The 53,587-nt window shown below is 67.7% G+C and carries 61 protein-coding genes (1 of these 61 cut by a window edge); 29 read left to right on the forward strand and 32 right to left on the reverse strand.

Translation table 11 applies throughout. The features are described from left to right. The first annotated feature begins 197 nt into the window (after window positions 1-197). From GRX31_RS17395 to GRX31_RS17410, 4 genes are all read left to right on the forward strand, one after another. Complete coding sequence (locus GRX31_RS17395; protein ID WP_017404212.1) at window positions 198-656, forward strand: VOC family protein; 459 nt, start codon at window positions 198-200, stop codon at window positions 654-656. 39 nt (window positions 657-695) lie between these two features. Next, window positions 696-1,382 carry a flavin reductase family protein gene (locus tag GRX31_RS17400; RefSeq protein WP_160853941.1) on the forward strand — a complete coding sequence of 229 codons (687 nt, stop codon included), beginning with the start codon at window positions 696-698 and terminating at the stop codon, window positions 1,380-1,382. Window positions 1,383-1,392: 10 nt separating this feature from the next. Then, entirely contained in the window at window positions 1,393-2,196 is an 804-nt protein-coding gene (gene hpaH / locus GRX31_RS17405) for a 2-oxo-hept-4-ene-1,7-dioate hydratase (protein WP_026062081.1), read from the forward strand. Window positions 2,197-2,333: 137 nt separating this feature from the next. Then, window positions 2,334-3,104, forward strand: coding sequence for an SDR family oxidoreductase (locus GRX31_RS17410; RefSeq protein WP_013803947.1), 771 nt, complete (start codon window positions 2,334-2,336; stop codon window positions 3,102-3,104). An 18-nt stretch (window positions 3,105-3,122) separates the two neighbouring features. Here GRX31_RS17410 and GRX31_RS17415 read toward each other — a convergent pair whose 3' ends face one another. Next, complete coding sequence (locus tag GRX31_RS17415) at window positions 3,123-4,130, reverse strand: AraC family transcriptional regulator (RefSeq protein WP_016454133.1); 1,008 nt, start codon at window positions 4,128-4,130, stop codon at window positions 3,123-3,125. 192 nt (window positions 4,131-4,322) lie between these two features. On the opposite strand from GRX31_RS17415, the gene GRX31_RS17420 reads away from it, so the two are divergent. The 8 genes from GRX31_RS17420 (at window position 4,323) to cutA (ending at window position 11,311) form a co-directional block, all read left to right on the forward strand. Then, complete coding sequence (locus GRX31_RS17420; RefSeq protein WP_012203717.1) at window positions 4,323-5,114, forward strand: SDR family oxidoreductase; 792 nt, start codon at window positions 4,323-4,325, stop codon at window positions 5,112-5,114. Window positions 5,115-5,150: 36 nt separating this feature from the next. Further along, window positions 5,151-6,446, forward strand: a complete 1,296-nt coding sequence (locus GRX31_RS17425) for a styrene monooxygenase/indole monooxygenase family protein (RefSeq protein ID WP_160853943.1) — start codon at window positions 5,151-5,153, stop codon at window positions 6,444-6,446. Window positions 6,447-6,460: 14 nt separating this feature from the next. Next, a complete protein-coding gene (locus GRX31_RS17430; protein WP_046238852.1) occupies window positions 6,461-6,988 on the forward strand; it encodes a flavin reductase family protein in 528 nt (175 codons plus the stop codon). Between the two features lie 58 nt (window positions 6,989-7,046). Beyond that, window positions 7,047-8,282, forward strand: coding sequence for a dienelactone hydrolase family protein (locus GRX31_RS17435; RefSeq protein WP_160853945.1), 1,236 nt, complete (start codon window positions 7,047-7,049; stop codon window positions 8,280-8,282). A gap of 150 nt (window positions 8,283-8,432) precedes the next feature. Then, on the forward strand, window positions 8,433-8,990 hold the full coding sequence (locus GRX31_RS17440) for a MarR family winged helix-turn-helix transcriptional regulator (protein ID WP_016449083.1): 558 nt from the start codon (window positions 8,433-8,435) through the stop codon (window positions 8,988-8,990). Beyond that, on the forward strand, window positions 8,983-9,816 hold the full coding sequence (locus tag GRX31_RS17445; protein WP_272918450.1) for a class II aldolase/adducin family protein: 834 nt from the start codon (window positions 8,983-8,985) through the stop codon (window positions 9,814-9,816). The genes GRX31_RS17440 and GRX31_RS17445 overlap by 8 nt, the downstream gene beginning before the upstream one ends. Window positions 9,817-9,834: 18 nt before the next feature. After that, complete coding sequence (locus GRX31_RS17450; RefSeq protein WP_160853949.1) at window positions 9,835-10,860, forward strand: 2-dehydropantoate 2-reductase; 1,026 nt, start codon at window positions 9,835-9,837, stop codon at window positions 10,858-10,860. A gap of 52 nt (window positions 10,861-10,912) precedes the next feature. After that, complete coding sequence (gene cutA / locus GRX31_RS17455) at window positions 10,913-11,311, forward strand: divalent-cation tolerance protein CutA (RefSeq protein ID WP_160853951.1); 399 nt, start codon at window positions 10,913-10,915, stop codon at window positions 11,309-11,311. On the opposite strand, the gene GRX31_RS17460 is transcribed toward cutA, so the two are convergent. Together GRX31_RS17460 and ftsY are read right to left on the reverse strand one after the other, a co-directional pair. Next, window positions 11,298-12,287: a Bug family tripartite tricarboxylate transporter substrate binding protein gene (locus GRX31_RS17460; RefSeq protein ID WP_160853953.1), complete on the reverse strand. Its 990-nt coding sequence runs from the start codon at window positions 12,285-12,287 to the stop codon at window positions 11,298-11,300. The two genes, cutA and GRX31_RS17460, sit on opposite strands and share 14 nt — an antisense overlap. 238 nt (window positions 12,288-12,525) lie before the next feature. Next, on the reverse strand, window positions 12,526-13,746 hold the full coding sequence (ftsY, locus tag GRX31_RS17465; RefSeq protein ID WP_016449076.1) for a signal recognition particle-docking protein FtsY: 1,221 nt from the start codon (window positions 13,744-13,746) through the stop codon (window positions 12,526-12,528). A 28-nt stretch (window positions 13,747-13,774) separates the two neighbouring features. Here ftsY and GRX31_RS17470 point away from each other — a divergent pair, with 28 nt between their 5' ends. The 4 genes from GRX31_RS17470 to coaD all read left to right on the forward strand — a co-directional run bounded on the left by GRX31_RS17470 (window position 13,775) and on the right by coaD (window position 17,976). Further along, window positions 13,775-15,253, forward strand: a complete 1,479-nt coding sequence (locus GRX31_RS17470) for a M16 family metallopeptidase (protein WP_016449075.1) — start codon at window positions 13,775-13,777, stop codon at window positions 15,251-15,253. Window positions 15,254-15,279: 26 nt separating this feature from the next. Further along, window positions 15,280-16,641 (forward strand): M16 family metallopeptidase, encoded by a 1,362-nt coding sequence (locus GRX31_RS17475; RefSeq protein ID WP_160853955.1) that lies wholly within the window; start codon window positions 15,280-15,282, stop codon window positions 16,639-16,641. Continuing rightward, on the forward strand, window positions 16,638-17,345 hold the full coding sequence (gene rsmD / locus GRX31_RS17480) for a 16S rRNA (guanine(966)-N(2))-methyltransferase RsmD (protein ID WP_016449073.1): 708 nt from the start codon (window positions 16,638-16,640) through the stop codon (window positions 17,343-17,345). The genes GRX31_RS17475 and rsmD overlap by 4 nt, the downstream gene beginning before the upstream one ends. A gap of 130 nt (window positions 17,346-17,475) precedes the next feature. Next, window positions 17,476-17,976, forward strand: a complete 501-nt coding sequence (gene coaD, locus GRX31_RS17485; RefSeq protein ID WP_016449072.1) for a pantetheine-phosphate adenylyltransferase — start codon at window positions 17,476-17,478, stop codon at window positions 17,974-17,976. A 53-nt stretch (window positions 17,977-18,029) separates the two neighbouring features. Here coaD and GRX31_RS17490 read toward each other — a convergent pair whose 3' ends face one another. From GRX31_RS17490 to GRX31_RS17510, 5 genes are all read right to left on the reverse strand, one after another. Further along, window positions 18,030-19,148, reverse strand: coding sequence for a zinc-binding metallopeptidase family protein (locus tag GRX31_RS17490; protein ID WP_047217964.1), 1,119 nt, complete (start codon window positions 19,146-19,148; stop codon window positions 18,030-18,032). A 165-nt stretch (window positions 19,149-19,313) separates the two neighbouring features. Further along, window positions 19,314-19,634: a BON domain-containing protein gene (locus GRX31_RS17495; protein ID WP_012203732.1), complete on the reverse strand. Its 321-nt coding sequence runs from the start codon at window positions 19,632-19,634 to the stop codon at window positions 19,314-19,316. 71 nt (window positions 19,635-19,705) lie between these two features. Further along, the gene (locus GRX31_RS17500; protein WP_160853957.1) at window positions 19,706-20,095 is read right to left on the reverse strand and encodes a hypothetical protein; all 390 of its coding nucleotides are present in this window, start codon (window positions 20,093-20,095) and stop codon (window positions 19,706-19,708) included. A 111-nt stretch (window positions 20,096-20,206) separates the two neighbouring features. After that, window positions 20,207-20,368, reverse strand: a complete 162-nt coding sequence (locus tag GRX31_RS17505) for a DUF1328 domain-containing protein (RefSeq protein ID WP_013803930.1) — start codon at window positions 20,366-20,368, stop codon at window positions 20,207-20,209. A gap of 244 nt (window positions 20,369-20,612) precedes the next feature. Then, window positions 20,613-21,962, reverse strand: coding sequence for a sensor histidine kinase (locus GRX31_RS17510; RefSeq protein WP_016449069.1), 1,350 nt, complete (start codon window positions 21,960-21,962; stop codon window positions 20,613-20,615). A gap of 143 nt (window positions 21,963-22,105) precedes the next feature. On the opposite strand from GRX31_RS17510, the gene GRX31_RS17515 reads away from it, so the two are divergent. Next, window positions 22,106-22,738 carry a response regulator gene (locus GRX31_RS17515; RefSeq protein WP_012203736.1) on the forward strand — a complete coding sequence of 211 codons (633 nt, stop codon included), beginning with the start codon at window positions 22,106-22,108 and terminating at the stop codon, window positions 22,736-22,738. A gap of 89 nt (window positions 22,739-22,827) precedes the next feature. Here GRX31_RS17515 and GRX31_RS17520 read toward each other — a convergent pair whose 3' ends face one another. The 4 genes from GRX31_RS17520 to gpmA all read right to left on the reverse strand — a co-directional run bounded on the left by GRX31_RS17520 (window position 22,828) and on the right by gpmA (window position 26,471). Continuing rightward, entirely contained in the window at window positions 22,828-23,226 is a 399-nt protein-coding gene (locus tag GRX31_RS17520) for a response regulator (RefSeq protein ID WP_160853959.1), read from the reverse strand. Window positions 23,227-23,345: 119 nt separating this feature from the next. After that, window positions 23,346-24,098, reverse strand: a complete 753-nt coding sequence (locus GRX31_RS17525; RefSeq protein ID WP_043791138.1) for a HesA/MoeB/ThiF family protein — start codon at window positions 24,096-24,098, stop codon at window positions 23,346-23,348. 71 nt (window positions 24,099-24,169) lie between these two features. Then, window positions 24,170-25,606, reverse strand: a complete 1,437-nt coding sequence (locus GRX31_RS17530) for a S41 family peptidase (RefSeq protein ID WP_016449067.1) — start codon at window positions 25,604-25,606, stop codon at window positions 24,170-24,172. A gap of 121 nt (window positions 25,607-25,727) precedes the next feature. After that, a complete protein-coding gene (gene gpmA / locus GRX31_RS17535) occupies window positions 25,728-26,471 on the reverse strand; it encodes a 2,3-diphosphoglycerate-dependent phosphoglycerate mutase (RefSeq protein WP_034366077.1) in 744 nt (247 codons plus the stop codon). A 98-nt stretch (window positions 26,472-26,569) separates the two neighbouring features. Between gpmA and GRX31_RS17540 the strand changes: the two genes are divergently transcribed. The 4 genes from GRX31_RS17540 (at window position 26,570) to GRX31_RS17555 (ending at window position 29,039) form a co-directional block, all read left to right on the forward strand. After that, on the forward strand, window positions 26,570-26,977 hold the full coding sequence (locus GRX31_RS17540) for a rhodanese-like domain-containing protein (RefSeq protein WP_016449065.1): 408 nt from the start codon (window positions 26,570-26,572) through the stop codon (window positions 26,975-26,977). Between the two features lie 88 nt (window positions 26,978-27,065). Next, complete coding sequence (gene grxC / locus GRX31_RS17545) at window positions 27,066-27,323, forward strand: glutaredoxin 3 (RefSeq protein ID WP_016449064.1); 258 nt, start codon at window positions 27,066-27,068, stop codon at window positions 27,321-27,323. Between the two features lie 129 nt (window positions 27,324-27,452). Then, the gene (gene secB, locus GRX31_RS17550; RefSeq protein WP_013803924.1) at window positions 27,453-27,908 is read left to right on the forward strand and encodes a protein-export chaperone SecB; all 456 of its coding nucleotides are present in this window, start codon (window positions 27,453-27,455) and stop codon (window positions 27,906-27,908) included. A 120-nt stretch (window positions 27,909-28,028) separates the two neighbouring features. Next, on the forward strand, window positions 28,029-29,039 hold the full coding sequence (locus GRX31_RS17555; RefSeq protein WP_016454153.1) for an NAD(P)H-dependent glycerol-3-phosphate dehydrogenase: 1,011 nt from the start codon (window positions 28,029-28,031) through the stop codon (window positions 29,037-29,039). A 178-nt stretch (window positions 29,040-29,217) separates the two neighbouring features. Here GRX31_RS17555 and lysA read toward each other — a convergent pair whose 3' ends face one another. After that, window positions 29,218-30,471, reverse strand: coding sequence for a diaminopimelate decarboxylase (lysA, locus tag GRX31_RS17560; protein ID WP_160853961.1), 1,254 nt, complete (start codon window positions 30,469-30,471; stop codon window positions 29,218-29,220). A gap of 102 nt (window positions 30,472-30,573) precedes the next feature. On the opposite strand from lysA, the gene GRX31_RS17565 reads away from it, so the two are divergent. Next, window positions 30,574-31,503 (forward strand): LysR family transcriptional regulator, encoded by a 930-nt coding sequence (locus GRX31_RS17565; protein WP_151019307.1) that lies wholly within the window; start codon window positions 30,574-30,576, stop codon window positions 31,501-31,503. 16 nt (window positions 31,504-31,519) lie between these two features. On the opposite strand, the gene GRX31_RS17570 is transcribed toward GRX31_RS17565, so the two are convergent. From GRX31_RS17570 to GRX31_RS17590, 5 genes are all read right to left on the reverse strand, one after another. Further along, complete coding sequence (locus GRX31_RS17570; RefSeq protein ID WP_160853963.1) at window positions 31,520-31,732, reverse strand: DUF3079 domain-containing protein; 213 nt, start codon at window positions 31,730-31,732, stop codon at window positions 31,520-31,522. Between the two features lie 45 nt (window positions 31,733-31,777). Next, on the reverse strand, window positions 31,778-32,629 hold the full coding sequence (gene panC / locus GRX31_RS17575) for a pantoate--beta-alanine ligase (protein ID WP_016449059.1): 852 nt from the start codon (window positions 32,627-32,629) through the stop codon (window positions 31,778-31,780). Between the two features lie 66 nt (window positions 32,630-32,695). Next, window positions 32,696-33,577, reverse strand: coding sequence for a 3-methyl-2-oxobutanoate hydroxymethyltransferase (gene panB, locus GRX31_RS17580; protein ID WP_012203749.1), 882 nt, complete (start codon window positions 33,575-33,577; stop codon window positions 32,696-32,698). Window positions 33,578-33,664: 87 nt separating this feature from the next. After that, window positions 33,665-35,227, reverse strand: a complete 1,563-nt coding sequence (locus GRX31_RS17585) for a hypothetical protein (RefSeq protein ID WP_160853965.1) — start codon at window positions 35,225-35,227, stop codon at window positions 33,665-33,667. Between the two features lie 3 nt (window positions 35,228-35,230). Continuing rightward, window positions 35,231-36,460: an ATP-binding cassette domain-containing protein gene (locus tag GRX31_RS17590; RefSeq protein WP_160853967.1), complete on the reverse strand. Its 1,230-nt coding sequence runs from the start codon at window positions 36,458-36,460 to the stop codon at window positions 35,231-35,233. Window positions 36,461-36,625: 165 nt separating this feature from the next. Between GRX31_RS17590 and GRX31_RS17595 the strand changes: the two genes are divergently transcribed. From GRX31_RS17595 to GRX31_RS17615, 5 genes are all read left to right on the forward strand, one after another. After that, on the forward strand, window positions 36,626-37,351 hold the full coding sequence (locus GRX31_RS17595; protein WP_160853969.1) for a Crp/Fnr family transcriptional regulator: 726 nt from the start codon (window positions 36,626-36,628) through the stop codon (window positions 37,349-37,351). Window positions 37,352-37,572: 221 nt separating this feature from the next. After that, the gene (locus GRX31_RS17600) at window positions 37,573-37,884 is read left to right on the forward strand and encodes a DUF4148 domain-containing protein (protein WP_016449055.1); all 312 of its coding nucleotides are present in this window, start codon (window positions 37,573-37,575) and stop codon (window positions 37,882-37,884) included. A gap of 189 nt (window positions 37,885-38,073) precedes the next feature. Further along, window positions 38,074-39,231 carry an aminodeoxychorismate synthase component I gene (gene pabB, locus GRX31_RS17605; protein WP_160853971.1) on the forward strand — a complete coding sequence of 386 codons (1,158 nt, stop codon included), beginning with the start codon at window positions 38,074-38,076 and terminating at the stop codon, window positions 39,229-39,231. A 14-nt stretch (window positions 39,232-39,245) separates the two neighbouring features. Further along, complete coding sequence (locus GRX31_RS17610; protein ID WP_046984874.1) at window positions 39,246-39,881, forward strand: aminotransferase class IV; 636 nt, start codon at window positions 39,246-39,248, stop codon at window positions 39,879-39,881. A 138-nt stretch (window positions 39,882-40,019) separates the two neighbouring features. Next, the gene (locus GRX31_RS17615) at window positions 40,020-41,003 is read left to right on the forward strand and encodes a Bug family tripartite tricarboxylate transporter substrate binding protein (protein WP_160853973.1); all 984 of its coding nucleotides are present in this window, start codon (window positions 40,020-40,022) and stop codon (window positions 41,001-41,003) included. A 48-nt stretch (window positions 41,004-41,051) separates the two neighbouring features. Here the strand turns inward: GRX31_RS17615 and GRX31_RS17620 are convergent, their stop codons facing one another. From GRX31_RS17620 to GRX31_RS17665, 10 genes are all read right to left on the reverse strand, one after another. After that, a complete protein-coding gene (locus tag GRX31_RS17620; RefSeq protein ID WP_160853975.1) occupies window positions 41,052-41,690 on the reverse strand; it encodes a tRNA-uridine aminocarboxypropyltransferase in 639 nt (212 codons plus the stop codon). A 15-nt stretch (window positions 41,691-41,705) separates the two neighbouring features. Then, window positions 41,706-42,065: a 5-carboxymethyl-2-hydroxymuconate Delta-isomerase gene (locus GRX31_RS17625; RefSeq protein ID WP_012203756.1), complete on the reverse strand. Its 360-nt coding sequence runs from the start codon at window positions 42,063-42,065 to the stop codon at window positions 41,706-41,708. A gap of 31 nt (window positions 42,066-42,096) precedes the next feature. Further along, on the reverse strand, window positions 42,097-43,314 hold the full coding sequence (gene bioF, locus GRX31_RS17630; RefSeq protein ID WP_043824586.1) for an 8-amino-7-oxononanoate synthase: 1,218 nt from the start codon (window positions 43,312-43,314) through the stop codon (window positions 42,097-42,099). After that, window positions 43,311-44,012 (reverse strand): dethiobiotin synthase, encoded by a 702-nt coding sequence (gene bioD / locus GRX31_RS17635; protein WP_160853977.1) that lies wholly within the window; start codon window positions 44,010-44,012, stop codon window positions 43,311-43,313. Before bioD ends, bioF begins: the two co-directional genes overlap by 4 nt. After that, complete coding sequence (gene bioA, locus GRX31_RS17640) at window positions 44,009-45,331, reverse strand: adenosylmethionine--8-amino-7-oxononanoate transaminase (protein ID WP_160853979.1); 1,323 nt, start codon at window positions 45,329-45,331, stop codon at window positions 44,009-44,011. The genes bioD and bioA overlap by 4 nt, the downstream gene beginning before the upstream one ends. 27 nt (window positions 45,332-45,358) lie before the next feature. Beyond that, window positions 45,359-45,739, reverse strand: a complete 381-nt coding sequence (gene panD / locus GRX31_RS17645; protein WP_016449047.1) for an aspartate 1-decarboxylase — start codon at window positions 45,737-45,739, stop codon at window positions 45,359-45,361. A gap of 150 nt (window positions 45,740-45,889) precedes the next feature. Continuing rightward, the gene (locus tag GRX31_RS17650; protein WP_016449046.1) at window positions 45,890-46,255 is read right to left on the reverse strand and encodes a 6-pyruvoyl trahydropterin synthase family protein; all 366 of its coding nucleotides are present in this window, start codon (window positions 46,253-46,255) and stop codon (window positions 45,890-45,892) included. Window positions 46,256-46,263: 8 nt separating this feature from the next. Next, entirely contained in the window at window positions 46,264-46,902 is a 639-nt protein-coding gene (gene queE / locus GRX31_RS17655; protein WP_046986547.1) for a 7-carboxy-7-deazaguanine synthase, read from the reverse strand. 59 nt (window positions 46,903-46,961) lie between these two features. After that, window positions 46,962-47,828 (reverse strand): segregation and condensation protein A, encoded by an 867-nt coding sequence (locus tag GRX31_RS17660; protein WP_026062089.1) that lies wholly within the window; start codon window positions 47,826-47,828, stop codon window positions 46,962-46,964. Window positions 47,829-47,903: 75 nt separating this feature from the next. Next, a complete protein-coding gene (locus GRX31_RS17665; protein WP_016449043.1) occupies window positions 47,904-48,107 on the reverse strand; it encodes a DUF3460 family protein in 204 nt (67 codons plus the stop codon). Window positions 48,108-48,153: 46 nt separating this feature from the next. Between GRX31_RS17665 and bamE the strand changes: the two genes are divergently transcribed. Together bamE and GRX31_RS17675 are read left to right on the forward strand one after the other, a co-directional pair. Continuing rightward, window positions 48,154-48,651 carry an outer membrane protein assembly factor BamE domain-containing protein gene (gene bamE, locus GRX31_RS17670; protein WP_016449042.1) on the forward strand — a complete coding sequence of 166 codons (498 nt, stop codon included), beginning with the start codon at window positions 48,154-48,156 and terminating at the stop codon, window positions 48,649-48,651. 163 nt (window positions 48,652-48,814) lie between these two features. After that, complete coding sequence (locus GRX31_RS17675; protein ID WP_016449041.1) at window positions 48,815-49,465, forward strand: YitT family protein; 651 nt, start codon at window positions 48,815-48,817, stop codon at window positions 49,463-49,465. Between the two features lie 2 nt (window positions 49,466-49,467). Here GRX31_RS17675 and GRX31_RS17680 read toward each other — a convergent pair whose 3' ends face one another. The 4 genes from GRX31_RS17680 to GRX31_RS17695 all read right to left on the reverse strand — a co-directional run. Beyond that, complete coding sequence (locus tag GRX31_RS17680; RefSeq protein ID WP_017404252.1) at window positions 49,468-49,752, reverse strand: hypothetical protein; 285 nt, start codon at window positions 49,750-49,752, stop codon at window positions 49,468-49,470. A 12-nt stretch (window positions 49,753-49,764) separates the two neighbouring features. Beyond that, window positions 49,765-51,831 carry a methionine--tRNA ligase gene (metG, locus tag GRX31_RS17685; protein ID WP_017404253.1) on the reverse strand — a complete coding sequence of 689 codons (2,067 nt, stop codon included), beginning with the start codon at window positions 51,829-51,831 and terminating at the stop codon, window positions 49,765-49,767. Between the two features lie 138 nt (window positions 51,832-51,969). Continuing rightward, window positions 51,970-53,208 (reverse strand): patatin-like phospholipase family protein, encoded by a 1,239-nt coding sequence (locus GRX31_RS17690; RefSeq protein ID WP_160853981.1) that lies wholly within the window; start codon window positions 53,206-53,208, stop codon window positions 51,970-51,972. Window positions 53,209-53,264: 56 nt separating this feature from the next. After that, on the reverse strand, window positions 53,265-53,587 hold the 3' portion of the coding sequence (locus GRX31_RS17695; protein WP_026062090.1) for a restriction endonuclease. 238 nt of this gene lie beyond the right edge of the window; only the last 323 of its 561 coding nucleotides appear in the window; its start codon lies off the right edge, out of view; its stop codon occupies window positions 53,265-53,267.

Raw genomic sequence — 53,587 nt, forward strand, 5'->3', positions numbered from 1 at the left:
GGGTGGATTCGGGGGCTGGTGCGGCAGCGGTCTTGCGCGGACTCATGGGAGTGGATGGAAGCGGGTGAAGGCGTGTGAAACCGGGTTGAAGCCGGGAGAAGAAAGGGCGGTTGATTTTACGGCTTTCATATATTACGCTTTGTATATAGTACGTTAAGCGTATTATTTGGCGGCACACAAATCTGCAAGGACATCCCATGCCCATCAAAGTTCTGGAACTCCACCATGTCGGATTCGGCGTCAACCACGCCCAGGCCGATGCCATGCTCGACTTCTACCGAGAAGTGCTGAACCTGCCCCAGGACGCCGCGCGCTGGAAGATCCCCGGCATCTACGGCTCCTGGATCAACCTGCCCAACGGCAGCCAGTTGCACATCCTCGGCAGCGAGGGGCCGTCGCGCTATGCGCAGGGCCCGGGCAAGGACCCTGTGTCCAACCACATCGCGCTGGCCGTGGACGACATCCTCGGCGCCGAGCAGGAGCTGCTGGCGCGCGGCGTCGATTACTTCACGCTGGACAACGTGGCATCGCCCAGCCTCAAGCAGCTGTTCCTGCGCGACCCGGCCGGCAACCTGGTGGAACTGCACCAGTCCAATGCGCGCGCCCCCGGCATCGCCCAGGCCGAGCAGGACGCGGCGCGCGCCGGCAACGAGTGACGCGACGCCCTCCCTTTTTCCCTTCCCCTCCGGAATCCCATGTACTTTGAAATGCAATCGCTCAACAGCGAGCAGCGCAGCAACATCCTGCACTCCCTGGTTCTGCCCCGTCCCATCGCCTGGATCAGCTCGGTGGACGGGGACGGCACGGTCAACGTCGCGCCGTTTTCCTTCTTCAACGCCATGTCGGGCGATCCACCGCTGCTGTGCGTGTGCATCGGCTCGCGCCAGGGCGTGCTCAAGGACACGGCGCGCAACATCGCGGCCACGGGCGAGTTCGTGGTGAACCTGGTGTCCGAGCCGCTGGCGCGCCGCATGGCGGTGACGGCCATAGAGTTCGGCGCGCAGGTGGACGAGTCGGCCCAGGCCGGCCTGGTCCTGGGCGATGCACGGCGGGTGAAGGCGCCGCGCATCGTGGACAGCCCTGCGTCCTTCGAGTGCCGCGTGCGCCAGATCATCGATATCGACGGCGTGCGCAGCCTGGTGCTGGCCGACATGCTGGCCGCCCATGTCATGGATGCGGCCGTGGTCGATGGCGAGCTCATGTACTTCGACCCCGCGCCCATGGAGCTGATCGCGCGGCTGCAGAACCCCGGCTGGTATGGCCGCGTGGGCGATGCCTTCCAGATGCCCACGCCTTCGGTGGCGCAGTGGGATGCCATGCAGCGCCAGGGCGTGTCCGACGGCTACCTGGCCTGGGCCGACGATGGCCCCGCCGCGCGCTGAAGGGCCGCCCATGCTTGCGCAACACACCATAGACAGCCTGGCGGCCGAGCTGCACGCCAGCGAAAAAAGCCGCGTGCAGGTCCGGCACTTTTCCCGCCGCCATCCGGACATGACGGTGCAGGACGGCTACGCCATCTCGCGCGCCTGGATGCGGCTCAAGCGCGCCGAGGGCCGCACGGTCAGGGGCCACAAGATCGGCCTGACCTCGCGTGCCATGCAGCAGGCCGTGCAGATCACCGAGCCCGACTACGGCACCCTGCTGGACGACATGTTCTTCGAGCCCGGCGGCGACATTCCCTTTGCGCGCTTCATCGCTCCGCGCGTGGAGGTGGAGCTGGCCTTCGTGCTGGGCCGCACGCTCAAGGGGCCGGGCGTCACCCTGTGCGATGTGCTGGCCGCCACCGACTGGGTGGTGCCCGCCGTGGAAATCATCGACGCCCGCATCGAGCAAAAGGACCGCGATACCCAGGCCATGCGCACGGTGCGCGACACCATCGCCGACAACGCGGCCAATGCCGGCATCGTCATGGGCGGGCGGCCCGTGCGCCCAGACGCGGTGGACCTGCGCTGGGTGTCGGCGCTGCTGCAGCGCAACGGCGTGATCGAGGAGTCCGGCGTGGCGGCCGCCGTGCTCAACCATCCGGCCACGGGCGTGGCCTGGCTGGCCAACCGGCTCGCGCAATGGGATGAGCAGCTGGACGCAGGCCAGGTGGTGCTGGCCGGCTCGTTCACGCGGCCCGTCACGGCCCAGGCCGGCGACAGCTTCCATGTGGACTACGGGCCGCTGGGCTCCATTGCCTGGCGCTTTGCCTGAGCTTCGTCCGCAGTGTGGCGATGGTGTCGCCTGCGGCACAGTCCGCAGGCCCGGCGCGTCGCCGACAATGCAGCGCGCCGCCCGCCACCGGTGCGCGGGCGGCGGCTGCAACACATGCACTACAGGATGGACAAGCAATGGAGATGAAGAACGCAAAGACGGCCGTGGTCACGGGCGGAGGAACCGGCGTGGGCAAGGCCGTGGCGCTGGCCCTGGCGGGCGCCGGCTACCAGGTGGTGGTGGCGGGCCGCCGCCAGGCACCGCTGGATGAGACCTGCGCCGAGGCCCAGGCAAAGTACGGCGCGGGCGAGCGCATGCTGGGCATTGCCACCGATGTCAGCGACCCGGCTGCCGTGGAGCAGCTGTTCGCGCGCACGGTGCAGCGCTTCGGTCGCGTGGACCTGCTGTTCAACAACGCGGGCCGGGGCAATCCGCCCGGCTCCTTCCTGGACTGGACGCCCGAGCAGTGGCGCGAGGTGGTCGATGTCAACCTCAACGGCATGTTCTATTGCCTGCAGCAGGCCTTCCGCACCATGCGCGACCAGTCGCCGCGCGGCGGCCGCATCATCAACAACGGCTCCATCTCCGCGCATGCGCCGCGCCCCAATTCCAGCGCCTACACGGCCACCAAGCATGCCGTCATGGGCCTGACCAAGACCGCTGCGCTGGACGGCCGTGCCTACGACATCGCCGTGGGCCAGATCGATATCGGCAATGCCATGACCGAGCTGGCATCGCGCATGGCCAAGGGCGTGCCCCAGGCCAATGGCGAGATCGCGGTGGAGCCGCTGATCGACGCGGATGTGGTGGGCCAGTCCGTGCTCTACATGGCCAGCCTGCCGCTGGAGGCCAACGTGCTGTTCCACACGGTGATGGCCACCAAGATGCCCTTCGTGGGCCGGGGCTGAACCGGCAAAGGCAGGCCCTCAGGCCTGCACGCGGCGGCTCGCCGTCTCGGACGGGAGCTCGCCGAAGCGGCTGCGGTACTGGGCCGCGAAGTGGCCCAGGTGCAGGAAGCCGTATTTCTGCGCCACGTCGCGCACGCCGGAGCCGGCTGCGACGCCCGGGCCCTTGGCTGCCTGGAGTTCGGCGCGCACCCGGTCCAGCCGCAGCTGGCGCAGGAAATCCATGGGCCCCATGCCCGCGTGCTGGCGGAAGGCGGCCTGCAGCGTGCGCGCGCTGCAGCCGGCCTCGCGGCAGACATCGGCCAGCGACAGGGGCTGGTCGGCATGGGCCTGCATGTACTCCTGGGCCTTGCGCACGCCGCGCGGCAGCAGGCTGCGCCGGCTGTCTCCGGCCAGTGCGCGGCTGTGGCTGTGCGTGGCCGACATCAGCAGGCTGGTCAGCAGGTATTCCTCCGCATGCTGGGCCAGTGCCTGCGTGGCCTGCAGGGCGTTGCCCGCATCCAGCGTGTGCCGCAGGCAGTCGATGAAATGCACCAGCGGTGCCAGTGCCGGCTGGTCCAGCGGCACGCCCAGATCGAACACCAGCGGCCGGCCTGCGGGCGCCTGCAGCAGCGCCTCCAGCCGCGCCACCAGGGCCGGGCGGGCCATGCGCACGATCAGGTGCGGGCTGTCGTCGGCCCAGCGCATGGACAGCGGCTCGGTCGGCGAGGGCAGGGAGGCCAGGCGCGGCGTGGCATCCACCTGCTGCGCGCCGCAGCGGATCTCGGCACTGCCGCGCAGGGGAATCTGCAGCAGGAAGAAGTCCCGCAGGTAGCCGGGCTCGATGTGCACGCCGGGGCCGTACTGCACATAGTTCAGGCTGACGTTGCGGGAAAGCGGCGCGCTGTGGTGGCAGGCGTCCAGCTCGGCGCGCGGGCGCAGCATGCCCAGGCCATGCGGACAGAAGACGCGCGCCACGCTTTCGCGGGCCTCGTCCATGTCGTGGCTCTCGAAAAGCCGGTAGCGCTGCAGCGGCAGCGGTGTGTGCATGGCGTGTTCCATAGGCTGGGCAGAACGTAGCAAAAACCACCCGCTCCCACAATTCGGACCATTCCCCGGGAGCCGATTTCTGCGCGCCAGGGACAGTGCCTGCGCTTGCCGGATGCCTGCGCGGCCCGGCCCCCCGTAACGTGTGCTGCACAGGCCAGCCCGGCCTGGCATCCACACGGGAGAACAAGCGTCATGTTCAAGGGACTCGAAGGCAAAAGCGCCATCGTCACCGGCGGCTCCACCCTGATAGGCGCAGGCGTGGTGCGTGCGCTGCACGCGGCCGGCGTGAAGGTGGTCATTGCCGACATCGATGCCGACAACGGCCAGGTGCTGGCTGATGCGCTGGGCGAGGGCGCGCTTTTCGTGCGCACCGACATCACCGACGACGCGCAGGTCGCCGCCTGCGTGCAGCAGGCGTGCAGCCGACACGGCGGCGTGCACATCCTGGTCAACCTGGCCTGCTCGTATGTAGACGAAGGCCTGCAGTCGCCGCGTGCCGACTGGCTGGCCTCGTTCAACGTGAACGTGGCCAGCGCCGTGGCCATGCTGCAGGCCGTGCACCCGCACATGGTGGCCGCCGGTGGCGGGGCCGTGGTGAACTTCACCAGCATCTCTTCGGAAGCGGCGCAGACGGGGCGCTGGCTCTACCCGGCCAGCAAGGCGGCCATGAAGCAGCTCACGCGCAGCATGGCCATGGACCTGGCGGCCGATGGCATCCGCGTCAACAGCGTCTGCCCGGGCTGGACCTGGTCGGCGGTGATGGACCGGCTCAGTGGCGGCGACCGCGCCAAGACCGACCGCGTGGCCGCGCCCTTTCACCTGCTGGGCCGCGTGGGCGATCCGCATGAGGTGGCCCAGGTGGTGCTGTTCCTGTGCTCGGACCATGCCAGCTTCGTGACGGGGGCCGACTACGCGGTGGACGGCGGCTACGGCGCCATGGGGCCCGAGCGCGCCGTGGCCGCCATTCCCCAATTGATGGACTAGCACGCAGTACGGACACGGAGCCGCAAGGAGACAGCCATGAAGAAAATCGCCATCGTCGGAGCCGGCCAGTCGGGCCTGCAACTGGGCCTGGGCCTGCTGGCCGCGGGCCATCAGGTCACGATACTGAGCAACCGCACGGCGCAGGACATCGCCCAGGGCCGGGTCATGTCCAGCCAGTGCATGTTCGACAGCGCGCTGCAGATAGAGCGCGGCCTGAGCCTGGACCACTGGTCGCGCGAATGCCCGGTGGTCGAGGGCATCGGCCTGTGCGTGCCGCATCCGGCGCAGCACGGCGGGAAAGCGGCCGACAAGGCCATCGACTGGGCGGCGCGTCTGAACGCGGGCGCGCAGTCCGTGGACCAGCGCCTGAAGATCCCCGCATGGATGGACGACTTCCGCCGCCAGGGCGGCGAGCTGGTGCTCAAGGACGCGGGCATCGCCGAACTGGAGGAATGCACGCGCAGCCATGACCTGACCCTGGTCGCCAGCGGCAAGGGCGAGATATCGAGGCTGTTCGAGCGCGATGCCCACCGCTCGCGCTTCGACCAGCCCCAGCGGGCGCTGGCGCTGACCTATGTGACGGGCATGAAGCCGCGCGAGCCGTTCTCCGCCGTGTCCTTCAACCTGCTGCCGGGCGTGGGCGAGTATTTCGTGTTCCCGGCGCTGACGACCACGGGCCCCTGCGAGATCATGGTGTTCGAGGGCGTGCCCGGCGGCCCCATGGACTGCTGGGGCGATGTGAAGACACCGGAGCAGCACCTGGAACGCAGCCGCTGGATCCTCGACACCTTCGTGCCCTGGGAGGCCGAGCGCTGCCGCGACATTGCGCTGACCGATGACAACGGCATCCTCGCGGGCTGCTTCGCCCCCACGGTGCGCAAGCCCGTGGCCACGCTGCCGTCGGGGCGCAAGGTGCTGGGCATGGGCGACGTGGTGGTGCTCAACGACCCCATCACGGGCCAGGGCTCCAACAACGCGGCCAAGTGCGCCGACACCTATCTGCGCAGCATCCTGGCGCGCGGCAATGGCGACGGAAATCGTGACGGCAATGGCGCATTCGACGCCGCCTGGATGCAGCAGACCTTCGACCGCTACTGGTTCGGCTATGCGCAATGGGTCACGCAGTGGACCAACATGCTGCTGGCGCCACCGCCGCCCCATGTGCTCAAGCTGCTGGCCAGCGCGGGCACGCTGGCACCGCTGGCCAGCGCCTTTGCCAACGGCTTCGATGACCCGCGCACCTTCTTCCCCTGGTTCGCGGACGCGGGCGAGGCAGACCACTACATCGACAGCTGCGCGGCCATCGCCGCCATGGCAGCCGTCCCTGCCTAGCCGCAGAGGCCGCCATGAGCACATGCGAAACCCCGGCCGCCGCCACGGCCTGCTCCTTCGATCCGCGCGAGCTGCGCAAGGCCTTCGGCCAGTTCACCACGGGCGTGACCGTCATCACCACGCGCGCGCCGGACGGGCGGCGCGTGGGCATGACGGCCAACTCGTTCTCCTCGGTCTCGCTGGACCCGCCGCTGGTGCTGTGGAGCCTGGCGCGCCAGGCGCCCAGCGTCTGCGATTTCCAGGGCGCCAGCCACTTCGCCATCCACGTGCTGGCTGCGGGCCAGCACCTTCTGTCGCGGCGCTTTTCCACGCCGCAGCAAGACAAGTTCGTCGGCCTGGACTGCGCGGAAGGCCCGGCCGGCGTGCCCCTGATCGATGGCGTGCTGGCCCGCTTCGTCTGCCGCAACGTCCGGCAATACGATGGCGGCGACCACCTCATCTTCATCGGCCAGGTCGAGCGCTGCGAACGCTTCGACGGCGAGCCCCTGGCCTTTCACGCGGGCTACTATCAGGTGACGGTGCGGCACCCCGAGTGCGTATGACGGGTCATGAAAAAAGCGGCACCGCAGCTTTCCCCACCCTTTGAAACGGAGGCAACCCATGCAGCAGAAAGAACCCCCGGCAAGCCGCCATGTGCGCATCAACGCGCTGGACGGCAGCGGCAGCTTCAACGCCTACCTGGCCGTGCCGGCCTCGGGCAGCGGCCCCGGCCTGGTGCTGGCGCAGGAGATCTTCGGCGTCAACGCCACCATGCGCGAGGTGGCCGACTACTACGCCGAAGAAGGTTACGTGGTGCTGGTGCCCGACCTGTTCTGGCGCCAGCAGCCCGATGTGGAGCTGGGCTACACGCCGGCGGACTGGGAGCGCGCTTTCGGTTTCTACAAGGGATTCGACGAGGCCCTGGGCGTGCAGGACATCCAGGCCTGCCTGAACGCCTTGCGCCAGCGCCCCGAGGTCACGGACGGCAAGGCCGGCGTGCTGGGCTTTTGCCTGGGCGGCAAGCTGGCCTACCTGGCCGCCTGCCGCACCGATGCCGATGCGGTGGTCGGCTACTACGGTGTGGGCATCGAGGCGGCGCTGGACGAGGCCGAGCGCATCCGCTGCCCGCTCACCTTGCATGTGGCCGAGCTCGACGCCTTCTGCCCGCCCGAGGCGCGCCAGCGCATCGTCCAGGCGCTGGGCGGTCGTCCCGGCGTGGCCGTGCACGTCTATCCGGGCGTGGACCATGCCTTCGCGCGCAAGGGCGGCGACCATTTCCACCGGGCCTCGGCGCTGATGGCGCACGAGCGCAGCATTGCCACGCTCAAGTCCGCCATCGGCCCGCATTTCGACCTGGCCGCGCTGTGGGACAAGCACTGCGAGTACGAGTTCGCCACGCGCAACGTGGACGACACCATGGCCACCATGGTGGCCGAGCCCTATGTGAACCACATCCCCACCATGACCGGCGGCGTGGGCTTCAGCAACCTGCACGCCTTCTATACGAACCACTTCGTCAACAGCAATCCGCCCGACACGTCGCTGACCCCGATTTCACGCACGGTGGGGGCCTCGCAGGTGGTGGACGAGATGCTGTTCTGCTTCACGCACACCACCGAGATCCCGTGGATGCTGCCCGGCGTGCGGCCCACGGGGCGGCGCGTGGAGATCCCGCTGCTGGCCGTGGTCAAGTTCCGGGGCGACAAGCTCTACCACGAGCACATCTACTGGGACCAGGCCAGCGTGCTGGTGCAGGTGGGCCTGCTGGACCCGGCGCTGCTGCCCGTGGCGGGCGTGGAGACGGCCCGCAAGCTGCTGGACGAGACCCTGCCTTCCAACGAACTGCTCACGCGCTGAGCGCGGCGCGGGCGCACGGGTTTCACCCTGCGCCCGCTGGCGGCCTGCAGGCCGCCAGGGCTCTCAGGGTTGCCACCAATGTTGATATGTCAACATTGGTGGATCATGCGGCCATCGCAATCGCCATCGCCGCCCGGTTTCCTCCGCCCAATGCCCCGCCCACGCACATCCACGATCCCTGCCGCCGATGCCGCCACCGGCCCTGCACCGGACACGCAGGTCTGCCCCCAGACGCTGGCGCTGGAGGATTTCATCACCTTCCGCCTGGGCGCGTTGTCCAATGCGCTGCAGACCCAGGTGACGCGGCACTACATTGCACCGGCATCGCCCGTGGGGCTGACCGAGTGGCGGCTCATGGGCCAGATCCAGCGCCATGGCGAGCTGCATGCCAGCGCGCTGTCGCGCCTGAGCCTGATGGACAAGGCCCAGATCAGCCGCGCGCTGCAGCCGCTGATCGACCGGGGCTGGGTGCTGCGCCGCGCCGACCCGCAGCACGCGCGGCGCCACCTGCTGCAGCTGAGCGAAGCAGGGCAGGCGCTCTTCGACGAGGTGCTGTCCCGCGCACGCCCCTACCAGGCGGCCCTGCTCAATGCCCTGACGGCCGATGAGCGCGCCATGCTGGACCGCATCCTGGACAAGCTGGGCCGTGCCTCCCAAGCGCTGGACCAAGGGCTGGACCAGGGACTGGACCAGGGGCTGGATGCCTGATTTCCCCACAAGCCACTGCACAACCCACCTCAAGACCCACCTCAGAACCCACCCCACGAGCCACACCATGAATTGCTCCATGCACCCTGAAGAGCGGGCCGCCCGCATCGAACTGGCCGCCTGCTACCGCGTCTTCGCCATGCTGGGCTGGGACGAGCTGATCTACAACCACATCACGGTGCGCCTGCCCGACAGCGTGACGGGCGGTGAAAAGCAGTTCCTGATCAATCCCTTCGGCCTGCATTACGAAGAGGTCACGGCCAGCAACCTGGTACGCATCAATGTGCGCGGCGAGGTGCTGGACGGCTCGCGGCATCCGGTGAATCCGGCCGGCTTCGTGGTGCATGCGGCCATCCACGACGGGCTGCCGGGCGCGCACTGCGTGATGCACACGCACACCACCTCGGGCATGGGCGTGGCCTGCCTGGAGCAGGGCCTGTCGCAAAGCAACTTCTACAGCGCCCAGCTGCACGGCATGGTGGCCTACCATGACTTCGAGGGCATCACCATCCATGCCGACGAAGGGCCGCGCCTGCTGGCCAGCATCGGCCACCGCAAGGCCGTGATCCTGCGCAATCACGGCCTGCTCAGCTGGGGCAGCGACCTGCCCCAGGCCTTCGTGGTGCTGTGGACGCTGCAGCGCGCCTGCGACGTGCAGATGGCCACCCTGTCCATGGGGGCGCCGCGCATGGTCTCCGACGCCATGGCCCGGCGCTGCAACGAGGACTCGCTGACCTTCAACGACAGCCACGGCGGTGCCCGCGATGTGTTCGACCATCTGGTGCGCCGTGTGAACCGGCGCGACAGCAGCTATCTCGATCTTTGAACCCGGAGCTTCCCTCGCATGACCATGGAACAGACAAGCATTTCATTCGACAAGGCCTGCATCTTCGGCGCCGGTGCCATCGGCGGCTGGATGGGCGCGGCCCTGGCCCGCGCCGGCTGCCAGCTCAGCGCCGTGGCGCGCGGCGCCGCGCTGCAGGCCCTGCGCACCGAGGGCCTGACCCTGGTGCACGGCGAGCAGCGCGAGCACTTCGCGCTGCGTGCCGAACAGGACCCGGCCGCCCTGGGCGTGCAGGACCTGGTCATCATCTCCGTCAAGGCGCCGGGCATGCCCGATGTGGCCGAGCGCATCGCCCCGCTGATCGGCCCGCAGACCGTGGTACTCACGGCCATGAACGGCGTGCCCTGGTGGTTTTTGCACGGCGGTGTCGATGCCAGCGTGCGCGGTAGGCAGCTGAAAGCCGTGGACCCTGAAGGCCGCATTGCGCAAGCCATCCCGCTGGGTCAGGTGCTGGGCTCGGTGGTCCATGCCAGCTGCTCCAACGATGCGCCCGGCGTGGTGCGCCGCCACTTCGGCAACAGCCTGATCCTGGGCGAGCCCCTGGCCACAGGACCCGGCCAGCCGCCCACGCCGCGCCTGGCGGCACTGGCCCAACTGCTGCAGCGTGGCGGCATCGAGGCCAAGGTCTCCGACAATATCCAGCGCGACGCCTGGTACAAGCTCTGGGGCAACATGACCGTCAACCCCGTCAGCGCGCTGACGGGCGCCACCTCGGACCGCATCCTGGGCGACGAGCTGGTGCGCGGCCTGATCACGCGCGTGATGCTGGAGGCCAAGGAAATCGGCGCGCGCATCGGCCTGCCCATCAACGAATCGCCCGAAGACCGCCATGCGGTCACGCTCAAGCTGGGCGCCTTCAAGACCTCCATGCTGCAGGACGTGGAAGCGGGCAAGCCCGTGGAACTCGATGCCCTGGTGGGCGCGGTGCGCGAAATGGGCCAGCTGTGCGGCGTGGACACGCCCTTCACGGATGCGCTGCTGGGCCTGGCGCGGCTGCAGGCGCGGCAAAAGGGGCTGATGGCCTGACGCCGCAAAGGCCAGTACCGGCCTGCAGCGCGCAACCGTAGACTACGCCTCCATGACTTCCGCCAAGAACCCCGCCTCGCCCTGGTCCACGCTGTGCGTGGTGGCCACCACCGTCCCCAGCGCCGAGGAGGCCGCCCATCTGGCGCGCAGCCTGGTGCAGCAGCAGGCCGCGGCCTGCGTGCAGGTGGAGCCCATCACCTCGCACTACGTGTGGGAGGGCGAGATGCACGCCACGCCCGAGTGGCGGCTGGTCTGCAAGACCCTGCCCGACGTGCTGGAGCGCCTGGCCCGGCTGCTGCGCGCCGGCCACAGCTACAGCGTGCCGCAGATCACCATGCGCACCGAGCGCTGCATGGCCGACTATGCGCAGTGGCTGCGTTCCCAGGTCTCGACCCGGGACGTGGCGGACACTGCAGACATGGCCGCCGCGCCCCGCATCACTGTGGCGTGACGTTGGCGGCCTTGATCACGGGCACCCAGGTCGCTGTCTCCTTGCGGATCAGCTCGCCGAAGGCGCTGCCCGTGACCACCCAGGGCTCGATCCCCTGCAGGTCCAGCTGCCTGACCACGGCCGGCGTGTTGAAGATCTCCTGAATATCCTTTTCCAGCTGCTTTAGCACGGCCGGCGGTGTCTTCTTTGGCGCCATCACGCCGTACCAGGACGAGATGGCAATGCCCGGCACGCCCGCCTGGGCCAGCGTGGGCACATCAGGCAGGTACTTGCTGCGCGCCGGGTCGGTCACGGTCAGCGCACGCAGCTTGCCCGACTGCACATGCGGCAGCAGCGCGGGCACATTGCCCACGATCATCGGCACCGTGCCGCCCAGCACATCGTTGAGGCCGGGCGCCGTGCCCTTGTAGGCCACGTGCAGGATGTCGGCACCGGTCTGCTGCTTGAACAGCTCACCGGCCAGATGCAGGCTGGAGCCCACGCCGGGCGAGGCATAGCTGATGGTGGCCGGCCTGGCCTTGGACAGGGCCACCAGCTCCTGCACCGTTTTGGCCGGCACGCCAGGGTGCACGGCGATCACATTGGCCGCCTTGGCCAGCGAAGCCACGGGCGCGAAGTCCGTCTCCACGCTGTAGCCGGGCCTGGCCAGCAGCGTGGGATTGATGGTCAGGTTGCCCTGGGGCACGACCAGCAGCGTATGGCCGTCCGCCGCGGCACGCTTGACCATGTCGATGCCGATATTGCCGTTGGCCCCGGGCTTGTTCTCCACCACCGAAGTCTGCTTGTAGCGCTCGGCCAATCCCGTGGACAGCAGGCGGGCCAGCGCATCGACCGGGCCACCGGGCGGGAAGGGCGCGACGATGGTGAAAGGCTTGGCAGCCAGCTGCTGCTGCGCGGCGGCATCCTGGGCCAGGGCGCTCTGGCATGCGGCTGCTGCCAGCAGGGCGGCAGCGCCGAGCAAGGTGGGGGCTTTCATGGGGAACTCCGGGGAACAAGGCAAGGCAGGTACAAGCAAAAGAAATGCCTGAGGGCTATCGATTGTTTCCTGTATAAAACAACGTTCTTCTTATAAATCAATGCAAAGCATAAAACCTGCGGCTTGATTCGAATCAAGGGAAAACCCTTGCCTGCATGCCTGGGCATTCGCTGCGCTCGCATGCCCATGAAAAAAGGAGCGCAGCGCGCTCCTTTGGGTGGTGGTGTGCCGGGTGGCCTCAGGACAGCAGCGCCTGCGCGAATTCCCTGGCGTTGAAGGTCTCCAGGTCTTCGACCTTTTCGCCCACGCCGATGAAGTACACGGGGATCGGCCGTTCCTGGGCAATGGCGGCCAGCACGCCGCCCTTGGCCGTGCCGTCGAGCTTGGTGACGATCAGGCCCGTGAGCTGCAGTGCATCGTCAAAGGCGCGCACCTGGGCCAGCGCGTTCTGGCCGGTGTTGCCGTCGATGACCAGCAGCACCTCGTGCGGTGCCGTGGCATCGGCCTTGGTGACCACGCGGCGGATCTTGCGCAGCTCTTCCATCAGGTGCAGCTGGGTGGGCAGGCGGCCCGCCGTGTCCACCAGCACCACATCCTTCTTGCGGGCGCGGCCGGCGGTGACGGCATCAAAGCTCACGGCTGCAGGATCACCGCCTTCCTGGCTGACGATCTCCACCGTGTTGCGGTTGGCCCAGACGCCGAGCTGCTCGCGCGCGGCGGCGCGGAAGGTGTCGGCGGCAGCCAGCAGCACGCTCTGGCCTTCGTCGGCCAGATGCTTGGTCAGCTTGCCGATGGAGGTGGTCTTGCCTGCGCCGTTGACGCCAGCGACCATGACCACGGTAGGCTGGTGCTCGCCGATGATCAGCGGCTTTTCCAGCGGGCGCAGCAGGTCGGCCAGTGCATCGGCCAGCAGGGCCTTGACGGCTGCAGGGTCGGTGGCCTTGGCTTCCTTGACGCGGCGGCGCAGGTCGGTGAGCAGGTGCTCGGTGGCCTTGACGCCGGTGTCTGCCATCAGCAGGGCGTCTTCCAGCTCTTCGTACAGCGCATCGTTGATCTGCGTGCCGGTGAAGACCGTAGCGATGCTGCTGCCGGTCTTGCGCAGTCCGGCCTTGAGGCGCTGCATCCAGTTCTGGCGGCTGGCGCCTTCGGCTTCGGGCTTGGCCGTGGGCTCGGGTGCGGCAATGAAGTCGGCAGGCGCGAGCGTGGAAGCAGCAGCAGTGGGTGCAGCGGGTGCGGCAGGCGGGGCGGCATCGCCCTTGCCGCCGCCGAAGGGCTTGCGCCACCAGGCGCTGCCGGTGTCGGCTGCGGCCGGTGGGGCAGGCGTGCCAGGGGGCAGGTCTGGGGCACGGTCCTGCGGCGGGGTTGCGGGAATGCCGGCCTCTTCAGGCGCGGCGCTGCTGTCCGCCGGGGAAATCTCGGCGGAGGAGGGGGTGGGCTTTTTCTTGAAAAAACTGAACATCGGCAGGTTCTTAGAATCACAGCATTCTATGAAACATGCACTCACCCTCCTGGGCTTAATGGCCTGCATGGGCACCGGGGCTGCTTTGGCAGCCCCGGATGCATCCTCTTCCTCCCCTTCGTCACTGCTGCAGACGGTGGCCAGCCAGGCCGCAGGCGGCCAGCGGTCCGCCACAGCAGCGCAGCAATTCACCCTGAAGAACGGCATGCAGCTCATCGTGCAGCCCGACCGGCGCGCGCCCACGGCCGTGCACATGGTCTGGGTGCGCGTGGGCGCCATCGACGAGGTGGACGGCACCTCGGGCGTGGCCCACGCGCTCGAGCACATGATGTTCAAGGGCTCGCGCAAGGTGGCGCCCGGCGAGTTCTCACGCCGGGTGGCGGCCCTGGGCGGCCAGGAGAACGCTTTCACCAGCCGCGACTACACGGGCTACTACCAGCAGATTCCGTCCAGCCGGCTGGAGGAAGTGATGAAGCTCGAATCCGACCGCTTCGCCAACAACCACTGGCCCGACAGCGAGTTCAAGAAGGAGATCGAGGTCATCAAGGAAGAGCGCCGCATGCGCACCGAGGACCAGCCGCGCGCCGTGCTCATGGAGCAACTGATGGCGGCGACCTTCATGGCCTCGCCCTACCACCGGCCCGTGATCGGCTGGATGAGCGATCTGGACGCCCTGACGCCCGGCGACGTGCGCGATTTCCACAGCCGCTGGTATGTGCCCGGCAATGCCACCGTCGTCATTGCCGGTGATGTGGACGTTGCCAAGGTCCGCGCCTGGGCAGAGAAGTACTACGGCAGCATTCCCGCACGCGCCGTGCCGGTGCGCAAGCCGCGCACCGAGCCTGCGCAGATCGGCATCCGCCGCATCGAGGTCAAGCAGCCGGCCGAGCAGGCCCTGGTGGCACTGGCCTTCCGTGCGCCCTCGCTGACGCGCGTCAGCGATCTGCAGGCCGATGACCGCGATGCGCTGGCGCTGCTGGTGCTCTCGGCCGTGCTCGACGGCTATGACGGCGCCCGCCTGGAGCGGGCCCTGGTCCAGGGCGAAGGCCGCGTGGCCGACGGCGCGGGCAGCTCCATGTCGCTCATGAGCCGCGGCCCCGGCCTGTTCATGCTGACGGGCGTGCCCGCCACCGGCAAGACTGCGGCCGAGGTCGAGGCCGCGCTGCGCGCCGAAGTGGCCAAGGTCGCCAGGGACGGCGTCGAGCCTGCCGAACTGGAGCGCGTGAAGACGCAATGGATGGCCTCCAATGTCTATGAGCGCGACTCGGTCATGGGCCAGGCCCAGAGCCTGGGCAATTACTGGATACAGGGCATGCCGCTGGATGCGGAAGACCAGTTGCTGGCCCAGCTTCGCACCATCACGCCCGATGACGTCAAGCGCGTGGCGGCCAAGTACTTTGGCGATGACCAGCTCACGGTGGGCACCCTGGTGCCGCAGCCCCTGCCTGAAGGCGGCAAGCCCCGCCGCACCGACGCGGGTGCCGGCATTGGCGGACCCCTGCATTGATGCCCCCGAAGCACGCTGGAGTGAAGATGAAGAACATGAAAAAGATGGTGGCCAGCTCCGTGCTGGCAAGCGTGGGCCTGGGCTTTGGCGCCACGTCCGCATGGGCCTTGCTGCCCATCCAGCACTGGACCCAGCCCAGCGGGGCGCAGGTCTGGCTGGTGGACAGCCCGGGCATTCCCATGGTCGATGTGCAGATGGATTTCGACGCCGGCAGCCGGCGCGATCCCGCCAACCAGGTCGGCCTGGCCAGCGCCGTGGCGCTGATGGCGTCCAAGGGCGTCACGGCCCAGGGCAGCGCGCCTGCTCTCGATGAAAACGGCCTGGGCCAGGCCTGGGCCGATCTGGGTGCCAGCTTTGGCGCCCAGGCGGGCCGCGACAGCTTCAGCTACGGGCTGCGCTCCCTGACCGAGCCTGCGCTGCTGCAGCGCGCCGTGGCCCTGGCCGCGCGCCAGATCGCCAGCCCCAGCTGGCCGCAGGATGTGTGGCTGCGCGAGCGCGAGCGCTGGACTGCGGCCATCAAGGAATCGGACACGCGCCCCGGAACAGTGGCCGGCAAGGCCCTGAGCCAGGGCGTGTTCGGTACCCACCCCTACGGTGCGCGTGCCATGGCCGAGAGCCTGTCGCGCATCGACCTGTCGGACATGCAGTCCTTCCACCGCCGGCTGATCGCCGCCTGCCGTGCCAAGGTCAGCATCGTCGGCGCCGTCAGCCGCGAGCAGGCCGACCAGCTGGTGCAGCAACTGCTGGCTCCGCTGCAGGCGGCGCAGGGCCAGGATGCGGGCGCCTGCGCTCCGCTGCCCGACGTGCCCAAGGTGCAGGCGCTCAAGGCGCCGGTCAACGAGAACATCCCCTTCGCCTCGGCCCAGGCGCAGGTGCTGATCGCCCAGCCCGGCATTGCACGCAACAGCCCGGACTTCATGGCCGTGCTCGTGGGCAACCACATCCTGGGCGGCGGAGGCTTCACCTCACGGCTGACCGAGGAAGTGCGCGAAAAGCGCGGCCTGAGCTACAGCGTCTACAGCGACTTCTCGCCGGGCCTGGACGCGGGTGCCTTCACGATCGCCCTGCAGACACGCCCCGACCAGGCGGCCGAGGCCTTGAAGGTGTCGCAGGACACGCTGCGCCGCTTTGTCGCCGACGGCCCGACCGAGAAGGAGCTCAAGGCCGCCAAGGACAATCTGATCGGCGGCTTTGCGCTGCGCATAGACAGCAACCGCAAGCTGCTGGGCAATGTGGCCAACATCGCGTGGAACGGCCTGCCGCTGGACTATCTGGAGCACTGGACCGAGCGCGTGCAGGCGCTGACCGTGCGTGATGTGCGCGAGGCCATGCAGCGCATGCTGCAGCCCGATCGCATGGTGACCGTCGTCGTGGGAGGCAAGCAATGAGCCGCAACAGCATCAAACTGCATACCCCTGCCGGCAAGCGCTGGCTGGAAAAGGCCACGGCCGAGGCCGCGGCGCCCAAGGCGCCTGCCGCAGCACCGGCCGCAAAGGCAAAGGCGGGCAAGCCGGCACCCTCGGGTGCGGGCGAGGTCCGCATCATCGGCGGCCAGTGGCGCCGCACGCGTCTGCCCGTGGCGCAGCGCCCGGGCCTGCGCCCCACGCCGGACCGCGTGCGCGAGACCCTGTTCAACTGGCTGGGCCAGGACCTGACGGGCTGGCACTGCCTGGACGCCTTCGCGGGCACGGGTGCGCTGGGCTTCGAGGCCGCATCGCGCGGCGCGACCAGCGTGCTGATGAACGAGCAGGACGCCGCCCTGGTGCTGCAGCTGCAGCGCCTGCGCGAGCGCCTGGACGCCCAGTCCGTGCGCGTGCTGCGCGGCGATGGCATCGGCTGCCTGCGCCAGGTGGCGCCGGGCACGCTGGACCTGGTGCTGATCGATCCGCCGTTCGACCATGCCGAGCTGTTCGAGCCTGCGCTGAAGGCCGCTGCGCTGGCCGTCTCCGCCCAGGGCTATGTCTATCTGGAGGCGCCCCAGGCCTGGACCGAGGAGCAACTGGCCGAGGCTGGCGGCCTGCAGCTGTTCCGCCATCTCAAGGCGGGTGCCGTCCACGCCCATCTGCTGCGCAAGGCCGCGCAGGACGAGTAGGCTGGCGCCGCAGCCGTGTTCCAGCGCAGGAATGCGGCTGTCGCGCAGCCGACGGGCCATGCTGCAGTGCAATGCATAATGCGCCATCCGTGCCGGACCAGGGCACGCGCAGCCAAGGAAAGTGAACGCCATGAGCCACGACGTGATTGCCGTCTACCCCGGAACCTTCGATCCGATCACGCTGGGCCACGAAGACGTGGTGCGCCGTGCGACCCAGCTGTTCAGCCACGTCATCGTGGCCGTGGCGGCCGGCCACCACAAGAAGACCATGTTCAATCTCGAGGAACGCATGGAGATGGTGCGCGAGGCCGTGTCCATCTATCCCCATGTCCAGGTCGAGAGCTTTCATGGCCTGCTGCGCGACTTCGTGGTCGAGCGCGGCGGCAAGGCCATGGTGCGCGGCCTGCGTGCGGTCACCGACTTCGACTACGAGTTTCAGCTTGCCGGCATGAACCGCACGCTGATGCCCGAGGTGGAAACCGTCTTCCTCACGCCCAGCGACCGCTACCAGTTCATCAGCAGCACCTTCGTGCGCGAGATCGCCACGCTGGATGGCGAGATCGACAAGTTCGTCTCGCCCAACGTGCGCACGCGACTGCTTGAGAAGGTGCAGGCCAATCGCGCTCCTTGAGAGAGGGAGGCCGGCCAGGCGCCTTGGCCCGCCCCCATGACGAGTTCACGATATCAGGCGCTCTGCGTGGCGGCACTTGCATTCACGGCCGCATGCACGAATTCCAGCTTGCGCCGCGCGCCCATTGAAAGAGCGAACGGATAGGCATCCCCGTGGCCCAGGCTGCGGTTGAGGCTGTTGGTCAGCAGCGTCAGCGGCACCCACTGGTCCAGCATGGTGCCGAAGTCCGGCCGGGCAGGGACCGCGAACGGGTCCTGCACGCACAGCGCGGCCGGCGTTCCCATGCCCGCCGCCGTGCCTGCGCCTCCTGGCAAGGTGATGCAGGTGCCATAGCTGGCCGCAGTCTCCAGCAGATCCACCATGTGAAGGTAGTGGGCCCAGCTTTCGGCCCAGTCTTCCCACGGGTGGGAGGTGGCATAGGCGCTGACGAAGTTGTCGCGCCACTGCCCATCCAGCGGGCTGCGTGCGTAGTAGTTCTGCAGGGCCTGGGCATAGTCCTGGCGCTCGTCGCCGAACAGGCGGCGGAATTCCTCGAGACGGCCCGCGCCCACCACCAGCCTGTCCCAGAAGAAGTGGCCGGACTCGTGGCGCAGATGGCCCACCAGCGTCCGGTAGGGCTCATGCAGCGCCTGGCGGCGCCGGGCACGCTCGGCATCGTCGGCCTCCACCACGTTCAGCGTGATGGTGCCGTTGGCATGGCCGGTCATCACCGGCGCCTGCCCGGGCAGGTCGGCCAGCAGCTCGAAGCGCGGCCCGTCCTCTCCAGGCCTGGGGCCCAGGCCCAGGCGGGCCAGCGTATAGAACAGCTGGCGCTTGGCCGCCTCGATCTTGGTCCAGCGCAAGGCATTGGCCGGGTCTGACAGATCGGGCAGCCAGCGTGTCTGGCGGCAGGATTCGCACAGCGCGTGGGGGTCGTCGGCGGGCAGGGCGAAGTTGCACTGGCCCACAGGCCCCCGGTGGCTGCACATCTTGTAGAGGCGGCCTGGCGGCTTGCCTGCGCCCAGGGAGGACAGGCTCTCCCACAGCGCGCTGTCCCGCGCGCCGGAAACCGGTCGCAGGCAAGCCACATGCAGTCGCTCTGGCAGGAAGGCCAGGGTGGCGCCGCAGTGCACGCATTGAACGCTGTCGAAGAAAACCGGGTGGCCGCAGGCATCGCAGTTGAAAACTCGCATGTCGGTCACTTTACGCCGTATGCCCTGGCGCCATGAAAAATGATTCCCATGTCGCCCTGGCGCTGCAAGGTCAGATTCCCCCAAGGGTGGTTTTCACCGGGGTGGCCCTGCAATGAAAAAAGGCCGGATGACACCGGCCTTTCGATGGCCCCATGGGGGCCTGCATCAGGGGCGAACCACGATGCTGTTGCGCACTTCGCGCACGTTCTTGGTGGTGCGTGCGATCTCGGCAGCGCGGGCCTTTTCCGACTCCGACTTGGCAAAGCCCGACAGTTGCACCGTGCCGTTCAGGGTCTCGACGCTGATGGAGGTGGCCGAGACGCTCTTGTCCTCTGCCATCTTGGCCTTCACGGCAGTGGTGATGCCGGCGTCATCCACATACGAACCCACGGTCTGCTGGTCGCGGGCTACGGAGCAGGCGGTGGTGCCGAGCACGGTGGCGCCGGCGACGAGAGCGAAAGCGATGGCACGGGTGTACTTTTGCATGGTCAGTTCTTTCTTGGACAAGAAATTGAGGGAAACGGTAGTCGAGGGAACTCGGGGGGCTGGGCTGCAGCTCACTTGCGCGAGCGGGAGCTCATGAAGAACGCGGTGGCCAGGGCTGCGCCCGTGGCTGCTGCCAGCAGCATGGAGCGGCCAGGCTGCTCGATGACATAGCGCGTGGTGGCTTCCGTGGCAGATTGCAGCTGGCGGCGGGCGCGGTCGGAGCTGTCGGCGCAGAAGTTGATTCCGCGCGTGGCCAGTTCCTGGGCACGTGCCGCGAGGTCGTCGATGACGGGATTCAGTTCACGCTCGATGGACTTCACGCCTTCCTCGGCCTTGTCCAGAGCATTTGCTGCAGTGCGGCGTGTGGTGTTGACGGCTTCCTTGGCAGTGTCTGCTACGTCCTGGGTAACGTCCTTGGCGGTATCGGCGGCTTTGTTCACGGCTTTCTCGGCTTGGCTCATTGGTTCTATCTCCTCAAAACTTGCATGAATGGGAAAGGCGGTGGGGCTGCCGGGCTGGCTGCCCGCAGGAGGCGGGCTTGGGCTGGCAGGTGGCTGAAGGCGGCGCCGCCGCTACTTCTTGATCAGGCTCATCACAAAGGTGACTACAGCCATGATCACGAAAATATAGAACAGGATCTTGGCGATGCCTACAGCACCTGCCGCAATTCCGCCAAAGCCGAAGATGGCGGCGACGAGAGCGATCACGAAAAACACGATGGCGTAGTGCAGCATGTAGAACTCCTTGGTTGTTCATTGCCAAGAAACGGCATCTGGCTGTCAGGAGCCGAGTGCTGTTCCCATGCGATTGACTGTACCGAGCCGCCCGAGGCCGGATTGACGGTGCCCGGCGTGGCATGGCGTCAGGGTTAGGCAGGGGGTGGGTGTAGGAAAAGCGCCGGCCCGCAGTGCCCATCAAGAAAAACCCCTGCCAGGGCGGTGCCGGGCAGGGGTTGTGCGTGCAGGCGATGCGTCGTGGTCAGGCGGATGCCGGGCTCAGCGGAATGACGGCGGAGATGGCCGTGCCCTTGCCCAGTTCGGAGGAGACGGTCAGCCGCCCGCCTGCCGCCTCCACGCGATGGCGCATGCCGGCCAGCCCGTGGGAGTTGGGGCGCATGGCCGAGGTCTCGAAGCCCTCGCCATCGTCCTGGATCTGCACCGTCACATAGGTCGGGTAGTTGTGCACGGAGACCAGTACGTGGCTGGCCTTGGCGTATTTGCCGATATTGGTCAGCGACTCCTGCACGATGCGGTAGACCGTGAGCTGGGTCGACTCCGGCAGCTCCACCTGCTCCAGGTTCGCTGTGACCTCGATGCCGCTGCGCTCGCCGAATTCGCGTGCCAGGATTTCCAGCGCCGTGGTCAGGCCCAGGTTGGACAGGGACGAAGGACGCAGGTCCTCGATGATGCGGCGCTTGAGGGCAATGCCGCTGTTGAGCGTCTCCACCAGATGGCTGACGCGCTCTCCCACGTCGGGGGCGCTGAGGTCGATCTTGGATTTGAGCCGGGCCACATCGAGCTTGGCCGCCGTCAGCAGTGAGCCCAGTTCATCGTGCAGCTCGCGCGCCAGGTGGCCGCGCTCATCCTCGCGCACCTGCTGCAAGTGGTTGGCCAGCTCCGTCAGCGTGGCCGTGCGTTCGCGCACCAGGGCTTCAAGGCGGTTGCGCTCGTCACGCTGGATTTCCTGCTCGCGCTGATGGGCCTGCTGCAGCGCGTGGGCCTGGCGCAGGTACATGAAAAAGCCCAGCACGCCCAGCGCGGTCACCGTGGCAATGCCTATGCGCGACAGCGACAGCGTGTGCTCGATATCCTGCAGGTTCTTGGCCGAGCGCTCGTCTATGCCTGACAGCAGCTTGCCTGTGTAGTCCCGGATGGCATCCATGTTCTCCATGCCCACGTCCGTGAACATGACGAAGCGCCAGGCTTCCTCGTTGCCCTGGCGGTACAGGCGCAGGCTCAACTCCATCTCGCTCATCTTGCGCTCGACCTGGCGGGCCAGCGGCGTGAAGATGGCCAGTTCCTGGGGGTCGTAGATGAAGATCTGGCGCAACTCGTCCATGTTGTAGTTGATGGCCGTGATCGCCTTGCTGTAGGGCTCCAGGTAGCGCTCCTCCCCCGTGAGCAGGTAGCCGCGCAGGCCGGTCTCTGCATCGAGCATCAACCGCAGCAGTTGGCTGATTTCCGAGCGGGTCGCCTGGGTCTGGGTCATGGCCTCCAGCGCCTTGGTCGAGCGCTTGTAGCTGGCCTCGTTAATGCTGACAAGCAGCACGGCCGCAACGATGGCAAATGCCAGGCTGATCGCAATTCTTCGGAAATTTATCCAACGCATAAGCATCCTCTCACCTACAAGATCTTCGCCGATATTCTGCATAATTCGTGTTATCGGCAGCCGGAGCAGTTCCTGCCCCGGCCGTTACCATATATTGTTTGCACGACCGGCGTTCCTGCTGGTCCCCCGAAAAAGAGGTATTCATGATCAGAATCGGCATTGTGGACGACCATGCAATTGTGCGCTCGGGTCTGCGTCAGTTTCTCTCGGAACATGTGGACCTGCGTGTAGTCGGTGAGGCCGCCAATGGCCGTGAGGCCATCGACCTGGTCCGAGCCCACGAGATCGACGTGCTGCTGATGGACCTGTCCATGCCCGGGCAAAGCGGCATCGATGCGCTGGCCATGCTGCGGGCCAAGGCCCCGGACATGGGCATCCTGATCCTGAGCGGATATCCCGAGGAGCACTACGCGATCAACCTGATCCGCCAGGGCGCCAGTGGCTACCTGAACAAGGAATGCGATCCCCAGGAGATTGCCGAAGCGATCCGCACCGTGGCCCTGGGCCGCCGCTACCTGACGCCGGCCGTGGCCGACCTGCTGGCCCAGCAGCTCAACCGCAAGGACGATGCCCCGGCCCATGAGCAACTGTCCGAGCGTGAGTTCCAGGTCTTCCTCAAACTCGCGCGCGGCGAAACGGCAGGTGATATTGCGAAATCGCTCTCGCTGAGCGTGAAGACGGTCAGTACCTATCGCACGCGGCTTATGGAGAAAATGGGATTGTCATCCAACAGCGATCTCACGTATTACGCGCTGAAAAACCGGCTGATCGACTGATTTCCAGTCAATAGAAAATACGGGCTGCACGATTATCAAGTCGTGCAGCCTTTTTCTTTGATGGAGAGTAAAAATGCCGTGTTTTGGGTTCAGGCTGTTTTGAGTTGATTGAGCGATGCGGTGTCGATATTCATGCAATAGTCCATGAGTGCATCGATCTCATTGGACTTGTCGAAGACCGCATCCACACCGAGCTGGGCGCAGCGGCTGCGGATGTCAGGGGTGGCGTAGTTGCTGAGCACCACGATCTTCTGGTGCGGCTGGCGCTCGCGGCAGGCGGTGAGCACACCCAGGCCGCTGCCCTGGCGCAGGAACAGATCGACGATGGCCAGATCCCATGCGTCGGGGTTCTGCTGAAGCCAGTCCGTCCCCGCGCTTTCCGTCTCGGCGATGCCCACGGCCTCGACATCGGCGAGTTCCTCGAGCGTGGCGATCAGGTTCTCGCGGATCGTAGGGTTGTCTTCAACAAGATAGGTGCGCAATTTCACGGCTGTATCCAATAGGGACGCGGATGGCAATCGGAGTCCGGCGGAACCCGGCCTTCATTGTCCTGCGCGACAGCGGGCGATTGTGCCAGTGGGGGATCGGCCTGGAAGTCAGCCGATTCCTACGCCTTGTTGCCGCAAACGGGACAGTCCGGCACACGGGTGGTTTGCATGCTACTCCAATCGAGGCTGCGGCTGTCGAACATGGTCAGGCGGTTTGTTGCAGGCGTGCCAAAACCCGCGATCAGCTTGAGGGCTTCGGCCGCCTGCAGCGTGCCCATGACGCCGACCACGGGGGCGAAGACGCCCATGGTCGAGCACTGCACTTCCTCGAACTGCGCCTCCGGCGGGAACACGCAGGCATAGCAGGCGCAGTTCTCGTCGCGTGGGTCCATCACCATGAGCTGGCCGTCCAGGCGGATGGCCGCCCCCGCCACCAGGGGTACCTTGTGCCGCACGCAGGCCGCGTTGATCATGTGGCGCGTGCGGTAGTTGTCCGTGCAGTCCAGCACCACCGTGGCTTGGGGCACGAGGTCGTCGAGCAGGGCATCGTCTGCGCGCTGCTGGCGGCAATCAATGCGGATGCCGGGGTTGATGGCATGCACGGCCGTGCGTATGGATTGCACCTTGGGCTGGCCCACGCGATCGGTGGTGTGGGCAATCTGGCGCTGCAGGTTGGTCATGTCCACGGCATCGTCGTCCACCAGGGTGATGCGGCCGATGCCGGCCGAGCCCAGGTACAGCGAGGCAGGCGCGCCCAGGCCGCCTGCGCCGATGATGAGCACATGCGCTGCCAGGATGCGCTCCTGGCCTTCGATGCCGATCTCGTCCAGCAGGATGTGGCGCGAGTAGCGCAGCAGTTGATCGTCGTTCATTCGCGTCTCCAGACGTGAAAAAGCCGGGCGCGGACCCGGCTTGGTGGGAGCGCGGACCCGGTCCGCGCTCTTCAGTTTTCCTTCTTTTCGGGCTCGCGCTCGGTCAGGGTCTTGCTGACCATGACGGGCTGGCCCTTGAGGCGGTTGAGCGCCTGCTGCAGCTGGAAGTCCTTTTCGGTGCCGAACTCGGGCAGGCGGCGCTCGGCCAGGGGTTTCTTGGCCTCTTCCTCCAGGCGCTTGCGGGCTTCCTCGCGGGCCTTCTCGCGTACTTCGTCCTTGACTTCGGCGCCCTGTCCGCTGGACAGGTGCTTTTCCAGGTCGGCCTCGCGCATGCGCAGGGCAGCGAACAGATCGCCTTCAGGGGTCTCGTCCACCATCACGTCAGGAACGATGCCCTTGGCCTGGATGGATTTGCCGCTGGGCGTGTAGTAGCGGGCCGTGGTCAGCTTCAGGCCCGTGTCGGGACCCAGCGGGCGAACGGTCTGCACCGAGCCCTTGCCGAAGGTCTGGCTGCCCATGATGACCGCACGCTTGTGGTCCTGCAGGGCGCCGGCCACGATTTCGCTGGCCGAGGCCGAGCCTTCGTTGACCAGAACCACCAGCGGCAGCTTCTTGAGCGAGGCGGGCAGGCGCTGCAGCGGGTCTCCCATGCCGCGGCGGGCATAGAAGCTGGGAGAGGCCTTGTAGGTTTCCTTGCTCTCGGCCAGCTGGCCGTTGGTGGACACCACGGTCACATCGGGCGGCAGGAAGGCTGCCGAGATGGCGACGGCCGCGTCCAGCAGGCCGCCCGGGTCGTTGCGCAGGTCCAGAACCAGGCCCTTCATGTTGGGTTCCTGCTTGTACAGCTCTTCGACCTTGCGCACGAAGTCGTCCACCGTGCGTTCCTGGAACTGGCTCAGACGAATCCAGCCGTAGCCGGGCTCGATGACCTTGCCCTTGACGGATTGCGTCTTGATTTCCTCGCGCGTGATGGTCACGGGGAAGCTGCGGCTTTCATCCTTGCGCAGGATGGTCAGCTGCACCTTGGTGTTGGGCTCGCCGCGCATGCGCTTGACGGCGTCGTTGAGCGACAGGCCCTTGACGGCCGTGTCGTCGATCTTGGTGATCAGGTCGCCGGTCTTGAGGCCGGCGCGGAAGGCGGGGGAGCCTTCGATGGGCGAGACAACCTTGATCAGGCCGTCTTCCTGCGTGATCTCGATGCCTACGCCGACGAAGCGGCCCGAGGTGCCTTCGCGGAATTCCTTGTAGGACTTCTTGTCGAAGTACTGCGAATGCGGATCGAGGCTGGACACCATGCCGGAGATGGCATCGGTGATCAGCTTCTTGTCGTCGACCGACTCGACATAGTCGGTCTTGATCAGGCCGAAGACGGCGGACAGCTGCTGGATCTCTTCCAGCGGCAGCGGGGTCATGGCACCGCGGGCCACGGTCTGCAAGGAAACCGTGGTCAGTGCTCCGGCGATTACGCCTACGGAAACCCAGCCGGCAATTTTGATTTTCTGGCCCATATCACCCCTTTAACCGCGTCAATATACACCCGCTTGGAAAGGCAAGCGCCCGCGTGGTTCCCTAAAAACGGCGCAGCAAGCGCAATTTCCGTAGCAGGCGCTCACCTCAGGCGGGTCAGGCTCAAGCCTTGCCCTGTGCGGCCACGGCGGCAGCCGCCTTGGCGGCAGCCTCGGCATCGCCCAGGTAGTAGTGGCGAATGGGCTTGAGATTGGCATCCAGCTCGTAGACCAGCGGAATGCCATTGGGCACGTTGACGCCGACGATGGCGTCATCCGAGATGCCGTCCAGGTACTTGATCAGCGCGCGGATGGAGTTGCCATGCGCGGCAACCACGACGCGCTTGCCGGACAGGATGGCGGGCGCGATGGACTCGTTCCAGAACGGCAGCACGCGGGCGACCGTGTCCTTCAGGCATTCGGTCAGCGGCACCTGGCTGGGGTCCAGCTGGGCGTAGCGCACGTCGCTGCGCTCGCTGCGCGGGTCCTGGGGCTCCAGGGCCGGCGGGGGAGTGTCGTAGCTGCGGCGCCAGACCAGCACCTGGGCGTCGCCGTACTGCTTGGCCATGTCGGCCTTGTTCAGTCCCTGCAGGCCGCCGTAGTGGCGCTCGTTCAGGCGCCAGCTGTGCTGCACGGGCAGCCAGGTGCGGTCCATTTCGTCCAGCGTGTGCCACAGCGTGCGCGTGGCGCGCTTGAGCACGCTGGTGAAGGCCAGGTCGAAGTCGTAGCCTTCGGCCTTGAGCAGGCGGCCGGCGTTCTTGGCCTGTTCGACGCCGGTGGCGGTCAGGTCCACATCGGTCCAGCCGGTGAAGCGGTTTTCGAGGTTCCAGGTGGATTCACCGTGGCGGATCAGCACGAGCTTGTACATGGCGGCTTTCTAAGTCTCTCGATGCGACAAAGCTGGGCTGTCGCGGGGGCAAAAGCCAGCATTCTAGAATTGACAGGTTTGCCAACCCAAGGAATGACGTGAAATTCATCATCGATAACTGGTATTTGATCCTGATCGCGCTGGCTTCCGGCGTGATGCTGCTGCTGCCCCTGGTGCGCGGCGCAGGCGGCGGCTCGCTGACGGCGGCGCAGGCCGTGCAACTGATCAACCGCCAAAAGGCCGTGGTCATCGATGTCTCCGAGCCCGAGGAGTACGCTGCCGCCCATGCCAATGGCGCCAAGAATGTGCCGCTGGGCCAGTTCGAGGAAAAGCTGCCTGCCACCGTGAAGAACAAGGCCCTGCCGCTGGTGCTGATCTGCACCAAGGGCAACCGCGCCTCGCGTGCCGAAGGCATTGCGAAGAAGCTGGGCTACGAAAAGGCCCAGGCCCTGGCCGGTGGCCTGAAGGCCTGGCGCGATGCCGGCATGCCGGTTGAAAAGGCCTGAAGCGCCTCCAGTTGATCACGATGGAAGCCGCTGCGCCGCGTCCCCGGCGCCTGCAGCCGGCAAGCCGCCCACTCGAAGAAAGTCGCATATGCAAGCCGTGAAGATGTACACCACCGCTGTCTGCCCCTATTGCATCCGGGCCAAGCAGATCCTCAAGTCCAAGGGCGTGGAGCAGATCGAAGAGATCCGCATCGATACCGACCCTGCCGCGCGTGACGTGATGATGCAGAGCACGGGCCGCCGTACGGTGCCCCAGATCTTCATCGGCGACCACCATGTGGGCGGCTGCGACGACCTGATGGCGCTGGACGCTGACGGTGGCCTGGTGCCCATGCTGCAAAGCTGAAACACGGGCACTGCATAATGCAGGCCCAGGTGCCCGCTGCGCAACCTATTGGCAGCGGGCATTTTGTTGGTGATTTTTTTGATGCCCTGGCCGCCGTGCCAGGGTTTTTTGCCCAGAAAGACTGATTCCATGGCCGAACAGGACACTCCCGTCTTCCAGATCCAGCGCGTCTACCTCAAGGACCTGTCGCTGGAGCAGCCCAATTCGCCCGCCATCCTGCTGGAGCAGGAGCAGCCCAGCGTGGACATCCAGCTCGGCGTCGAGGCGACTCCCGTGGCCGAAGGCATCTACGAAGTGGCCGTGACGGCCACCGTGCAGACCAAGATCCAGGACAAGACCGTGTTCCTGGTCGAGGCCAAGCAGGCCGGCATCTTCGAGATCCGCAACGTGCCCGAAGACCAGATGGGTGGCGTGATCGGCATTGCCTGCCCCCAGATCATCTATCCCTACCTGCGCGGCAACGTGGCCGACGTGGTCACACGCGCCGGCTTCCCGCCCGTGCACCTGGCCGAAATCAACTTCCAGGCCATGTACGAGCAGCAGCAGGCAGCCGCCCAGGCGGACGGCAACTCGCTGCCGCAGTAAGCCGGTACCATCCCGGCCGATGAGATTTGCGCCCAGGCGCGTCGCATCGCTGTGGTACAAGAAAAGAGGCCCAAGGGCCTCTTTTTTTCATCAACGTCGCTTCTTCAACGTCGGGCAGATATGAACATTGTGGTGATTGGTGCAGGCGCCTGGGGCACGGCGCTGGCAATGAGCGCGGCCTCGCGCGATGACGGACGTGTCGTGACGCTGTGGGCGCGCGACGCTGCCCAGGCGCAGGCCATGCGGGACAGCGGCGAGAACGCGCGCTACCTGCCGGGCGTGGCGCTGCCTGCCGCGCTGCAGGTGGTGCATGGCGAGATCGACGGCCATCTGGCTGCGGCAGACCTGATCGTGATCGGCACGCCCATGGCGGCCTTGCGCGAATGGCTGGGCCGCCTGCGCAATGTGCGGGCGCCCGTGGTGTGGCTGTGCAAGGGCTTCGAGGCCGTGCCCGCAGGCGCGTCGGCCGCCGCCCATGGACTGATGGCGCACGAGGTCTGCGCCGAGGTGGCGCCCGATCTGCTGTGCGGCGTGCTCAGCGGCCCCAGCTTTGCGGCCGAGGTGGCGCGCCACCAGCCCACGGCCCTGGTGGCGGCCAGCCGGCATGCCGAGGTCAATGACGCCCTGGTCGCGGCCTTCCATGGCGATGCCATGCGCGTCTACGCCAACGCCGACATCGTGGGCGTGGAAGTGGGCGGCGCCGTGAAGAACGTGCTGGCCATTGCCACCGGCCTGTGCGACGGCCTGCAGCTGGGCCTGAACGCCCGCGCCGCGCTGATCACGCGCGGCCTGGCCGAGATGACGCGACTGGGCCTGGCCCTGGGCGCGCGGGTGGAGACCTTCATGGGCCTGTCCGGCCTGGGCGATCTGGTGCTGACGGCCACGGGCGACCTGTCGCGCAATCGCAAGGTGGGCCTGCTGCTGGCCCAGGGCCGCACGCTGGAGCAGGCCGTGGCCTCGCTGGGCCATGTGGCCGAGGGCGTGTACAGCGCACGCACCGTGCTGGCGCGCGCGCGGCTGTTGAATGTGGAGATGCCGATCACCGAAACCGTGGTCGAGCTGCTGGACGGCCGGCTGCAGGCCGCCGAAGCCGTGCAGCACCTGATGGCGCGCGATCCGCGCGGCGAGTGATTCTTCGGTGTCCATGAAAAATGGCCCACACGCTCCCCTTGCTGCGCAAGGTCCACTGCCCCCAGAGGGGGCCGCTTTTCATCTTGGGGCGGCCCGGCGATGAAAAAGCCCCGGAGCTGGAAGGCCCCGGGGCTTTTTTGCGTCAGAAATCCTGGTGCCTGGCGCGCTACATGCCCAGTTACAGGCCCAGCTCCAGACCCAGCAGTTCCTCCACCGTCTGGCGGCGGCGGATGAGGCGGGTGCTGTCGCCATCGACCAGCACTTCGGCGGCCAGCGGGCGCGTGTTGTAGTTGCTGGACATGGAGCTGCCATAGGCGCCCGTGTCATGGATGACCAGCAGGTCGCCCACCGAGGCGCCTGCCAGCGCGCGCGGCAGCACTACGCCGCCGTCGCCCTGGGTGAACACGTCGCCCGATTCGCACAGCGGGCCGGCGACCACGGCATCGCGCAGGGGCATGGCCTGGCCGTCGCGGCGCAGCACTTCCATGCCGTGCCAGCTGCCGTACATGGAAGGGCGCATCAGTTCGTTGAAGCCCGTGTCGACCAGCACGAAATGGTTGCTGCCCGCGTTCTTGGTGGCGCGCACCTGGCCCAGCAGCACGCCCGACTCGGCCACCAGGAAGCGGCCCGGCTCGATCTCCAGGCCCAGCGCGTGGCCCACGATGGCCTCGGCGTCCTTGCGTGCCGCATCCCACAGGCCGTGGTAGTGGGCGGTGTCGATGGTGGCGTCGCCATCGCGGTAGGGAATGGACAGGCCGCCGCCGGCCGAGATGGCCTGCAGGTCATGGCCTGCCTGGCGGGTGGCGCGCACCAGCTCGACCATGGCGCCGCAGACCTGCTGCAGGTGGCCGTAGTCCACGCCCGAGCCGATGTGCATGTGCAGGCCGGCCAGCTTCAGGCCGCCGTCGCGGATGGCCTGCAGCGCCGCCAGCAGGTCGCTGTGCCAGATGCCGTGCTTGCTGTGCTCGCCGCCCGTGTTGGTCTTGTTGCTGTGGCCGTGGCCGAAGCCGGGGTTGATGCGCAGCCACACGGGATGGCCGGGCGAGGCCTGGGCCAGCTGGTGCAGCATGTCGATGGAGCCGGCGTTCACGGGCACCTTGTGCTCGGCCACGCAGGCCAGCGTGGCCTCGTCCATCACGTCGGCGGTGAACACGATGTCGCTGTGCAGGTCGTCGCCATGGCCGGCTGCGTAGCCGGCGGCCAGCGCGCGCAGGATTTCGCCGCGCGATACCGCATCCACCTTCACGCCCTGCTCGCGCATCAGCCGCAGGATGTGGATGTTGGAGCAGGCCTTCTGCGCAAAGCGGATGGTGTCGAAGGCCTTGAGCTGGGCGATGCGCGCGCGGATGGTGGCGGCGTCATAGACCCACAGCGGCGTGCCGTGCTGGTCGGCCAGAGTCCAGAGCTGGGCGGGCGAGAAGGGATTGGACATGGTGTCTCTTTCAGGGGAACTGCCGCGCATCATGGCGGATGGGAGTCATTCAGTCCAATGCTTGTTCTTATGGTGTCTATTTGATTTGGATATGCTCTGCCCATGCAAGACCCCGCGCTGCCGCACACGTCCCCCGAGCCCCGCATCTCCCATCGCCACCTGGAGGTGTTTCGCGCGCTCATGCTCAGCGGCAGCGCCACGGCGGCGGCGCAGATGCTGTACAGCTCCCAGCCCACCGTCAGCCGCGAACTGGCGCGCCTGGAAAGCCTGCTGGGCTATGCGCTGTTCGAGCGCGCTCAGGGCCGGCTGCGGCCCACGGCACGCGCCCTGTCGCTGTGGGCCGAGGTGCAGCGCAGCTGGCAGGGGCTGGACCGGGTGGTGGAGCATGCGCTGGCCCTGGGGCGTCCGCACCAGGCGCGCATCAACGTGCTGTGCCTGCCCGCGCTCAGCCATGCGCTGCTGCCCGCAGCGCTGGCGCGGCTGCATGCGGAGCATGGCCCCGTGGCCGTCAGCGTGGCCACGCAGGAGGCGCCGCTGCTGCAGGAGTGGATGGCCGCCCAGCGCTACGACCTGGGCCTGGCCGAACTGGCCGAGGCGCCGCCCGGCACGCGTGCTCTGGCTTTGCCCGCCATGGACGAGGTGGCCGTGCTGCCGGCAGGGCATGCGCTGGCGGCCCGCCCGGTGCTGGAGGCGGGCGACTTTGCGGGGGAGGGCTTCATCAGCCTGGCGCGAGACGACCCCTATCGCCAGCAGATCGATGCCGTGTTCGAGCAGGCCGGCGTGCAGCGCCAACTGCACCTGGAAACCCACAGCGCCGTGGCGGTCTGCGCCATGGTCCAGCATGGCCTGGGCGTGGCCATCGTCAATCCGCTGACGGCGCGAGTCTGCGCCGGGCCGCAGCTGGTGGTGCGGCCGCTGGCGTTTTCCATTCCCTTCCAGGTCCATGCGCTGCTGCCGCTGCACCGGCCGGCCGTGGCCGAGGCGCAGTGGCTGGTGGACGCGCTCGCCGCCGAGGTGGCCGCGGTCGCTTGAAGTGGGGTGGGCGACTTCAGCGCGCCGCGTCCTTCAGGCTGGCTGCGTTGTCTGCCGCCAGCTCGTGCGGCAGGCCCCACTCCATCCAGTCGTCGCCAAAGATCTCCACCGGGTGCTGTGTGCGGTCCGATCCGTTGCCGCAGGCCAGCTCGTCGCGGGCGCAGTAGCGGTCGCAACCCCAGCAGATGCGCTCGGGATGGGCGGGGTGGATGGGGAATTTCCTGACCATGGCATCCAGCTTGGACCGCCATGGCCGCCAGGGTTTTGCGCTGGATCAGAATTCCAGGTTGTCGATCAGGCGCGTCTTGCCCAGGCGCGCGGCGCCCAGGGCCACCAGTGGTGCACCGGCCAGTTGCGCGCCCTCGGCCGGCGGCTGCAGGTCACGGCGCAGGCGCACGGTCAGGTAATCGGGCTCCCAGCCCTGTGCGGCCAGGGACTGCATGGCCCATGCCTCCAGTTCGGCCAGCGGCGCCTGGCCTGCGCGCGTGGCGTCGGCCAGTTGCTTGAGTGCCTGCGACAGCGCCATGGCCTGCTGGCGTTCATCGGGGCTCAGGTAGCCGTTGCGCGAACTCAGCGCCAGGCCGTCGTCGGCGCGCGCCGTGTCGCCGGCCACGATGTTCACGGGCAGGGCGAACTGCTCGACCATGCGGCGGATCACCAGCAGCTGCTGGTAGTCCTTCTTGCCGAACACGGCCGTGCCGCCGCCGCTGGCGAAGAACACGGCCGAGAACAGCTTCATCACCACGGTGCACACGCCCGTGAAGAAGCCGGGGCGGAAATGGCCTTCGAGGATGTCGGCCAGCTGCGCGTCGGGCTGGATCTTGAAGGTCTGCGGCTCGGGGTAGAGATCGGCTTCGCGCGGGGCGAACAGCAGGTCGCAGCCTTCGCTCTCCAGCTTGGCGCAGTCCTGCGCCCAGGTGCGCGGATAGCTGTCGAAATCCTCGTGCGGCAGGAACTGCAGGCGGTTCACGAAGATGCTGGCCACGACGATGTCGCCGTGCTGGCGCGCGGCGCGCACCAGGGACAGGTGGCCATCGTGCAGGTTGCCCATGGTGGGCACGAAGGCAGGGCGGCCCTTGCTGGCCAGGATGGCGCGCAGGTCGGCGATGGAGTGGACGATTTGCATGGGGAAGCGGGAAAGCGGGGGAACGGGAAGCGGGAAGCGGAAAAACGGACCGTGCAGCCTGCCGGACTACCAGGCGTGCTTGCTGTCGTCGGGGAAGCTGCCGTTCTTCACGGCATGCACATAGGCCTCGAAGGCGCCCTTGACGCTGCCCGCATCGGCCATGAAGTTGTGCACGAAGCGGGCCATCTTGCCCAGGTTCACGCCCAGCATGTCGTGCAGCACCAGGACCTGTCCGGCCGTGCCGCTGCCCGCGCCGATGCCGATGGTGTGGCAGTGCGGCAGCTCGGCCGTGAGTTCGCGCGACAGCTGTGCCGGCACCATCTCCAGCACCAGCATGGAGGCGCCTGCATCCTGCAGTTCCAGCGCATGGCGGCGCAGCGTGGCCGCGCCCTCGTCGCTCTTGCCCTGGACGCGGTAGCCGCCCAGTGCATGCACGGTCTGCGGCGTCAGGCCCAGGTGGGCGCAGACGGGCACGCCGCGCTCGACCAGGAACTGCACGGTGGGCGCGGTCCAGCCGCCGCCTTCGAGCTTGACCATGTGGGCGCCGGCCTGCATCAGCTCGCAGGCGCTGCGCATGGCCTGCTCGCGGCTTTCGGCATAGCTGCCATAGGGCATGTCGGCGATCAGCCAGGCCGTGCCCTGCACGCGGTGCAGGCCGCGCGCCACGCTGGCCGTGTGGTAGCACATGTCCTGCAGCGACACGCCCACGGTGCTGTGCAGGCCCTGGCAGACCATGCCCAGCGAATCGCCGACCAGGATGCACTCCACGCCGGCCGCATCGGCCACGGCCGCGAAGGTGGCGTCGTAGGCGGTGACCATGGTGATCTTCTCGCCGGCCTCGCGCATCTGCGCCAGGCGCGGAAGGCTCACGGGGCGGCGCTGGGGCAGCGGCGAGGCCGGAGGGATGGTGCCGTAGGGCGTGCCGGCGGTGACGGGGGCTTGGGTCATGGGGCGCTCGGAGGGGGATGGAATTGCCGCGAGTCTATGCGATGCGCGCCGGGGGCACCTGTCCCTGAGCTGTCCTTTGCTTTTCCGTCACCTTTCGGGCAGGCCACGCCATCGGTGCCACAGCGGAGACAGCAGGGCCACGAGCAGGGCCGTGCTGGCTGCCACGGCAGGCGCGCCCATCAGCAGGTCCAGCCAGTGCTGGGTATCCGTCCAAGGGCCTGCGCTGCCGGTGGGGCGTGGCAACAGCAGTCTGGACCACTCAGACCAGGCGGCGGCGAGCCATATCAGGGCCAGCGACATGCCCAGGGCCAGCAGCACCGCGCCGGCCCAGGGGCGCTTGAGCACACGGATGCGCAGCCAGGCGACCGATATCAGCGCGGCCGGAAACAGCCCCAGCACATAGAGGTTGGTGATTCCCAGCATCCCGGCCAGCACGCTGCCAAGCAAGGTCAGGACCAGGCATGCGCCCCAGGCCACCAGCTGCATGGCGGGCATCAGGCGCACCAGCACCAGGGCCAAGGCGAGGAAAAAGCCAACGCTGGCGGCCGCAAGCAACTGGGACATCCTTGGCCATTCGTCGTCGCGGGACCTGTCAGCGCGCCGCAGATGGCTTTCCTGGTAGGCCGGCAGGGCCAGGCCGTAGCGCGGGTGCTGCCATTGCACATGCTGCGGCGGGCTCCACCGGCTGTCGAACCTCTCCAGCAGCATGAGCCACTCACGGTTGCTCTGGGCCAGATAGGTACCGAAGCATTTGCGCGGATCCGGCTCCAGATCCAAAGGCCTGCTGCGACCCAGGGCTGGTTTGCAGTTGGAGTTCTGCGCTCTGGATACCTTCTCGCCATTCCCTGGTTGCGGGTTCGCTGCCAGGTAGGCGCGCCATTCCTGGGCCAGGGGGGATTGCAGCGCGCTGCGGTAGCTGGCCAGCAGGTGCTCCGCCTGGTCCTGGGCGGAGCTGGCAGACTGGCGCACATAGCCTCTGGCCTGCAATGGCTGGCCGTAGCGCTCCAGCGTCGCGGCCATCGCGCCCTGGTCTCCGCGCATCAACCAGACCAGGGCCTGGATGCCCGGGTACTTCGCCGGATCGACCTCTTCCTCGCGCAGCACACGTATCCATTCCACGAGCATGGCCGCCTGGCGTGGCGCGGCAAGCGCCTCCAGGGCGGCGACTTGCTCGACAGTCTGGATCTGTGCACTGACATCCGTGTCCGACCATTGGCGCTGAATCCGTATTTCATAGATGGGCGAAAAGGCGATCGCAGGCGCGAACAATAGCGATAGGAACAAGGCTCCCCACAGGTACTCCCACCACAGGCCCCAGCGGCCCACGGGGGCGTGTTCGCGCCAGCGGTTGTGGATGCGCACGCGCAGCAACCACCACAGCGCCAGGCCGATCGCCACGATCCAGGCCACGACGGAGCCGATGTCCAGCGCCAATTGCTCGGGCGTTTGCTGTGCCGTGGACGCAACGCCGGGCAGGGACCCCATCCAGCGCGCGGGTTCGGCCATCCATTGCATCCAGATGCCCAGCACCAGCACGCACCACAGCAGCGCCAGCGGCAGATACCAGTGCAGGCGCAGCTGCCACAGCAGGGGGCAGCGCATCAGCACCCATTGGTCCCAGCGGTTCGTCATATCGGAAAAACGTGGCATGGCTCAGTCCCTCACGAACAGGCGGCGGGTGGATGCGGTGATGTCGCGGAAATAGCGCACGGGCATCTGTGCCTGCACGGCCTGCGCCAGGAACTGCGCTGCCGTGAACGGCACGTGAAAGCTCACGATGTGGGTCTGGCCGCTGAGCTGGTGCGTATGGGATGGCAGCTGGTCCAGCCAGGGGTTCAGTTGCGCCATGGCCCAGCCGGTCTCGAACTCGATGGCGCAGCCTTGCATGGCGGCAAAGCTCTGCCGAACGCTGCGCGGCTGGCCTTGCTCCAGGAACAGCACCTGGTCGGCCACCTTTTCCACCTCGTACAGCTGCTGTGAACTCAGCACCAGGGCCATGGGTTGCCAGGGCGAGCGCGCCAGCGACTGCAGATCGGTCAGCAGGGTCTGCTGGGCGTTGATGTCCAGATTGGCCAGGGGCTCGTCCAACAGCAGCACGCGCGGCCGGCACAGCAGGGCGCGCGCCAGCTCGAAGCGCATCTTGTAGCCCGAGGACAGCTGTTTCCACTGGTGGCCCCGGAAGGCGCGCAGCCCCAGCTGCGCGATGACCAGCTGTACCAGGCAGATGTTGCGTGGGCCCACGGCGCCATGGCTGCGCGCGGCGAATTGCAGATGGTCCATCAGGCGCCCGCCCCAGACGGCCGGGCGCTGGGGGATATAGGCGAGCTGGGTGCGCAGCAGGTAGGCATCGGCGGCAGGAACGCCCCAGTCCAGCTGCCCCGCGTCGGGCGCCAGATCGGCGGCCAGCAGGCGCAGCAAGGTGGTCTTGCCGTTGCCGTTCTCGCCCACCAGTCCCAGGATGGTGCCGGGCTCCACGGCCACATCCACCGGCCCCAGCGCAAAGCCGCCGCGCCGGTAGCGCTTGACCAGTTGCCGTCCCAGTATGCAGTGCGCACGGTACGCAGGGTGCGCACGGGGATGTGCGGAATCGGCCTGCAGCGCCTGGCCCGGGGCATGGGCGGCATGCAGGGCGTCGAAGGCCTGCTGCACCAGCGCGCGGCGGGGCTCTGCGCCGGAATCGGCAGCGAGGCCATCCCAGGCGTCCAGCGCAGTCAGCAGGCTCTGCTGCACGGCGGTTTCGGCCGGCAGGGCGGCGTCTATGAGTGCACGCCAGGCCCCATGCCATTGCTGGCTGGCGATCGCCTGTTCCACGGATTGCGCCCAGGCCGCCACGGTGGCCTGCGGGCGCGCGGGTGGTCGTGCCGATTCGATGCTCGATTCCATGAAGCCCTCCCTTTTTTCTGTGCTGCGCGGTGCGGCCATCCGGGGAGCCGGACAGTGCGATTCCCGGCGCGCGACGAGTCTATGCGATCCCGCTATGCTGTACTTCCCGCGACGGACGACAGGGCCCGCACAGGCCCTGCGGATGCGCTTCAACGGTGTTGCACCATGTCCGGTTCCTTACAGACATCTCCGCTTCTTCCCGCCGTGGCCTGGCAGGGCCTGCGCCAGGTCCATGTGCTGCAAAGCCTGTCCGACGAGCGCCTGGCCGAACTGGCCGCGCAATGCCGCTGGCAGCATCTGGCGCAGCACCAGACGCTGGAGGGCGCGTACACCGATCAGCGTCTCTACATGCTCGTGCAGGGCGGCTTGCGCGTCAGCAGCTATGCCCCCAACGGGCGCGGGCTCACGCTGGGCGAGATTGCACAGGGCGTGTTCTTCGGCGGTCTGCCGCAGCAGCAGGCGGGCTGCACGGCCATGCCCCTGGTGGTGGAGGCAGGCGTCCCCAGCCTGATTGCCTCGCTGGCCCATGAGGATGTGGAAGCCCTGCTCATGAACGAGCCCCAGGTCCTGCGCGCCTTCATCGGCCGGCTCAGCGACCTGGCCGTGGCGCTGGCGCGCCGCATGGTGGATCTGGGAACGCTGTCGGTGCGCAGCCGCCTGCATACCCAGTTGCTGGAACGTGCCGAGCGCGCGGGCATCGACCAGGGGCAGGCCCTGCTGGCGCCCGCACCCCGGCAGACCGATCTGGCGCTGCTGCTGGGCTCCAGCCGCGAGGAAGTGGCGCGCGAGATGTCGCGCCTGGTGCGCCTGGGCCTGCTGCGGCGCGAAGGCCGCAACCTGCGCATCTGCCATGTCGAAGGCCTGCGCGTGCTGCTCGAGGAAGCGCGCTGAGCCTTGTCTGCCGCGGCTGTTTCAAGCCGCGAAAAACACTGTTTCTAGAACGCGTGAATCGGCCTTCGGTCGAGGGGAGCACGGGTGAAAAGGCAGCGGGCCGCCCGGGCTGGATGCCAAAACACGTGAGAAAACGCACAGACGAAGAATGCTGCAGCGCCGCATAGTACGTCCATGCCGTGAGGAAATGAATGCCGAGCGGCCTTTTGAAAGGATCTGACATGCGTACCCTCTCCGCTGCACTGGCCGCCCTGACCCTGGGCCTCGCCGGCACTGCAATGGCCCAAGAAGCCGTTTCCCCCTCGTCCTCCGCCACCGCAGGCCTGAGCCGCGCCGAAGTGCTGGCCGACCTCGAGATGTGGCACCAGGCAGGCATGACCTACCTGCCCTCGCCCTCGGCTGACCGCGAAATCGGCTACAACTCGGCCGAATACCAGCGCGGCCTGGCCCGCTACCAGCAACTGCGCAGCGGCCCTGCCTACCGCGAGGCCGTGGCCCGCCTGGAAGGCCAGCACACCGTCACCCAGAAGTGATGTGAATGGATATGGGTCCGGCATGGTGCCGGGCCTGTTGGTGGAAAGCGTCCTTTCGGGACGCTTGGTTTGGCGCCCTTCGGGGCGCTTTTTTGTTTCCCTCGCTCTACACTGGGCGGCCCCGTGTCAGTGGCTGCTATCGATAGCGAAGCTGCTGATGCAAGTACAGCATGCGTTGACGGCCGTTTTGTGAAGTTTCTGATCGATTTTCCCAACCCCCATGACGGCTCGGCCGCCCGGCTGCGCCATGGCTTCGGGCCGCCGCTGCGCAGCCTGGCAGCCCATGCGCCCGAGCAGGTGCGCGGTGTGCTTGACGCCGTGCAGCAGGCTGCCCAGGCCGGCCTGTGGTGCCTGGGCTGGGTGCGCTACGAGGCGGCGGCGGCGTTTGACGCGGCCTACGCCGGCGCCCTGCATGCCACGCCGCCAGGCGAGCCGCTGGCCTGGTTTGCCGTCTTCGACGGCCCCCGGCCCTGGCCTGAAGACGCGGACGCGGTCGAGACCGGCCCTCAGGTGCAATCTCAGGTGCAATGGCAGCCCGGCCTGGAGCGTGCCGATTTCGATGCCGCCATTGCGCGCATCCACGAGGCGATTGCGGCCGGTGACTGCTATCAGATCAATTACACGGCCCAGTTCATGGGCCGGCTGCTGGGCGACATCCCATCGCTGTTCGCCGCGCTGCGACGTGCCCAGCCCGGCGGCTACGTGGCCTGCATGGACAGCGGCGACGAGCAGGTGCTGTCCGTCTCGCCCGAGCTGTTCTTCGACTGGGATGGCGAGCGCATCCTCACGCGCCCCATGAAGGGCACGGCGCCGCGTGGCGCCACGCCTGCACAGGACGAGGCGAATGTCCAGGCCATGCGGTCCTCGCCCAAGGAGCGGGCCGAGAACGTGATGATCGTGGACCTGCTGCGCAACGATGTCTCGCGCATTGCCGAGCCTTTCAGCGTCCAGGTGCCGCGCCTGTTCCATGCCGAACCCCTGCCCACCGTGTGGCAGATGACGTCCGACGTGCAGGCGCGCACGCGGCCCGGCACCGGCCTGGCGGACGTGTTTGCGGCGCTGTTTCCCTGCGGCTCCATCACGGGCGCGCCCAAGCGCCAGGCCATGCGGCTCATCCACGAGCTGGAATCGGGTCCGCGCGGCGTCTACTGCGGGGCCGTGGGCGTGGTGCGGCCCGGCACCACCGCGGGGCGCGTGCACGCCACCTTCAATGTGCCCATACGCACGGTGGTGGCGCGTGGCACGGAACTGCGCTGCGGCATCGGCAGCGGCATCACCTCGGGCGCCGAGGCGCCTGCCGAATGGCAGGAATGGCGCCACAAGAGGGCTTTTCTGGACAAGGTGTGAAAGGGCGTGCAGCCATGGCGGATACGGACTTCGATTTCGACATTCTGGAAACCCTGGCCCTGCGGGATGGCGGTTTCATCCACCTGCAGCGCCATGTGACGCGCATGCAGGACGCGGCGCGGCATTTCGGCCGGCCCTGCACGGATGCCGTGCTGGAGCAGGCATTGCAGCAACTGCGCCAGGCGCACGCCAGCGGCCACTGGCGCGTGCGCCTGGCGCTGGATGCCACGGGGCGGATACAGACCCAGGCGGCGCCGCTGCCGCCTTCGGCCACGCCTGTTCGGCTGGCGCTGGCCGACCGGCCCATCGCCAATGCGGTGGCGCGTGGCGACTGGGTGCGTTTCAAGACCTCGCGCCGCGCGCACTACGACAGCCTGCAGCCCACCGATGCCTCGGTGTTCGACACCGTGCTCCACAACGAGGACGGCGAGATCACCGAGGGCACGCGCGGCAACATCGCCGTGCTGCTGGCGGGCCGGTGGGTGACCCCGCCGCTGTCCAGCGGCCTGCTGCCCGGCGTGGGCCGCGCGGTGGCGCTGGACGAGGGCCGCGTGGTGGAGCACCCGGTACGGCTGGACGACCTGCCGCGCGTGCAGGCCTGGGCCTTCGTCAACAGCCTGCGCGGCTGGCTGCCGGCGGTTCTGCGCTGAATTGCAGGCCAGGGCCACGGGCGGAACTCATGGTTTTCAGGGATGGATTCCACAAGGCAATGTCAGACAATCGGTGAATATTGTTGAGCAATATCATTTTGATTGTTGGCTGATGCCCGCCTCCCCTGAGATCGATCCATGCATGAATTCCGTATTTCCCGCCGCGCGCTGATCAGCGCCGCGGCTGTCCTGGCGGCAGGGCCGCTGTGCGCCCAGACCACCTATCCCAACAAGCCCATTCGCGTCGTCGTCGGCTACGCGGCAGGCGGCTCGGTCGACCTGGTGGGGCGCGTGGTGGGTGACATCCTGGCCAAGCACCTCAATGCGACCGTCGTGGTCGACAACGTGCCCGGTGCCGCCGGCGTGGTGGGCGCGCAGCGCGTGGTCGGTGCCAAGGCCGACGGCTATACCCTGCTCGCAGGCTCCAGCAACGAATTGGCGGGCACGAAGTTCGTCAACGCCGCGCAGAAGTACGACCCGGCCACGGACCTGACCGGCATCGCGCTGACCGGCGTGCTGCCCAACCTGTGGGTGGCCGGCACCAAGATGCCGGCCAAGACCCTCGACGAGTTCATCGCCCTGGCCAAGGCCCATCCCGGCAAGTACAGCTACGGCAGCCCGGGCATCGGGTCCACGCCGCATTTCTCGGGCGAGCTGATCAAGAAGATGGCCGGGGTGGACATCGTCCATGTGCCCTACAAGGGCTCGGCCGCGATGACCAGCGACCTGGCGGGCGGCAACCTGGACTTCGCCATCGTCTCTCCCTCGGTGGCGGCTCCGTTCATCCAGAGCGGCAAGATCAAGGCCCTGGGCGTGACCACGGCCCACCGCATCGCCATGATGAAGGACGTGCCCGCACTGGGCGAGAACGCAGCGCTCAAGGGCTACGCGCTGAGCGGCTGGTTCGGGCTGGCGGGTCCCAAGGACCTGCCTGCCGATGTGGTGGCCAGCCTGCAGAAGGCCTTGAAGGCGGGCCTGGCCGATCCGGCGATGCGCGCGCGCCTGGAAGGCGCGGGCATCATTGCCCCCACGGGCGACGAAAACCTGGGCCAGATCATCCGTACCGACATGGGCAAGTACGCCGAACTGGTCAAGTTCGCCAGGATCACGCCGGAAAACTGAAGCACGGCCTGCCGCCATGAAAAACGCCTCGTTCCCCGAGGCGTTTTTTCATTCGGGCCTGTGCCGGGCATGCAGGGACAGCAGCCCCTCGAACGCATCGCGCAGCGGCTGCAGCGACGGGCCGGCAGGCGCCAGCCGTTGCAGCGCGCAGGATGCTGCCTCCAGCGTGGACAGCTGGCCCGGCGCATGGGCCTTGCGCAGCGCGCCGTAGCGCGACGCGGGAAGGTCGCCCTGCAGTGCCAGGCGCGGCAGGCCCTGCAGGCCGGGGTTGAGGTAGAGCATCTTGCGGCTCTTGCGCCAGGTGGCGTCCAGCACCACCAGGCGCAGGGCCTCGGGGCATGGCGCGGGCTGCGGCCAGGGCGCTTGCCTGGCCAGGCCCAGCTGGTCGCCGTGCGGTGTTTCCGGATAGAGCAGTACGGCCTGTCGCGGGGCGTCGCCCGCCTGCCAGGGCGCGTGCAGCAGTGCCTGCAACTGCGCTGGCTCGAAGGCCTCGCCCACCGCCAGGCGGCTGGCGGGCAGGCACAGGTGCAGCAGCCGGCCCGTGCCCTTGGCCTGCAGTTCTTCCTCGGGATGCTGGAGCACCAGCAACTGCACCGCATGCGGCACCGGCTGCACCAGGGGGCACAGGCAGGTGCGCTCAGGGCGCAGGCATTGTGCGCAGCGTGCGCGGGTGCTCACGGCGGACAAGGCCTGGCGCCTGCCTTACAGGCGACCCTTGTAGTAGCTGGGCTTGTCCATGTCGGCGATTTCCACGCTGAGCTGGACCATCATGCCGGCCGGCTGGGGCGTGAGGCGGCGCAGCACCGCGGCAATGCCTTCGGACAGTTCCTTCTTGGCCGTGTCGGTACGGCCCGCCAGCAGGCGCAGCTGCACGTGGACGAAGCCGCGATTGGCCGGTGCCGAGCCGATCTCGAACTGGCTGACCGGCAGCAGGCGGGCCTTGACGTCGGCCTCGTCCAGGATGCTGGGGTGGCCGCAGACGAAGGCGTTGAGTTCGGTCAGCAGTTGCTGGCCGGGCAGGCCGGCGAGGTTGTCGGTGTATTCGACGTAGAGATGGGGCATGGATGTCTCCGTTCCGGTGGTGAAGAGGGATTCAGGGCAGGGGTGGGGCCAGGCGCGAGACCTCGTCCAGCGCCGTCAGCAGCAGCTGCACGTCGATGCGCGTGTGGGAGGCCGACAGCGCGATGCGCAGCCGCGCCGTGCCTTCGGGCACGGTGGGCGGGCGGATGGCGGGCACCCACAGGCCGCGCTCGCGCAGGCCTTCCATCACCGCCAGGGCCGTGGCGTTGGAGCCTATGACCAGGGCCTGCACGGCGGTGCGCGAAGGCAGCAACTGCCAGCCCGTGCGCGCCAGCAGCGGCGTGAGGCCGGCGCGCAGCTCGGCAATGCGTTCGGCCAGGGCCTCGCGGCGCTCGTCCTCGGCCTCGATCAGGGCCACGCTGGCCTGCAGCGCGCTGGCCAGCATGGGCGGCGCGGCCGTGGCGAAGATGTAGCTGCGCGTCTTTTGCAGCAGCCACTCGACCAGCATGTCGCTGCCCGCGACAAAGGCGCCGGCCACGCCAGCGGCCTTGCCCAGGGTGGCCATGTAGAGCACGCGCGGCGAGGCATTTGCGCCCGTCAGTCCCGCCTCGGCCAGGCTGCCCCGGCCTTGTGGGCCGAGCACGCCGAAGCCATGCGCGTCGTCAAGCAGCAGCAGCGCGTCGTACTGCTCGCACAGCGCCAGCAGGCCGCGGATGTCGGCCACATTGCCGTCCATGCTGAACACGGCATCGCTGATGACCAGCTTGCGCCGGGCCGTGCTGGCGGCCAGTTGCGCGGCCAGGTCGCCCAGGTCGGCATGGGCATAGCGGTGGACCTGGGCGCGCGACAGGCGTGCGCCGTCGATCAGGCAGGCGTGGTTGAGCGCATCGGAGAACAGGGCATCGCCCGCGCCCACCAGGGCCGGCACGATGCCGGCATTGGTGGCGTAGCCCGCATAGAAGTAGAGCGCACGCGGCAGTTGCACGAAGTGCGCCAGCTGTTCCTCCAGCGCGGCGTTGGCCGTGCTGTGGCCGCTGACCAGGGGCGAGCCGCCCGAGCCCACGCCAAAGGCCTGGGCGCCCGCGCAGGCGGCGCGCACCAGGGTGGGGTGGCCGGCCAGGCCCAGGTAGTCGTTGCTGCAAAAGGCCAGCATGGGGTGGCCGTCCACCTCCATGTGGGCGCCGCTGGCGGCGCCCTGCAGCGGCGCCGTGGCGCGGCGGCGGCGGCGCAGGTGGGCTGCGTCGAGCTCGGCGATGCGCGCGGGGATGTCGTCCAGCCAGGAGCCGCTCATTGCCATTGCTCCGGCAGGGTGTAGGTGGTGGCGCGCGGGTCGGGGTGCTGCTGGAAGGGGATGTCGGCCAGCAGCGGCGCCTGCAGTTGCCGGTCCAGGTGCTGGCGCAGCCAGGCCATGTTTTCCTCGGGCACCAGCATGGCGGGGTCCACGCGGCTGGCAATCCAGCCGGCCAGGCGCAGGCCGCGTGCGCGGATGGCCTTGGCCGTGAGGGCGGCGTGGTTCAGGCAGCCCAGCCGCAGGCCCACGACCATGACCACGGGCAGGTCCAGCGCGCAGGCCAGGTCGGCGCCCGAGAGCTGGTCGGACAGCGGCACGAGAAAGCCGCCCGCGCCTTCCACCACCACGGCGTCGGCCTGTTCGGCCAGGCGCCGGTAGCTGTCCACGATGTGTGCGATCTCTATGGAGCGGCCCGCGCGCTGCGCGGCGATGTGCGGCGACATGGGATCGGGCAGCAGCACGGGGTTGTCGAGTTCGGGCGGCACGGCCAGGGTGGAGGCGGCGCGCAGCGCCAGCGTGTCCTCGTTGGCCCAGCCGCCCTGGCCGTCGGGCTCGGCGCCTGCGGCCACGGCCTTCATGCCCACCACGCGGGCATGGTGGCGGGCCAGCGCATGCAGCAGCCCGCAGGAGGCCAGGGTCTTGCCCACGCCCGTGTCGGTGCCGGTGACAAAGCAGCCAATGGTGCGGTGGGCGTTCACGAATGGTTCTCCTGGGCCAGGGTGTCTTCAAGGGCCGCCAGCGCGCTGGCGGCCAGGTGCTGCACGGCTTCTTCGTCCAGCAAATAGGGAGGCATGGCGTAGAGGGTGTTGCTGATAGGGCGCAGCAGCAGCCCGCGCTCCAGCGCGGCTGCGCTGTAGCGACGCGAGAAGTCGGGCAGGGAGGTCTGCACATCCCAGGCCCAGATCATTCCCTGGCGCCGTGCGTGGCGCACGCGGGCGTGCTGGTTCAAAGGGGCGAAGGCGCCGTCAAGCCTTTGCGCCAGCGCGAGGTTGGCGTTGATGGCATCGGTCTGCTCGAACAGCTCCAGCGTGGCCAGGGCCGCACGGCAGGCCAGCGGGTTGCCGGTGTACGAGTGCGAGTGCAGAAAGCCGCGCGCCACGGAATCGTCGTAGAAGGCGGCGTAGACGGCCTCGGTGGTCAGCACGGCCGACAGGGCCAGCGTACCGCCCGTCAGGCCCTTGGACAGGCAGATGAAATCCGGCCGGATGCCGGCCTGCTGGTGGGCGAACATGCTGCCCGTGCGGCCGAAGCCCACGGCGATCTCGTCCACCACCAGGTGCACCTCGTAGCGGTCGCACAGGGCGCGCGCCAGGCGCAGGTATTCGGGGTCGTGCATGGCCATGCCGGCCGCGCACTGCACCAGCGGCTCGACGATGAGTGCGGCCGTGGTCTCGTGGTGCTGCTCCAGCCACTGGCGCAGGCCTTCGGCGGCGCGCCGTGCCACATCGACCGGGCTTTCGCCGCCTTGCGCGCCGCGTGCATCGGGGCTGGGCACGGTGTCGGCCAGGCGCACCAGGGGGGCATAGGCTTCGCGGAAGATGGGAATATCGGTCACGGCCAGCGCGCCCACGGTTTCGCCGTGGTAGCCGCCGGCCAGGCCGGCAAAGCGGCTCTTGGCGGGGCGGCCCAGGTTGCGCCAGTAGTGCGCGCTCATCTTGAGGGCGATCTCGGTGGCCGATGCGCCGTCGCTGCCGTAGAAGGCATGGCCCAGGCCGGTGAGCGTGGCCAGTCGTTCGGACAGCTCCACCACGGGCGCGTGCGTGAAGCCGGCCAGCATCACATGGTCCAGTCGGGCGAGCTGGTCGGTGAGCGCGGCCTGGATGTGCGGATGGCTGTGGCCGAAGAGGTTGACCCACCAGGAGCTGACGCCATCCAGGTAGCGGCGTCCTTCGGTGCCGTGGAGCCAGGGGCCCTGGGCACGCGCGATGGCGATGGGGGGCGCGGCCTCGTGCCGCTTCATCTGGGTGCAGGGGTGCCACACAGCCGCAAGGCTGCGGGCGGCAAGCGATTGAGTCATCGCGCGATTGTCACACCGCAGCGCAGCTCACAGCTGCTGCGTGGGCACGTGGTGGCGCAGCTCGACCTGGCGGTTGGCATCGTCCACGAAGACCAGCTGGGGCCGGTGCTCGGCCACGTCGGTCTCATGCACCTGGGCAAAGGACGCAATGATCAGCAGATCACCCACGGCAGCACGGCGCGCGGCCGAGCCGTTGACCGAGATCATGCCGCTGCCGCGCTGGCCCTTGATGGCATAGGTGACGAAGCGCTCGCCGTTGTCGATGTTCCAGATGTGCACCTGCTCGTTCTCGACGATGTTGGCGGCGTCCAGCAAGTCCTCGTCGATCGCGCAGGAGCCTTCATAGTGCAGCTCGCATTGCGTGGTCTTGACGCGGTGGATCTTGGATTTGAGCAGGGTGCGGAACATGTTTTGTCTCTCGAGGGGGCGCTTGGGCGCGATCTTGACGGTGGCGGGGACTGGCAAAAAAAGCCACCAAGTCTATCTGCGAACCGCCAAACCCATGATGGCCGTGGAGTTGCTCTTCGGGGGCGGCTCTCTGGCAGGCCTGGCTTGAGGTCAGCCCAGATCCAGCACGCAGCCATCGCCGATGCTGTCGCGCCATACGCGGATGCGGCTGGGAGCGGGCTGCAGGTCGGCCAGGGAATCGGCAATGAACAGGCACAGGTTTTCCAGCGTGGGCTTGCCCAGGCCGGGGATTTCGTCGAGAAAGCGGTGGTCCAGCGCGTCGCCCAGGGTCTTCAGGCGCGAGCGCAGGTAGCCCAGGTCGATCACCATGCCGTTGTCCGGGTTGCGCGGGCCGGTGACGCTGACTTCGGCGTAGTAGGTGTGGCCGTGGATGCGGCGGCTGCTCTCGGTCTCGATGGCGCGCTCCAGCGTGTGGGCGGCGTCGAAGAAAAAGCGCTGGTGAACGGTGAACTGCATGGCAAAAATCAGCGGATACCGGTGAGCTTGTGGGTCTGCAGGCTCAGGCGCCAGGCCGGCCGCTGCAGGCATTGCGCTATGCAGGCGGCCGTGTTGTCGGCCTGCAGGACGTTGTCCATGGGCTGCAGGAAATAGTGGTCGAAACGGGTGCCGGCCTCGATGGCCTGCAGATCGAAGCCGGGCTGCGGCCAGACCAGCTTGAGCTCCTGGCCGCTGCGCTGCACCCAGTCGGCGCCCGCCTTGGGGCTGATGCACAGCCAGTCGATGCCCTCGGGCGCGGCCACGGTGCCATTGCTTTCCACGGAAATGCGAAAGCCGCGCGCATGCAGGGCCGCGATCAGGGGCTCGTCCACCTGCAGCAGGGGCTCCCCCCCGGTCAGCACCACCATGCGGTGCCGGCTGTCGCCGGCCGGCCACTGGGACAGGATGCGTTCTGCCAGGGCGTCGGCCGTGGCGAACTTGCCGCCCAGCGTGCCGTCGGTGCCCACGAAGTCGGTGTCGCAGAACTGGCAGATGGCGCTGGCGCGGTCCTGCTCGCGGCCGGTCCAGAGGTTGCAGCCTGCAAAGCGGCAGAACACGGCCGGCGTGCCGGCCTGGCCGCCCTCGCCCTGCAGGGTGTAGAAGATTTCTTTGACGCTGTAAGTCATGGTGCATGGAGGCCGGTGGTGCCGGCCTGTCGGTGTGCGCGTGCCTGTGTCCGTGCCCGCTAGACGGGCGTATAGGCCAGGCGCACGTAGATGGGCGCAAAGGCTTCGGCCTGGGTGATCTCGATCAGCGTTTCCTTGGCCAGCTCCAGCAGGGCGATGAAGGTCACGACCAGCACGGTCGATCCCTTCTCTGGCTGGAACAGGGTCTCGAACTCGACAAAGCGCCGGCCCTGCAGGGCCTTGAGCACCTGGCTCATGTACTCGCGCACCGAGAGTTCCTCGCGCGTGATCTTGTGGCTTTGCACAAGCTTGGCACGCTTGAGAATGTCGCGCCAGGCCGATTGCAGCTCGGCCACGTCCACATCGGGGAAACGCGGCTGCAGGTTCTGCTCGATATGGACCTGGGCCCGGAGGAAGTCGCGCCCGTAGTGCGGCACCTGGCCCAGCTGTTGGGCAGCGAGCTTGATCTGCTCGTACTCCAGCAGGCGGCGCACCAGTTCGGCGCGCGGGTCCTCGGCTTCCTCGCCATCGTCCTGCTTCTTGGGCGGCAGCAGCATGCGCGACTTGATCTCGATGAGCATGGCCGCCATCAGCAGGTACTCGGCCGCCAGCTCGAGGTTGCGGCTGCGGATTTCGTCGACATAGCGCATGTACTGGCGCGTCACGTCCAGCATGGGAATGTCGAGGATGTTGAAGTTCTGCTTGCGGATCAGGTACAGCAACAGGTCCAGCGGCCCTTCGAAGGCTTCGAGGAAGACCTCCAGCGCATCGGGCGGGATGTACAGGTCCTGCGGCAGGGCGAACAGCGGCTCGCCGTACAGGCGCGCCAAAGCCACCTGGTCGATCACGACCGGTGAATCGTCGCCAGGAGCGGGGGATGCGGCGCCGGCGCCCGCAGGCGCCAGTGCGGACTCAGCCTCGGCCATGCCTTGCTGCGCAGGCATCAGCTGCATGCGCACGGTGCCACAGCGAAACAGGCTGATGTGTCATTGCAGCCGAAATCAGGAGTTCGTCTGGTAGACGTAGGGTTTCTGGTCCACGCGGCCGGCGCGCAGGTCTTCCCAGACTTCGTGGTTCACGTCCTTGTCCCACAGCAGCGAGCGGCCGGCCAGCTGCTGGCTGGGCAGCTCGGGCTTTTGCTTCTTCAGCTCGTTGATGAAGTTCGTGGCGTCGGAACGGTAATCGGGGCGGCGAAAGAATGACATAGACTGATAACCTCTTGAATCGCGTGATTTTACCGGGACACCGCCGATGAACCTAGTCTCCCGTCTTCTGGGCGTTGCCGTGGCCGTGATGGGCATGCTTGGGCTGCCCGGCTGCGATCCCCAAAACATCAAGGAACTCGAAGAAGGCCTGTCCACCGAGGCCGACGTCCGCGCCCGCTTTGGCGAGCCCGAACGCATCTGGACCGAGCCCGACGGCTCGCGCACCTTCGAGTACAACCGCCAGCCCGCCGGCAGCCGCAACTACATGATCACCATCGGCACCGATGGCCGCATGAGCGCGCTGCGCCAGGTGCTGGCGCCGCACAACTTCGAGAAAATCCGCCCCGGCATGGACGAGGAGCAGGTGCGCCGCATGCTGGGCAAGCCTGCCAAGGTCACCACCTACCAGCTCAAGCAGGAAACCGACTGGGACTGGAACTACATCGATCCCCCCACGCGCGACATGGAGTTCACCGTGACCTTCGGCCCCGACGGCCGCGTGCTGCGCAGCGCCGGCCGCGAGAAACTGCACGGCGGAGCCTGACAACAGGTCCCTGCAAGCCCCTGCGGCGCGCTGTACCCTGCACGCCACAGCGCGCCGGGGCAACAGTCTCTAGAATCCGGGTTTGTACCTATGACACCCCATGGGTACGGTGAAGGCCCCGAACCGGGGCCTTTGCGACGATAGATCTGTCACCACCCCGACAATGTCCACGCCCTCCCTACCCGCTGCCGCGCCCGCTGCGCCTGTTTCGGCCACCGCTTCGCTGCGCCATGGCCTCTTCGAGGATGTCCAGGCCCTCTTCACCGGAACCCTGTTCGTGGGCATCGCCATGATGATGTTCGCCCAGGCGGGGCTTTTGACGGGCAGCACGGCGGGCCTGGCCTTCGTGCTGCACTACGCCACGGGCTGGCCGTTCGGCCTCATCTTCTTCGCGATCAACATCCCGTTCTACTGGTTTGCCTGGACGCGCGTGGGCCGCACCTTCACGGTCAAGACCTTCATCTGCGTGGGCGCGCTGTCGCTGATCACCGAAATGGGGCCGCGCCTCATCCACATCGACTACCTGCACCCGGCCTTTGCCGCGATTGCGGGCGGCCTGCTCATGGGCTCGGGCCTGCTGTTCCTGGCGCGCCACCGCTCCAGCCTGGGCGGCGCCACCATCGCCTCGCTCTACCTGCAGGACCGCTACGGCATCCGCGCCGGCAAAGTGCAGATGGCCATCGACTGCTGCGTGGTGCTGCTGGCGCTGTGGGTCGTGCCCTTCGAGCGCGTGGCCTGGTCGGTGCTGGCGGCCGTGATCATGGGCGTGTTCCTGGCCGTGAGCCACCGGCCCGGGCGCTACGCCGGGCAGTAGCCTCAGGGCGTCAGGGGCTGCCCATCGGGCGTGCGGTAGCGGACCGTGATGCCGCTGTTGTCTGCGGCTGCCCCGTCATCGCTCATCGCATCGACGGCCTTGCCCACTCCCTTGCCGACGATTTTTGCCGTGCCCACAGCCGCATCCGCGGCCAGCCCCACGGCCGAGGCCGTGACGCTGACCGCCGTGGCGGTCACGGCCACCACGGTGCAGCCGGACAGCAGTGCGCTGGCGCACAGGCAAAGAAAAGCCCCCAGGGCCGGGGACCGTGAGGGCTTGCGGGACATGGATGGCTTGCTTCAGTGGATACGCATGCCGGGGGTGGCGCCTGGGAAAGGCTCCAGCACATAGATGCCAGGATTGCTTTTCTCATCGGCGTGGCTGGCGGCCAGCACCATGCCTTCGGAGATGCCGAACTTCATCTTGCGCGGCGCCAGGTTGGCCACCATCACGGTGAGCTTGCCCTGCAGCTGCTCGGGCTGGTACATGCTGGAGATGCCGGAGAACACGTTGCGTGTCTTGCCTTCGCCCACGTCCAGCGTGAGCTGCAGCAGCTTGGTCGAGCCTTCCACGGGCTTGCATTCCACGATCTTGGCGATGCGCAGGTCCACCTTGGCGAAGTCGTCGATGCTGATGGTTTCGGCAATTTCCTCGCCACCGGGCAGGACCTTCTCGACCACGGGCTCGGGGGCCTCGAACAGGGCCTCCAGCTGCTTGACGTCCACGCGCTGCATCAGGTGCTTGTACAGGCCGATGGCATGGCCGGCGCCCAGCAGGTTCTGTGCGTCGGCGAACTGCAGCGGCGCCACGTTCAGGAAGCCTTCCACCTGTTCGGCCACGGCCGGCAGGATGGGCTTCAGGTAGATGGTCAGCAGGCGGAAGGCCTCGATGCAGGTGGTGCACACGTCCTGCAGGCGGGCGTCCATGCCTTCCTGCTTGGCCAGCTCCCAGGGCTTGTTGGCATCCACGTATTCGTTGACGCGGTCGCACAGCTGCATGATCTCGCGCACGGCGCGGGCCGTGTCGCGGTTCTCGAAGGCCTGGACGACGGCCTCGCTCTGGCCACGCAGCTGGGCCAGCAGGGCCTGGCCGTCTTCGCTGACCGTGCCCAGCTTGCCGTCGAAGCGCTTGGCGATGAAGCCGGCCGCGCGCGATGCGATGTTCACGTACTTGCCGATCAGGTCGGAGTTGACGCGGGCCATGAAGTCATCGGGGTTGAAGTCGATGTCTTCATTCTTGCCGTTGAGCTTGGCGCCCAGATAGTAGCGCAGCCACTCGGGGTTCATCTGCAGGCCCAGGTACTTGAGCGGGTCCAGGCCGGTGCCGCGGCTCTTGCTCATCTTCTCGCCGTTGTTCACGGTCATGAAGCCGTGCACGCAGATCTTGGTGGGCGTCTTGCGGCCGCTGAACTTGAGCATGGCGGGCCAGAACAGCGTGTGGAAGGTGATGATGTCCTTGCCGATGAAGTGGTACTGCTCCAGCGCGGGGTCGGCCATGTAGGCCTCGTAGTCCTCGCCACGGCGGTCCAGCAGGTTCTTGAGCGAGGCCAGGTAGCCCACGGGCGCGTCCAGCCAGACGTAGAAGTACTTGCCCGGCGCATCGGGGATCTCGATGCCGAAGTAGGGCGCGTCGCGCGAGATGTCCCAGTCGCCCAGGCCCTCGCTGGTCGTGCCGTCCGGGTTGGTGCGCACGCTGAACCATTCCTTGATCTTGTTGGCCACCTCGGGCTGCACGTGCTGGCCGTCCTGGGTCCATTCGGTCAGGAATTCCACGCAGCGCGGGTCCGACAGCTTGAAGAAGAAATGCTCCGAGCTCTTGAGCACGGGCTTGGCGCCGGACAGCGCCGAGTAGGGGTTGATCAGGTCGGTGGGCGCGTAGACGGCGCTGCAGACCTCGCAGTTGTCGCCGTACTGGTCCTTGGCGTGGCAGCGCGGGCATTCGCCCTTGATGAAGCGGTCGGGCAGGAACATGTTCTTCTCGGGGTCGAAGAACTGCTCGATGGTGCGCGTCTCGATGAAGCCGGCAGCCTTCAGGTCCCTGTAGATCTGCTGGGCCAGCGCGTGGTTCTCTGGCGCGTCGGTGTTGTGCCAGTTGTCGAAGGCGATGTGGAAGCCGTCCAGGTACTGCTTGCGGCCTGCGGCGATGTCGGCCACGAACTGCTGGGGCGTCTTGCCGGCCTTCTCGGCCGCAATCATGATGGGCGCGCCGTGGGCGTCATCGGCACCCACGAAGTTGACCGCGTTGCCCTGCATTCGCTGCGCACGCACCCAGGTGTCGGCCTGGATGTATTCCATGATGTGGCCGATGTGGAAGTTGCCGTTGGCGTACGGCAGGGCGGTGGTGACGAAGAGTTTGCGTGCGGTCATGGATGGCGGCTTTCTCGGGGGAACCTGACATTCTAGAAGGGCTGGGCGGTTGTGGGGCGGCGATGGCTTTTCCGTGCAGGCGGACATACGGGGAGTTGTTGAGGGCCTTCGCTGCGCCAGGCCTGTTGGCTGCAGGCGTCAGTTGGCGACCAGCGGGCGCTGCCAGCCCAGGAACTGCTCGATATCGCTGCGCCGCGCCAGCGCGTCGCGCCGGCCCAGGGCCATGAGTTCGCGGGTGAAGCTGCGCTCGAACAGCAGGTAGCTGGCCAGGGCGGCGCCGCGCGGGTCGCTGGCGTCCTGGCGCACGCCCAGGGCGCCCAGCAGGGTGCGCATGGGCAGCGGCAGCTGGCCCACATGGCGCGCGGCGATGGCGTCTATGCGTTCGGACGGCGAGATGACCAGCAACTGCAGCGGGCGCAGCCGGCTGCGTTCGCGGTCGGCGGGCGGGATCAGGGCCAGGGTCTGGTTGATGCGCTCGGCGCGCTCCACGTCCAGGGACAGGGCGTCCAGGAAGATGCTCGACAGCGTGTGGCCCGCGATGTGGGCCAGCGACGGGTAGCTTGCGCCTTCCGGCGGAGGCCTGGCCGGCGGCTCGGTGCGCCGGCCCGCGCCCACGACGAGGATGCGCTCTGCGCCCAGGTGGATGGCGGGCGCCAGCGGTGCGGTCTGGCGCATGGAGCCGTCGCCGAAGTATTCGGTGGCGCCGTCCAGCGGCAGCGGCGTGGCCGGAAAGATGAAGGGAATGGCCGATGAGGCCAGCAGGTGCGCGTGCGTGATCTGGGCGGCGGCGGCCTTGCGCTGGTTGCGCACCCAGGGCTGGAGCTGGTCCTGCGCCTGGCAGAAGGTCACATGCTCGCTGGTGGTGTAGCTGGAGGCCGAGACCGCCAGCGCACGCAGGTGGCCGTCCGCGATCAATTGCGGCAGGCGTTCCAGCGGAACCAGGCCACACGACAGCAGCCGGCCCAGCGGCTGGTTGTCCAGCAGCGAGCGCGGGCGCATGCGGCCCCAGCGCGCCAGGGCCCAGCCCAGCGACAGCAGGGTCAGCCAGCGCGCGCCGCTGCGCAGCACGCTCAGCGAGTCGGACAGGTAGATGTCCTCGGGCCGCAAGTTGCGCCAGATGCGCGACATGCGGCGCACGGCCCGGTCGAAATGGTCGCTGCCGCAGGCCAGGGCGGCCGCGTTGATGGCGCCGGCAGAAGTGCCGACCAGGATGGGGAAGGGATTGGGGCCATGCTGCTGGCCGCAGGCGCGGCGTATCTCGGCAATGGCCTCCAGCACGCCGGCCTGGTAGGCGGCGCGGGCGCCGCCGCCGCTGAGCAGCAGTCCGGTGCTGGGGGGAGGGAGGCTGGAGTCGGGTGAGGGCGCGGGATCGGGCATGCCTGGAGTGTGCCGCGCGCCGGCCGTCATCAGATCAGGGGATGACCCCGAAGGGATCAGGCCTTGGCCAGCAGGGAGCCCAGGTCCTTGCCGGAGATCAGGGCGATGCCCTGCTGCTTGGCCCAGGCGGCCGCATTCTCGGCCGGCGGCTGCAGCGACAGGTAGCAGACCGTGGCCGCATCGCGCGCCTGGCCTGCGGCCAGCAGGGCGCGCAGCGGCTCCATGCCGTGCACGCCGGCCTTCCAGCGCCTGGCGCTGGCCACGGTGGTGCTGCCTTCGCGTTCCAGCACGAAGTCGGCGCCGTCCTTGTCGGACAGGCGGGTGACGGTGTAGCCCTCGGCCTGCCAGGCGCGATCGAGCCGATCGGCGAACTCGCGCC

The sequence above is a fragment of the Delftia sp. CH05 genome (genome assembly GCF_009827015.1).
Lineage (GTDB): Bacteria > Pseudomonadota > Gammaproteobacteria > Burkholderiales > Burkholderiaceae_C > Comamonas > Comamonas tsuruhatensis.

Coding starts and splice junctions, on each gene's coding strand:
- GRX31_RS17395 (WP_017404212.1), top strand. CDS start 198: ATGCCCATCAAAGTTCTGGAACTCCACCATGTCGGATTCGGCGTCAAC.
- GRX31_RS17400 (WP_160853941.1), top strand. CDS start 696: ATGTACTTTGAAATGCAATCGCTCAACAGCGAGCAGCGCAGCAACATC.
- hpaH (WP_026062081.1), top strand. CDS start 1,393: ATGCTTGCGCAACACACCATAGACAGCCTGGCGGCCGAGCTGCACGCC.
- GRX31_RS17410 (WP_013803947.1), top strand. CDS start 2,334: ATGGAGATGAAGAACGCAAAGACGGCCGTGGTCACGGGCGGAGGAACC.
- GRX31_RS17415 (WP_016454133.1), bottom strand. CDS start 4,130: ATGCACACACCGCTGCCGCTGCAGCGCTACCGGCTTTTCGAGAGCCAC.
- GRX31_RS17420 (WP_012203717.1), top strand. CDS start 4,323: ATGTTCAAGGGACTCGAAGGCAAAAGCGCCATCGTCACCGGCGGCTCC.
- GRX31_RS17425 (WP_160853943.1), top strand. CDS start 5,151: ATGAAGAAAATCGCCATCGTCGGAGCCGGCCAGTCGGGCCTGCAACTG.
- GRX31_RS17430 (WP_046238852.1), top strand. CDS start 6,461: ATGAGCACATGCGAAACCCCGGCCGCCGCCACGGCCTGCTCCTTCGAT.
- GRX31_RS17435 (WP_160853945.1), top strand. CDS start 7,047: ATGCAGCAGAAAGAACCCCCGGCAAGCCGCCATGTGCGCATCAACGCG.
- GRX31_RS17440 (WP_016449083.1), top strand. CDS start 8,433: ATGCCCCGCCCACGCACATCCACGATCCCTGCCGCCGATGCCGCCACC.
- GRX31_RS17445 (WP_272918450.1), top strand. CDS start 8,983: ATGCCTGATTTCCCCACAAGCCACTGCACAACCCACCTCAAGACCCAC.
- GRX31_RS17450 (WP_160853949.1), top strand. CDS start 9,835: ATGACCATGGAACAGACAAGCATTTCATTCGACAAGGCCTGCATCTTC.
- cutA (WP_160853951.1), top strand. CDS start 10,913: ATGACTTCCGCCAAGAACCCCGCCTCGCCCTGGTCCACGCTGTGCGTG.
- GRX31_RS17460 (WP_160853953.1), bottom strand. CDS start 12,287: ATGAAAGCCCCCACCTTGCTCGGCGCTGCCGCCCTGCTGGCAGCAGCC.
- ftsY (WP_016449076.1), bottom strand. CDS start 13,746: ATGTTCAGTTTTTTCAAGAAAAAGCCCACCCCCTCCTCCGCCGAGATT.
- GRX31_RS17470 (WP_016449075.1), top strand. CDS start 13,775: ATGAAACATGCACTCACCCTCCTGGGCTTAATGGCCTGCATGGGCACC.
- GRX31_RS17475 (WP_160853955.1), top strand. CDS start 15,280: ATGAAGAACATGAAAAAGATGGTGGCCAGCTCCGTGCTGGCAAGCGTG.
- rsmD (WP_016449073.1), top strand. CDS start 16,638: ATGAGCCGCAACAGCATCAAACTGCATACCCCTGCCGGCAAGCGCTGG.
- coaD (WP_016449072.1), top strand. CDS start 17,476: ATGAGCCACGACGTGATTGCCGTCTACCCCGGAACCTTCGATCCGATC.
- GRX31_RS17490 (WP_047217964.1), bottom strand. CDS start 19,148: ATGCGAGTTTTCAACTGCGATGCCTGCGGCCACCCGGTTTTCTTCGAC.
- GRX31_RS17495 (WP_012203732.1), bottom strand. CDS start 19,634: ATGCAAAAGTACACCCGTGCCATCGCTTTCGCTCTCGTCGCCGGCGCC.
- GRX31_RS17500 (WP_160853957.1), bottom strand. CDS start 20,095: ATGAGCCAAGCCGAGAAAGCCGTGAACAAAGCCGCCGATACCGCCAAG.
- GRX31_RS17505 (WP_013803930.1), bottom strand. CDS start 20,368: ATGCTGCACTACGCCATCGTGTTTTTCGTGATCGCTCTCGTCGCCGCC.
- GRX31_RS17510 (WP_016449069.1), bottom strand. CDS start 21,962: ATGCGTTGGATAAATTTCCGAAGAATTGCGATCAGCCTGGCATTTGCC.
- GRX31_RS17515 (WP_012203736.1), top strand. CDS start 22,106: ATGATCAGAATCGGCATTGTGGACGACCATGCAATTGTGCGCTCGGGT.
- GRX31_RS17525 (WP_043791138.1), bottom strand. CDS start 24,098: ATGAACGACGATCAACTGCTGCGCTACTCGCGCCACATCCTGCTGGAC.
- GRX31_RS17530 (WP_016449067.1), bottom strand. CDS start 25,606: ATGGGCCAGAAAATCAAAATTGCCGGCTGGGTTTCCGTAGGCGTAATC.
- gpmA (WP_034366077.1), bottom strand. CDS start 26,471: ATGTACAAGCTCGTGCTGATCCGCCACGGTGAATCCACCTGGAACCTC.
- grxC (WP_016449064.1), top strand. CDS start 27,066: ATGCAAGCCGTGAAGATGTACACCACCGCTGTCTGCCCCTATTGCATC.
- secB (WP_013803924.1), top strand. CDS start 27,453: ATGGCCGAACAGGACACTCCCGTCTTCCAGATCCAGCGCGTCTACCTC.
- GRX31_RS17555 (WP_016454153.1), top strand. CDS start 28,029: ATGAACATTGTGGTGATTGGTGCAGGCGCCTGGGGCACGGCGCTGGCA.
- lysA (WP_160853961.1), bottom strand. CDS start 30,471: ATGTCCAATCCCTTCTCGCCCGCCCAGCTCTGGACTCTGGCCGACCAG.
- GRX31_RS17565 (WP_151019307.1), top strand. CDS start 30,574: ATGCAAGACCCCGCGCTGCCGCACACGTCCCCCGAGCCCCGCATCTCC.
- GRX31_RS17570 (WP_160853963.1), bottom strand. CDS start 31,732: ATGGTCAGGAAATTCCCCATCCACCCCGCCCATCCCGAGCGCATCTGC.
- panC (WP_016449059.1), bottom strand. CDS start 32,629: ATGCAAATCGTCCACTCCATCGCCGACCTGCGCGCCATCCTGGCCAGC.
- panB (WP_012203749.1), bottom strand. CDS start 33,577: ATGACCCAAGCCCCCGTCACCGCCGGCACGCCCTACGGCACCATCCCT.
- GRX31_RS17585 (WP_160853965.1), bottom strand. CDS start 35,227: ATGCCACGTTTTTCCGATATGACGAACCGCTGGGACCAATGGGTGCTG.
- GRX31_RS17590 (WP_160853967.1), bottom strand. CDS start 36,460: ATGGAATCGAGCATCGAATCGGCACGACCACCCGCGCGCCCGCAGGCC.
- GRX31_RS17595 (WP_160853969.1), top strand. CDS start 36,626: ATGTCCGGTTCCTTACAGACATCTCCGCTTCTTCCCGCCGTGGCCTGG.
- GRX31_RS17600 (WP_016449055.1), top strand. CDS start 37,573: ATGCGTACCCTCTCCGCTGCACTGGCCGCCCTGACCCTGGGCCTCGCC.
- GRX31_RS17610 (WP_046984874.1), top strand. CDS start 39,246: ATGGCGGATACGGACTTCGATTTCGACATTCTGGAAACCCTGGCCCTG.
- GRX31_RS17615 (WP_160853973.1), top strand. CDS start 40,020: ATGCATGAATTCCGTATTTCCCGCCGCGCGCTGATCAGCGCCGCGGCT.
- GRX31_RS17625 (WP_012203756.1), bottom strand. CDS start 42,065: ATGCCCCATCTCTACGTCGAATACACCGACAACCTCGCCGGCCTGCCC.
- bioF (WP_043824586.1), bottom strand. CDS start 43,314: ATGAGCGGCTCCTGGCTGGACGACATCCCCGCGCGCATCGCCGAGCTC.
- bioA (WP_160853979.1), bottom strand. CDS start 45,331: ATGACTCAATCGCTTGCCGCCCGCAGCCTTGCGGCTGTGTGGCACCCC.
- panD (WP_016449047.1), bottom strand. CDS start 45,739: ATGTTCCGCACCCTGCTCAAATCCAAGATCCACCGCGTCAAGACCACG.
- GRX31_RS17650 (WP_016449046.1), bottom strand. CDS start 46,255: ATGCAGTTCACCGTTCACCAGCGCTTTTTCTTCGACGCCGCCCACACG.
- queE (WP_046986547.1), bottom strand. CDS start 46,902: ATGACTTACAGCGTCAAAGAAATCTTCTACACCCTGCAGGGCGAGGGC.
- GRX31_RS17660 (WP_026062089.1), bottom strand. CDS start 47,828: ATGGCCGAGGCTGAGTCCGCACTGGCGCCTGCGGGCGCCGGCGCCGCA.
- GRX31_RS17665 (WP_016449043.1), bottom strand. CDS start 48,107: ATGTCATTCTTTCGCCGCCCCGATTACCGTTCCGACGCCACGAACTTC.
- bamE (WP_016449042.1), top strand. CDS start 48,154: ATGAACCTAGTCTCCCGTCTTCTGGGCGTTGCCGTGGCCGTGATGGGC.
- GRX31_RS17675 (WP_016449041.1), top strand. CDS start 48,815: ATGTCCACGCCCTCCCTACCCGCTGCCGCGCCCGCTGCGCCTGTTTCG.
- GRX31_RS17680 (WP_017404252.1), bottom strand. CDS start 49,752: ATGTCCCGCAAGCCCTCACGGTCCCCGGCCCTGGGGGCTTTTCTTTGC.
- metG (WP_017404253.1), bottom strand. CDS start 51,831: ATGACCGCACGCAAACTCTTCGTCACCACCGCCCTGCCGTACGCCAAC.
- GRX31_RS17690 (WP_160853981.1), bottom strand. CDS start 53,208: ATGCCCGATCCCGCGCCCTCACCCGACTCCAGCCTCCCTCCCCCCAGC.